Origin of the sequence: Actinomadura sp. GTD37 (assembly GCF_041951365.1) — a bacterium.
In the GTDB taxonomy this organism is placed as follows: Bacteria; Actinomycetota; Actinomycetes; order Streptosporangiales; family Streptosporangiaceae; genus Spirillospora.
In genome coordinates this window covers 1,735,560-1,792,425 of the sequence record NZ_JBGNUS010000001.1, presented here as the reverse complement: position 1 = coordinate 1,792,425, position 56,866 = coordinate 1,735,560, and the positions used below count along the sequence as shown (strand labels likewise).

General features: G+C 73.3%; 50 protein-coding genes and 1 pseudogene (2 of these 51 only partly in view). 16 read left to right on the top strand and 35 right to left on the bottom strand.

Annotated elements, in window-relative coordinates; all coding sequences use genetic code 11:
- On the bottom strand, positions 1-425 hold the beginning of the coding sequence (locus tag ACA511_RS08585; protein WP_375023516.1) for a protein kinase. It extends 1,564 nt beyond the left edge of the window; the window shows 425 of its 1,989 coding nt (coding positions 1-425); its start codon is at positions 423-425; its stop codon lies beyond the left edge, outside the window.
- A gap of 185 nt (positions 426-610) precedes the next feature.
- Between ACA511_RS08585 and lysX the strand changes: the two genes are divergently transcribed.
- Positions 611-3,916 carry a bifunctional lysylphosphatidylglycerol synthetase/lysine--tRNA ligase LysX gene (lysX, locus tag ACA511_RS08580; protein ID WP_375023515.1) on the top strand — a complete coding sequence of 1,102 codons (3,306 nt, stop codon included), beginning with the start codon at positions 611-613 and terminating at the stop codon, positions 3,914-3,916.
- A gap of 10 nt (positions 3,917-3,926) precedes the next feature.
- Here the strand turns inward: lysX and ACA511_RS08575 are convergent, their stop codons facing one another.
- Positions 3,927-4,157 (bottom strand): hypothetical protein, encoded by a 231-nt coding sequence (locus tag ACA511_RS08575; protein WP_375024739.1) that lies wholly within the window; start codon positions 4,155-4,157, stop codon positions 3,927-3,929.
- Between ACA511_RS08575 and ACA511_RS08570 the strand changes: the two genes are divergently transcribed.
- Positions 4,063-4,836, top strand: coding sequence for an NADP-dependent oxidoreductase (locus ACA511_RS08570; RefSeq protein WP_375023514.1), 774 nt, complete (start codon positions 4,063-4,065; stop codon positions 4,834-4,836). The genes ACA511_RS08575 and ACA511_RS08570 overlap by 95 nt on opposite strands.
- A 121-nt stretch (positions 4,837-4,957) precedes the next feature.
- On the opposite strand, the gene ACA511_RS08565 is transcribed toward ACA511_RS08570, so the two are convergent.
- From ACA511_RS08565 to ACA511_RS08540, 6 genes are all read right to left on the bottom strand, one after another.
- Positions 4,958-5,392, bottom strand: a complete 435-nt coding sequence (locus ACA511_RS08565) for a hypothetical protein (RefSeq protein ID WP_375023513.1) — start codon at positions 5,390-5,392, stop codon at positions 4,958-4,960.
- 188 nt (positions 5,393-5,580) lie between these two features.
- The gene (locus ACA511_RS08560) at positions 5,581-6,324 is read right to left on the bottom strand and encodes a GNAT family N-acetyltransferase (RefSeq protein ID WP_375023512.1); all 744 of its coding nucleotides are present in this window, start codon (positions 6,322-6,324) and stop codon (positions 5,581-5,583) included.
- Between the two features lie 15 nt (positions 6,325-6,339).
- Positions 6,340-10,263: a hypothetical protein gene (locus ACA511_RS08555; RefSeq protein WP_375023511.1), complete on the bottom strand. Its 3,924-nt coding sequence runs from the start codon at positions 10,261-10,263 to the stop codon at positions 6,340-6,342.
- Positions 10,264-10,411: 148 nt separating this feature from the next.
- Complete coding sequence (locus ACA511_RS08550; RefSeq protein ID WP_375023510.1) at positions 10,412-10,615, bottom strand: PspC domain-containing protein; 204 nt, start codon at positions 10,613-10,615, stop codon at positions 10,412-10,414.
- Positions 10,616-10,772: 157 nt separating this feature from the next.
- Positions 10,773-11,447: an HAD family hydrolase gene (locus tag ACA511_RS08545; protein ID WP_375023509.1), complete on the bottom strand. Its 675-nt coding sequence runs from the start codon at positions 11,445-11,447 to the stop codon at positions 10,773-10,775.
- Positions 11,444-12,094: an MBL fold metallo-hydrolase gene (locus ACA511_RS08540; RefSeq protein ID WP_375023508.1), complete on the bottom strand. Its 651-nt coding sequence runs from the start codon at positions 12,092-12,094 to the stop codon at positions 11,444-11,446. The genes ACA511_RS08545 and ACA511_RS08540 overlap by 4 nt, the downstream gene beginning before the upstream one ends.
- 103 nt (positions 12,095-12,197) lie before the next feature.
- Here ACA511_RS08540 and ACA511_RS08535 point away from each other — a divergent pair, with 103 nt between their 5' ends.
- From ACA511_RS08535 to ACA511_RS08525, 3 genes are read left to right on the top strand one after another with little or no spacing between them, the layout of a single operon-like run.
- The gene (locus ACA511_RS08535; RefSeq protein ID WP_375023507.1) at positions 12,198-13,262 is read left to right on the top strand and encodes a phosphotransferase family protein; all 1,065 of its coding nucleotides are present in this window, start codon (positions 12,198-12,200) and stop codon (positions 13,260-13,262) included.
- Positions 13,259-14,359, top strand: coding sequence for a hypothetical protein (locus tag ACA511_RS08530; protein WP_375023506.1), 1,101 nt, complete (start codon positions 13,259-13,261; stop codon positions 14,357-14,359). The genes ACA511_RS08535 and ACA511_RS08530 overlap by 4 nt, the downstream gene beginning before the upstream one ends.
- Positions 14,360-14,381: 22 nt before the next feature.
- On the top strand, positions 14,382-14,582 hold the full coding sequence (locus tag ACA511_RS08525; protein WP_375023505.1) for a hypothetical protein: 201 nt from the start codon (positions 14,382-14,384) through the stop codon (positions 14,580-14,582).
- A gap of 157 nt (positions 14,583-14,739) precedes the next feature.
- Here the strand turns inward: ACA511_RS08525 and ACA511_RS08520 are convergent, their stop codons facing one another.
- From ACA511_RS08520 to ACA511_RS08510, 3 genes are all read right to left on the bottom strand, one after another.
- Complete coding sequence (locus ACA511_RS08520; RefSeq protein WP_138641067.1) at positions 14,740-15,039, bottom strand: Fe-S cluster assembly protein HesB; 300 nt, start codon at positions 15,037-15,039, stop codon at positions 14,740-14,742.
- Positions 15,040-15,137: 98 nt separating this feature from the next.
- Positions 15,138-16,097, bottom strand: coding sequence for an LLM class F420-dependent oxidoreductase (locus ACA511_RS08515; RefSeq protein ID WP_375023504.1), 960 nt, complete (start codon positions 16,095-16,097; stop codon positions 15,138-15,140).
- Between the two features lie 9 nt (positions 16,098-16,106).
- On the bottom strand, positions 16,107-16,874 hold the full coding sequence (locus tag ACA511_RS08510) for an SDR family oxidoreductase (protein WP_375023503.1): 768 nt from the start codon (positions 16,872-16,874) through the stop codon (positions 16,107-16,109).
- A gap of 180 nt (positions 16,875-17,054) precedes the next feature.
- Between ACA511_RS08510 and ACA511_RS08505 the strand changes: the two genes are divergently transcribed.
- Both ACA511_RS08505 and ACA511_RS08500 read left to right on the top strand, forming a co-directional pair.
- Complete coding sequence (locus ACA511_RS08505; RefSeq protein ID WP_375023502.1) at positions 17,055-17,522, top strand: Zn-ribbon domain-containing OB-fold protein; 468 nt, start codon at positions 17,055-17,057, stop codon at positions 17,520-17,522.
- The gene (locus tag ACA511_RS08500) at positions 17,519-18,709 is read left to right on the top strand and encodes a lipid-transfer protein (RefSeq protein ID WP_375023501.1); all 1,191 of its coding nucleotides are present in this window, start codon (positions 17,519-17,521) and stop codon (positions 18,707-18,709) included. Before ACA511_RS08505 ends, ACA511_RS08500 begins: the two co-directional genes overlap by 4 nt.
- Before the next feature lie 27 nt (positions 18,710-18,736).
- On the opposite strand, the gene ACA511_RS08495 is transcribed toward ACA511_RS08500, so the two are convergent.
- Both ACA511_RS08495 and ACA511_RS08490 read right to left on the bottom strand, forming a co-directional pair.
- Complete coding sequence (locus ACA511_RS08495; RefSeq protein WP_375023500.1) at positions 18,737-20,362, bottom strand: serine/threonine-protein kinase; 1,626 nt, start codon at positions 20,360-20,362, stop codon at positions 18,737-18,739.
- 70 nt (positions 20,363-20,432) lie between these two features.
- The gene (locus ACA511_RS08490; RefSeq protein WP_375023499.1) at positions 20,433-20,804 is read right to left on the bottom strand and encodes a hypothetical protein; all 372 of its coding nucleotides are present in this window, start codon (positions 20,802-20,804) and stop codon (positions 20,433-20,435) included.
- Positions 20,805-21,009: 205 nt separating this feature from the next.
- On the opposite strand from ACA511_RS08490, the gene ACA511_RS08485 reads away from it, so the two are divergent.
- From ACA511_RS08485 to ACA511_RS08475, 3 genes are read left to right on the top strand one after another with little or no spacing between them, the layout of a single operon-like run.
- Positions 21,010-21,774: an ATP-binding cassette domain-containing protein gene (locus tag ACA511_RS08485; RefSeq protein WP_375023498.1), complete on the top strand. Its 765-nt coding sequence runs from the start codon at positions 21,010-21,012 to the stop codon at positions 21,772-21,774.
- A 35-nt stretch (positions 21,775-21,809) separates the two neighbouring features.
- Positions 21,810-22,226, top strand: coding sequence for a YhgE/Pip family protein (locus ACA511_RS08480; protein ID WP_375023497.1), 417 nt, complete (start codon positions 21,810-21,812; stop codon positions 22,224-22,226).
- A 29-nt stretch (positions 22,227-22,255) separates the two neighbouring features.
- Positions 22,256-22,831: a TetR/AcrR family transcriptional regulator gene (locus ACA511_RS08475; protein WP_375023496.1), complete on the top strand. Its 576-nt coding sequence runs from the start codon at positions 22,256-22,258 to the stop codon at positions 22,829-22,831.
- Here ACA511_RS08475 and ACA511_RS08470 read toward each other — a convergent pair.
- The 6 genes from ACA511_RS08470 to ACA511_RS08445 all read right to left on the bottom strand — a co-directional run bounded on the left by ACA511_RS08470 (position 22,821) and on the right by ACA511_RS08445 (position 29,842).
- Entirely contained in the window at positions 22,821-23,300 is a 480-nt protein-coding gene (locus ACA511_RS08470) for a MarR family winged helix-turn-helix transcriptional regulator (protein ID WP_375023495.1), read from the bottom strand. The genes ACA511_RS08475 and ACA511_RS08470 overlap by 11 nt on opposite strands.
- Positions 23,301-23,535: 235 nt before the next feature.
- Positions 23,536-25,104: an acyl-CoA synthetase gene (locus tag ACA511_RS08465; protein WP_375023494.1), complete on the bottom strand. Its 1,569-nt coding sequence runs from the start codon at positions 25,102-25,104 to the stop codon at positions 23,536-23,538.
- A 69-nt stretch (positions 25,105-25,173) separates the two neighbouring features.
- Complete coding sequence (locus tag ACA511_RS08460; RefSeq protein WP_375023493.1) at positions 25,174-26,331, bottom strand: thiolase domain-containing protein; 1,158 nt, start codon at positions 26,329-26,331, stop codon at positions 25,174-25,176.
- Positions 26,324-27,361, bottom strand: a complete 1,038-nt coding sequence (locus ACA511_RS08455) for a thiolase domain-containing protein (protein WP_375023492.1) — start codon at positions 27,359-27,361, stop codon at positions 26,324-26,326. Before ACA511_RS08455 ends, ACA511_RS08460 begins: the two co-directional genes overlap by 8 nt.
- Complete coding sequence (locus tag ACA511_RS08450) at positions 27,361-28,293, bottom strand: Zn-ribbon domain-containing OB-fold protein (RefSeq protein ID WP_375023491.1); 933 nt, start codon at positions 28,291-28,293, stop codon at positions 27,361-27,363. Before ACA511_RS08450 ends, ACA511_RS08455 begins: the two co-directional genes overlap by 1 nt.
- Positions 28,283-29,842 (bottom strand): acyl-CoA synthetase, encoded by a 1,560-nt coding sequence (locus tag ACA511_RS08445; RefSeq protein WP_375023490.1) that lies wholly within the window; start codon positions 29,840-29,842, stop codon positions 28,283-28,285. Before ACA511_RS08445 ends, ACA511_RS08450 begins: the two co-directional genes overlap by 11 nt.
- Positions 29,843-29,996: 154 nt before the next feature.
- On the opposite strand from ACA511_RS08445, the gene ACA511_RS08440 reads away from it, so the two are divergent.
- The gene (locus ACA511_RS08440) at positions 29,997-30,809 is read left to right on the top strand and encodes a crotonase/enoyl-CoA hydratase family protein (RefSeq protein ID WP_375023489.1); all 813 of its coding nucleotides are present in this window, start codon (positions 29,997-29,999) and stop codon (positions 30,807-30,809) included.
- Positions 30,810-30,879: 70 nt separating this feature from the next.
- Here ACA511_RS08440 and ACA511_RS08435 read toward each other — a convergent pair whose 3' ends face one another.
- Positions 30,880-32,001, bottom strand: coding sequence for a hypothetical protein (locus ACA511_RS08435; protein WP_375023488.1), 1,122 nt, complete (start codon positions 31,999-32,001; stop codon positions 30,880-30,882).
- A gap of 246 nt (positions 32,002-32,247) precedes the next feature.
- Between ACA511_RS08435 and ACA511_RS08430 the strand changes: the two genes are divergently transcribed.
- Positions 32,248-32,667 carry a hypothetical protein gene (locus ACA511_RS08430; RefSeq protein WP_375023487.1) on the top strand — a complete coding sequence of 140 codons (420 nt, stop codon included), beginning with the start codon at positions 32,248-32,250 and terminating at the stop codon, positions 32,665-32,667.
- A gap of 82 nt (positions 32,668-32,749) precedes the next feature.
- Here the strand turns inward: ACA511_RS08430 and ACA511_RS08425 are convergent, their stop codons facing one another.
- Both ACA511_RS08425 and ACA511_RS08420 read right to left on the bottom strand, forming a co-directional pair.
- Entirely contained in the window at positions 32,750-33,859 is a 1,110-nt protein-coding gene (locus ACA511_RS08425) for an NAD(P)H-dependent flavin oxidoreductase (RefSeq protein ID WP_375023486.1), read from the bottom strand.
- Positions 33,860-34,070: 211 nt separating this feature from the next.
- Entirely contained in the window at positions 34,071-35,249 is a 1,179-nt protein-coding gene (locus tag ACA511_RS08420) for a DUF3068 domain-containing protein (protein ID WP_375023485.1), read from the bottom strand.
- Positions 35,250-35,552: 303 nt separating this feature from the next.
- On the opposite strand from ACA511_RS08420, the gene ACA511_RS08415 reads away from it, so the two are divergent.
- A complete protein-coding gene (locus ACA511_RS08415) occupies positions 35,553-36,293 on the top strand; it encodes a class I SAM-dependent methyltransferase (RefSeq protein WP_375024712.1) in 741 nt (246 codons plus the stop codon).
- Positions 36,290-37,510 (top strand): acyltransferase family protein, encoded by a 1,221-nt coding sequence (locus ACA511_RS08410; protein ID WP_375023484.1) that lies wholly within the window; start codon positions 36,290-36,292, stop codon positions 37,508-37,510. The genes ACA511_RS08415 and ACA511_RS08410 overlap by 4 nt, the downstream gene beginning before the upstream one ends.
- A gap of 2,152 nt (positions 37,511-39,662) precedes the next feature.
- Here ACA511_RS08410 and ACA511_RS08405 read toward each other — a convergent pair.
- The 12 genes and pseudogenes from ACA511_RS08405 to ACA511_RS08350 form a co-directional block, all read right to left on the bottom strand.
- Positions 39,663-41,795: pseudogene (locus tag ACA511_RS08405) on the bottom strand (alpha-(1->3)-arabinofuranosyltransferase family protein); the annotation flags it as partial.
- 58 nt (positions 41,796-41,853) lie between these two features.
- Positions 41,854-43,014 (bottom strand): glycosyltransferase family 4 protein, encoded by a 1,161-nt coding sequence (locus tag ACA511_RS08400; RefSeq protein ID WP_375023483.1) that lies wholly within the window; start codon positions 43,012-43,014, stop codon positions 41,854-41,856.
- A complete protein-coding gene (locus ACA511_RS08395) occupies positions 43,011-43,895 on the bottom strand; it encodes a glycosyltransferase (RefSeq protein ID WP_375023482.1) in 885 nt (294 codons plus the stop codon). Before ACA511_RS08395 ends, ACA511_RS08400 begins: the two co-directional genes overlap by 4 nt.
- A 13-nt stretch (positions 43,896-43,908) precedes the next feature.
- On the bottom strand, positions 43,909-44,040 hold the full coding sequence (locus ACA511_RS08390) for a hypothetical protein (RefSeq protein WP_281181612.1): 132 nt from the start codon (positions 44,038-44,040) through the stop codon (positions 43,909-43,911).
- Complete coding sequence (locus ACA511_RS08385) at positions 44,040-45,746, bottom strand: hypothetical protein (RefSeq protein ID WP_375023481.1); 1,707 nt, start codon at positions 45,744-45,746, stop codon at positions 44,040-44,042. Before ACA511_RS08385 ends, ACA511_RS08390 begins: the two co-directional genes overlap by 1 nt.
- A 33-nt stretch (positions 45,747-45,779) precedes the next feature.
- Positions 45,780-47,906 carry an acyl-CoA dehydrogenase gene (locus ACA511_RS08380; protein WP_375023480.1) on the bottom strand — a complete coding sequence of 709 codons (2,127 nt, stop codon included), beginning with the start codon at positions 47,904-47,906 and terminating at the stop codon, positions 45,780-45,782.
- 69 nt (positions 47,907-47,975) lie between these two features.
- On the bottom strand, positions 47,976-49,331 hold the full coding sequence (locus tag ACA511_RS08375; protein WP_375023479.1) for a hypothetical protein: 1,356 nt from the start codon (positions 49,329-49,331) through the stop codon (positions 47,976-47,978).
- Positions 49,332-49,406: 75 nt separating this feature from the next.
- Complete coding sequence (locus tag ACA511_RS08370; RefSeq protein ID WP_375023478.1) at positions 49,407-50,330, bottom strand: EI24 domain-containing protein; 924 nt, start codon at positions 50,328-50,330, stop codon at positions 49,407-49,409.
- A gap of 11 nt (positions 50,331-50,341) precedes the next feature.
- On the bottom strand, positions 50,342-51,208 hold the full coding sequence (locus ACA511_RS08365; protein ID WP_375023477.1) for an SDR family NAD(P)-dependent oxidoreductase: 867 nt from the start codon (positions 51,206-51,208) through the stop codon (positions 50,342-50,344).
- A gap of 49 nt (positions 51,209-51,257) precedes the next feature.
- Positions 51,258-53,417, bottom strand: a complete 2,160-nt coding sequence (locus tag ACA511_RS08360) for a hypothetical protein (protein ID WP_375023476.1) — start codon at positions 53,415-53,417, stop codon at positions 51,258-51,260.
- Complete coding sequence (locus ACA511_RS08355; RefSeq protein WP_375023475.1) at positions 53,417-54,169, bottom strand: hypothetical protein; 753 nt, start codon at positions 54,167-54,169, stop codon at positions 53,417-53,419. The genes ACA511_RS08360 and ACA511_RS08355 overlap by 1 nt, the downstream gene beginning before the upstream one ends.
- Positions 54,170-54,233: 64 nt before the next feature.
- Entirely contained in the window at positions 54,234-54,872 is a 639-nt protein-coding gene (locus ACA511_RS08350; protein WP_375023474.1) for a Crp/Fnr family transcriptional regulator, read from the bottom strand.
- 52 nt (positions 54,873-54,924) lie between these two features.
- On the opposite strand from ACA511_RS08350, the gene ACA511_RS08345 reads away from it, so the two are divergent.
- Both ACA511_RS08345 and ACA511_RS08340 read left to right on the top strand, forming a co-directional pair.
- The gene (locus ACA511_RS08345; protein ID WP_375023473.1) at positions 54,925-55,791 is read left to right on the top strand and encodes a TIGR03619 family F420-dependent LLM class oxidoreductase; all 867 of its coding nucleotides are present in this window, start codon (positions 54,925-54,927) and stop codon (positions 55,789-55,791) included.
- The gene (locus ACA511_RS08340; RefSeq protein WP_375023472.1) at positions 55,788-56,243 is read left to right on the top strand and encodes a nuclear transport factor 2 family protein; all 456 of its coding nucleotides are present in this window, start codon (positions 55,788-55,790) and stop codon (positions 56,241-56,243) included. Before ACA511_RS08345 ends, ACA511_RS08340 begins: the two co-directional genes overlap by 4 nt.
- A gap of 3 nt (positions 56,244-56,246) precedes the next feature.
- On the opposite strand, the gene ACA511_RS08335 is transcribed toward ACA511_RS08340, so the two are convergent.
- Positions 56,247-56,866, bottom strand: the 3' end of a protein-coding gene (locus tag ACA511_RS08335) for a WD40 repeat domain-containing serine/threonine protein kinase (RefSeq protein WP_375023471.1). It continues 1,285 nt past the right edge of the window; the window shows 620 of its 1,905 coding nt (coding positions 1,286-1,905); its start codon lies beyond the right edge, outside the window; the stop codon is at positions 56,247-56,249.

The following is a 56,866-nucleotide window of genomic DNA, read 5'->3' as shown; positions in this document are numbered from 1 at the left end:
TCGCGGTGCAGGACGCCGGCGCCGTGCGCGGCGTGCAGCGCGGCGAGCATCTGCCGGCCGATCTCGGCGGCGCGGCGCGGCTCCAGCGGCCCCTCCTGCTTGATCACCTGGTCCAGGGAGCGGGCCTTGATCAGCTCCATGATGATCCAGGGGCGGTCGTCCTCCTCGACGACGTCGTAGACCGTGACGACGCCGGGATGGCCGAGCCGCGCGGCGGTACGGGCCTCACGGAACGTGCGCTTGTGGTGCACGGCGCGTTCCTCATCGGTGAGACCATGCGGGAGGATGACCTCCTTCACCGCAACGTCACGACCGAGGACCTCATCGTGCGCCTGCCAGACCGTCCCCATGCCGCCCCGGCCGACCTGGGTCACCAGGCGGTAGCGGCGGGCGAGCAACCGCTCACCGGTGGGTTCATTCGGCATATCCGCGACCATATCGACTTTTGCTGACAACCTTGGACCGAGCTTGCAAGCCACATCCCCCTACCCGTACGACGTCCGGCCCCACCCCGAGGTTCGCCGCCGGACGAGCACAGGCGGACGAAAGCGCGATGGACGTGACACCCGGTAAAAAGAAGAAAGCCACACCGCGCGGCGACTGGGGGACCATGACGGAGCACGACCCGCGACGCGCAGGCGGCCTGCGGGGCGAGTGGGACCGGCTGATCCAGGCCGCGCCGACGATCTTCTTCTGGTACACCCGTCTCTCCGGGATCCTGTCGCTGCTCGCATGGGTCTCCTATGGTCTCATCCTTGAGATAGCCGATATCTGGGCGCTGCGCTGGATCGGGTACCTCGGCTGGTTCCCCAGCGTCCCCATCGGGATGCTCTGGATCCTGCTGTCGATGGGCGTCCGGCGGCGCAAGAAGGCGGCCTGGCGCATCCTCGTCCTGATCTTCTGCCTGCCCACGGCGCTCGGCGTCACCGCCGTGCTGAGCACGCTGGTCAACCCGGACCGGTCGACCCCCGTCGGGCTGATCGTCACCGCCGCCGTCTACCTCGCCGTCCTCGGCCTGCTGATCGCGGCGCGCGGCCAGTTCACCACGCTGCCCGACCGGGCCAACCGCCGCCTCGCCACCATCGTCTTCACCAGCCTCCTCATCGTGACCTGCGGGGTCGGCACGTTCCTGGTCACCGTCACCGACCGCAACCGCAGCGGCGACTTCTGGACGCACCCGCTCTACGCGGTCTCCCAGACCGTCCTCGGGCCGCGCGTCACCGGCAAGCCGATCGACGTGTCCGTGCCCTTCTGGGTGGACGCGATCCTGTGGGTCCTCGGCACCGGGCTGATGATCGTCACGTTCTGGGCGCTGTTCAAGCCGGGGCGGCGCGACCCCGTCCTGTCCCCCGGCGAGGAACTGGCGGCGCGCGCCCTGCTCGCCGAGTACGGCGACCAGGACTCCCTCGGCTACTTCGCGCTGCGCCGCGACAAGGACGTCATGGTCGCGCCGAACGGTAAGGCGGCCATCGCCTACCGGGTCGAAGGTTCGGTCTCGCTGGCCAGCGGCGACCCGCTCGGCGACCCCGAGTCCTGGGACCAGGCGATCGAGGCGTGGCTGGAGGAGTGCCGCGCGCACGCGTGGATCCCCGGCGCCGTCAGCGTCGGCGAGCGCGCCGCCCACATCTACAAGCGGCACGGCTTCGACGCGCTCGAACTCGGCGACGAGGCCATCGTCGACCTCACCGACTTCAACCTCGACGGACGCGAGATGCGGCAGGTCCGGCAGGCCGTCCGGCGGGTCGAGCGGGCCGGGTACACGGTCCGGATCCGGCGGCACTCGCAGATCCCTGGCTGGGAGATGGCCAAGCTCATCCGCAGCGCGGACGCCTGGCGCGGCGAGGAGACCGAGCGCGGCTTCTCGATGGCCCTCGGCCGCCTCGGCGACCCGACGGACGGACGCTGCGTCATGGTCGAGGCGTTCGACGCGCACGGGGAGCTGCGCGGGCTGCTCAGCTTCGTCCCGTGGGGCCGGGCCGGGCTGTCGCTCGACCTGATGCGCCGCGACCGGCTCGCCGAGAACGGCCTCAACGAGTACATGGTCGCCAAGCTGGCGGAGAAGGCCGCCGCGGTCGGCGCGCAGCAGCTCTCGCTGAACTTCGCGATGCTCCGGTCGGCGTTCGAACGGGGCTCGCAGATCGGGGCGGGGCCGGTCGCGCGGCTCTACTACCGGTTCCTGTCGTTCGCGTCGAGGTTCTGGCAGCTCGAATCGCTGTACCTGTCGAACGCCAAGTACCTGCCGCACTGGCGTCCGCGCTTCATCTGCTACACGCAGGGCCGCCACCTCATCCGGCTGGGCCTCGCCTACGCGCGGGCCGAGGGGTTCCTGCCGAGCTTCAACCGCCCGAAGCTGGACCGGGCCGCCGCGATGGTCCCGTCCACCGACCTCGCCGACAGGATCCGGGAGATCGAGGAGGCGGCGGACGCGGCGCGGGCCCCGCAGCGGCGGCTGTCGGAGCAGGAGCGGGTGCGGCACGCCAAGCTCGACCAGATCCGTGCCGCCGGGATGGAGCCCTACGCGCTGAGCTGCGAGCGCACCGACTTCGCCGCCGACATCCGCGCGCGGTTCCCGGGCCTCGCCCCGGACGCGCGCACCGGGACGTCCGTCGCGGTCGCCGGGCGGGTCGTGCTGGCCCGCGAGCACGGCCGGCTGATCTTCGTCACGCTGCGGGACGAGACCGCCGACCTGCAGATCATGCTGACCGCCGACGCCCTCGGCGACGGCTCCCTGCACGAGTGGAAGGCGCTGATCGACCTCGGCGACCAGGTCGGGGTGCGCGGCGAGGTCGTGACGTCCCGGCGCGGCGAGCTGTCGGTGCTCGCCTCGTCGTGGAAGCTCGCCGCCAAGTGCCTGCGCCCGCTGCCCAACAAGAGCTCCGGGCTGTCGGATCCGGAGGCCCGCGTCCGGCAGCGGTACGTCGACTTCATCGTGAACGACGAGTCCCGCCGGATGCTGCGGATGCGCGGCGACGCCGTCGCCGCCGTCCGCGACGGGCTCCGCGACCGCGGCTACCTCGAAGTCGAGACGCCGATGCTGCAACCCGTCCACGGCGGCGCCACCGCGCGGCCGTTCACCACCCGGATCAACGCCTACAACATGCAGCTCTACCTGCGGATCGCGCCCGAGCTGTACCTGAAGCGGCTGCTCGTCGGCGGCGTCGGGCGCGTCTTCGAGCTGAACCGCAACTTCCGCAACGAGGGCGTGTCGCAGAAGCACAACCCCGAGTTCACGATGCTGGAGGCGTACGAGCCGTACGGCGACTACGACACGATGGCGGCGCTCACCCGCTCCCTGGTCGTGGACGCGGCCCGCGCCGCCCTCGGCACGAGCGTCGTCGTCCGGGACGGCGTCGAGTACGACCTCGCCGAGCCCTGGCAGGAGATCACTGTCTACGAGTCGGTGTCGAAGGCCCTCGGCGAGGAGGTCACCCCCGACACGCCGCCGGCGGCGGTGCGGGCGTTCGCCGAGCGGCACGGGCTGAACACCGACCCGCAGTGGGGGCAGGGCAAGATCGTCCAGGAGCTGTTCGAGGCCCTCGTCGAGGAGCACCTGCTCGCGCCGACGTTCGTCCGCGACTACCCGGCCGAGACGTCCCCGCTGACCCGCCCGCACCGGGACGACCCGCGGCTCGCCGAGAAGTGGGACCTCATCGTCTTCGGCCTCGAACTGGGCACCGCCTACTCCGAGCTGATCGACCCGATCCTGCAGCGGCAGCGGCTGACCGAGCAGTCGCTGCGGGCCGCCGGCGGCGACCCGGAGGCCATGGAACTGGACGAGGACTTCCTGCGCGCCCTGGAGTACGCGATGCCGCCCGCCGGCGGCATGGGCATGGGCATCGACCGCCTCCTGATCACCCTGACGGGCCGCAGCATCCGCGAGACGATCCCGTTCCCCCTGGTGCGCCCCGGCTCCTGACGCCGCGGGGTCAGCGCTCCGCGGCGAGGCCGTCCATCACCAGGCGCAGCAGGTGGTCGCGGCGCCCCGCGAGCGTGGGCGCCGCATCGGCGATGGACGCGACGGCGCCGAGCAGCGCGAAGAGGTGGGAGCGCCCGGGCGTCCCGTTGCCCTGGACGCCCGGCTCCGACGCGTCGGGCGTCGTCGCCGCCACCGGCCCCGGCGTCACCGGGTTCGCCGAGGGCGACGCCGTCTTCGGCATGATCCGGTTCCCCGACCTGGAGACCGGCGGGCGCGCCTACGCCGAGTACACGACCGCGCCGGCCGCCCACCTCGCCCGCAAGCCCGCGTCCGTCGACCACGTGCACGCCGCCGCCGTCCCCATGTCCGGGCTGACCGCCTACCAGTACCTCTTCGACCACGTCCGGCTGCCGCACGGGCGGACCGTCCTCGTCAACGGCGCGGCCGGCGGCGTCGGCCACTTCGCCGTCCAGCTCGCCAAGACCCGCGGCGCGCACGTCATCGCGGTCGCCTCGTCCCGGCACGAGGCGTTCCTCCGCGACCTCGGCGCCGACGAGTACCTCGACTACACGGCGACGCCGGCCGAGGACGCCGTCCGCGATGCCGACCTCGTCGTCGACACGGTCGGCGGCCCCGGCGCGCACCGCTTCCTCAAGGTCGTCAAGGACGGCGGGACGATCAGCCCCGTCTTCCACGGCGACTACCGCCGGGAGGAGGCCGCCCGGCGGGGCATCGAGTTCCGGGGAGGGCAGGTCCACTCCGACGGCGCCCAGATGGAGGCGCTGGCGGCCCTCCTGGAGGACGGCACCCTGCGCGCGGGCATCGACTCCGTCCACGACCTGGCCGACGCCGCGAAGGCCCACGAGCGGGCCGAACGGGGCCACATCCAGGGCAAGATCGTCCTGACCGTCGCCTCCTAGTGCGGCGCCCACCCAGGTTCACCGGGTGCGTTGACCTGCGGCGTGTTGTTGCTTTGGCAAGGCCCATAACAACAACACGCCGCAGGTCAACGCAGGGGACGACCCGTTCGCGGTCGCCGCTCTAGAGGCTTCGCTGGACGGGGCGGTATCCCCGCTCCGCGAGCCAGGCCCGCGCCGCGCCCCGCCGGGCGTCCTCCTCCCGGGGCAGGACGCCCGGCGGGACCGGCAGCCACCGCCCGGGAGCCTCCTCCACGACGACCTCGGACACCGGCAGGACGTCCCCGCGCTCCAGGTCGAGGACGTGGTCGCCTTCGTCCATGGCCGCAGCCACGGCCCCGAGGTCGGCCGGCAGCGGTTCGAGCGGTTCGGCGGGACGATCTCCGAGGGCGGCGGCGAGTTCCGCCGCTAATTCGGCGTCGCCCGGAAACCCGCGTTCGAGCAGTTCGCTCAGGCATTCACGGGCACGTTCCGACTCGTCCCCGCCTTTGGCGAGCGCGGCGAGGAGCACGTCCCCGGCGTACTGGAGCACCGGCTTGAGCGGACGCCCCCGCAGCACACCGGCATCGCCATCACCCGTATGCGCGGTACTCCGCAACCGCGCCAACGCCCCCTCGTCCCACTCCGTCACAAGACATTTGTACAGACATCCACTGACACCTGACGCACTTTGGAGAAGACCGCCTCCCCGCGGCCGGACTTCACGGTCTCCGTTGGAGAACAGACTGCGGCCCGGCAGAGCCGCCGTCACACTGCGTCGCGGTAGTGGTACGTGCATATTTCGGCGAATCCCGCCCGCCCGTACAGCCGGAGCGCTGGGGTGTTATCCCGCTCGACTTGGAGATAGAGGCGGTCGGCGTTGTTCGCGGCGGCCCAATCGGACAGGGCGGTCAGCACGCTGTGCGCGGCGCCTTTTCCGCGTGCTCGGGGAAGGGTGACCATGCTGAAAACGCCCGCCCATCCTGTGTCGGCGACCGCGCGTCCCACCGCGACGACCTCGTCTCCGATCAGGGCGGACGCGTAGGCGGACAACCGGTCGATACGGGCGAGCATCTCCCATTCGGCGCGGGAATAACCGTTCACGGCCTGCCAGGTCTCGAACCATTCGCGCGTCGGACGTTCGTCCAGCCGGACTTTCAGCGCCGGCTCTCGTCCCGAGACGGCAGCAGCGGACGCCACCTGCAACGACACCGAGCCGTGCCGACGATAGCCGCGCTTTTCAAGTACGGCGTCGAGCCCTTCGGGGCACACCTGCGGTGTGAGCTGAAAGCGCGGGACGGCGTCATGTGCGGCATAGAACTTCTCTGTTTCGGCGATCCTGCGGATCAGCTCGCCCGGCCGGACGTCGCCGTGCGGCAGCACCGTTTCCACCCACCACGAACAATGGGGGGCGAGGCGCAGCCACCATCCGCCGGCGTCCTCGACGTGTTCGGCGGGCTGTCCGCGGGCAGCCCTCTCCTGCAAGCTCTTCAGCAGTTCCGGGCTCTCCATATTGTGGGACCTCGCCTATTCCTCCGGCGACTGCTCGCGGTAGACCTCGACCGCGTAGCGGAGGCGGGCGCCGACGAGGAGGGCCTCGTCCGCCGGGCAGTCGAGGAGGCGGGTGACCAGTTCGACGATCTGCTCGTCGGTGAGGTCCGGCTCCCGTTCGGCGATGTGGCCGACGATCTCCACCAGCTCGGGGCGCTTGTAGCCGACGATCGACTGCCCGCGCCGGACCTGGGCGTGCCCGGCGGCCTCCTCGCCCGCCTCCGGAGGCGCCGGCTGCTCCGCCCTGGCGCCGGGCTTGCCCCACAGGGCGGGAATGTCAGGCGGCGCGGCGGGCGGGCGCCGCTCGGCCTCGGGACCGCGCGGATCCTGCCCCGGAGCGTCGCCGCGTTGCGGCGGGGCGCCGCGGCGCGGCGGTTGCGGCGATCGCGGCGGCTGCGGCGGCTGCGCTTCGGGCTCCTGCGGCTGCGGCTCGCGGCCCGTCGCGTCGAGGCGCCGGGGCGGCTGTCCCGCCGGTCCGCGCGCACCCGGTCGCTGCGGCCCGCCGTCGCGCGGGTCGAGGCGCGGCGCGTCCAACCGGCGGGGCGGGACGTTCGCGGGCCCCGGCCGCCGCTCCGGCGGACGCCCGGCCTGCTCGCGCCGCCCCGTCCGGCGCGGACCCTCCGGCGGCTCGGCGGGCGGCCCGGCCTCGGGACGGGGCCGTCCCTGCCGGGAGGGCCGCGCGCTCCAGTCCCACTCCTGCGGCGGTCCCCCGCCGGGACGTGCGGGAGCGCCCGGCCGCCGGGGCGGCGCGGACGGGCCGTCCCGCCCGTCCCGCGGTGCGCCCGCCATCGGCCCAGGCGCGGGCGGACGCTGCGGCTGCGCGGATGGGCGCTGCGGCTGCGCGGGCGGACGCTGCGGCTGCGCAGATGGGCGCTGCGGCTGCGCGGGCGGACGCTGCGGCTGCGCAGATGGGCGCTGCGGCTGCGCGGGCGGACGCTGCGGCTGCGCAGATGGGCGCTGCGGCTGCGCGGGGGGACGCTGTGCGGGTGCGGGCGGGGGTTGCCGGGGTACGGCTTCGGCCGGTGGGGCGGGGGGTTCGGGGGGAGGAGCCGGGCGCTGTTCTGGTGCGCGGTCCCCGGACGTCTGGTCTTCCTCCGGCGTCGGCGCGCGGGGGGCGCGTTCGTCCTCGTGCGCGGGTGGACGCGTCAGGGTGGTGAGGGCGGTGAAGAGGGACGTCGTCGGGGTGATCGCCTCGTGGAGGTGGGACGGGAGGCGCGTCGTGGGGGGCGGGCCCTCGGGCGGGGGGAGGTCCGGGCCTGCCGGGCCGACGAGGATGGCCCGGGGGGCGAGCCACAGGATGAAGAGGGCCTCGGCGCCGGCCTCGTGTTCGCCGTCGACGATGACGGCGTCGAAGGAGCCGGGGGCGGGCGGGAGGACGTCCGGGATGCGCCAGAGCGGGAGGATCCAGGCGGGGACGTCGGCGAGCTCGACGGCGGCCGCCCAGGCGCGCGCGGTGGTGAGGGCGGCGCGGGCGGAGCGGAGGTCCTCTTCGGCGGCGGCGAGGTCGGCGCGGGCGCGGTCGACCGGCGGCGGGGCCGCGGGGGTGCCCCGGGCCCAGGCCCAGGCGTCGTCCCAGCGGCGGGTGCGGGTCTGCCACGCGTCGTCGCCGTCGGTGGCGATCAGGAGGTTGGCGAGGTCGGGGTGGACGGCCCGCACTCGGGCGAGCAGTTCGCCGCAGCGGATCTGCAGGGCGCGTTCGTGGCGGGCCTCGGCGAGGCCGCCGAGGGCGCGGCCGTAGGCGGCGGCGTCGCGGGCGTCGACGGCGGCGACGGCGGCGGCCAGCTCGGGGGGATCGTCGGCGTCGACGGGGCCGATCGAGTCGCGGAGGGCGTCGAGGTCGGCGGTGGCGCGGGTGACGCCGAGACCTTCGAGGGCGTTGCGGAGGGCGGCGGCGTAGGTGTGCCACTGGACGGGGTGGATGAGCGGGACGCCGAACCCGCCGCGTTCGAGGAGCCGGCGCGTCGAGTCGACGGCCGGCATGGCGTCGCGGACGCGGGCGAGGCGGGCGTGGGCCCGGACGAACCGGGCGATGCGTTCGGCGGGCGGGAGGTCGGCCGGGAAGGAGATGCCGGCGGCCTCCCACACGTACTGGAGTTCGCGGCAGGTGATCCGCACCATGAGGTCGGTGTGTACGAGGTCGAGCAGTTCCGGCGTGGTCGGCGCGGCGCCGTCCACGGTGACGGTGGCGAGGAGCGGTTCGGCCTGGCGCTGCGCGGCGGAGCGGAGCGGGCCGCGTTTGAGGGCGCCGCCGCCCGCGAGGTGGGTGCGCAGGTCGTGCGCGGCCGCGGCCAGGCCGCGCAGGTCGGCGTCGGCGGGCAGCTCGACGGTGTGGGCGCCGAGTTCGGCGAGGGCGCGTTCGGCCCACTGGGCGCGGGACGTCATCTCCACGACGCGGGACCAGATGAGCGGGCGGCGTTCGGCGAGGGCGTCGCCGAACGCGCGGACGGCGAGGTCGGCCGGGTTCCAGCCGCCCGGGTGGCCGTCCATGCCGAGGTCGCGGAGCGCGGCGGCGACGACGGACGCGTCGGCGTCCAGGCGGGCGAGGAGGGTCACGTCGCTGTCGCGCAGGTGCTGGGACAGCTCGGTCTTGGCGCGTTCGGCGCGTTCGGCGGCGGCGGTCTCCGCGTCGATCAGGGTGCTGACGTAGGCGGCGCTCGGCAGCGCGCCCGGGTCGACGTCGCGCTGCGCGGTGCGGGCCTTGCGCTCGGCGCTCTCCTCGGCGAGGAGGACGACGAGTTCCGCCGCCTCGGCCCGGGAGACCGGCGGGGTCGGCGGCATGTCCGGCCGGACGGGCATCCACGACAGGTCGGGGTCTTCGGCGCGCCGGTCCGGCGCGGGTTCGGCCGGCTCGTCGCGGCGGCGCTCGGTGAGCTCCGCGACCCGCCGGGCGGCGGCCTTCTCGCGTCCGGCCGCGGCGGCGACGTCGGGCTCGGCCGCGCGGATCGCGTCGGCGACGCGCGCTCCGCCGGCCGGGTCGGTCGCCGTGAGCGCGGCGAGGCCGGGCGGGAGGGCGGCGCGGAGCGCGCCGGACGCGGCGGGCCCGGAGGTGGCGACGAGCACCCGGTGGCCGCGCGCGAGCAGCCCGGCGAGCAGGTCGGGGACGGTCTCCGGCGCACGCTCCGGGATGTGCATGACCTGCGGTCTCCCGGACGGCGACACGAGCCGCGCCAGCCCTTCCGGGACGCCGCGCGGCAGCAGGCTCAGCAGCCTGGCGTGCTGGTCGGCGATGGCGGCGCGGCCCGGCGGCCGGACGACCAGGGCGGGCGCGAGCCGGATGCGCGGCGCGGGCGGGCCGGCGCCGGTCTCGGGCTTCCAGTCCTCGCGGTAGTCGGCCGGGCCGGTCAGCGCCACCTGGCACCATTTCCGGAGGACGTCCCCGACCGATGCGTTCAGCCCGAAACCCTGCCCGGCCTGGACGGCGTCCGCCACCCAGCCGGCGGGCCGGAATCCCGGGTGGCCGGACAGCAGTTCCCGGTCGCGCAGCGTCGTGTGCCCGGCGAGGACGACGTCGACGCGCTCCGTCCGGTCGTCGACGACGATCCGGACGGGCGTGCTCAGCAGGTGGTCGTGGACGGCCGGGCGCCACGACAGCAGGCCGGTCGCGAGCACGACCTCCTCGTCGGAGAGCTCGCGGAGGACGCGGTACCAGTTGCGGAGGGCGAGCCAGCCGTCGAACTCCTCCAGCACGACGGGCGGCGTGAGGGGGATGACCGGGACGCTGAACAGCACGTCGCCGGGCCCGGCGTCCGCCTCCACGTAGACGTCGCCGGGCAGTTCGGCCAGCCAGTGGACCTGGTCGTGGTCGGCGAGGTCGCGGGACGGGCGCCGGCGGGCCCGCGCCAGGTCGCGCAGGAACCCCAGCAGCCGCGCCGCATGCTCGGCCTCGCGCGCCTCGGGCACCGTGGCTCCTCCCCTTCCCGCGGCGGGACGGACCCCCTCGTTCCCGGCGGTCCCCGCCTCGGCGACCGGACGGCGGAAAGGTCCGGTGCCGGTGCCCCGATCTAACACCCAAGGGCGGGCCCGGTCGAGCGCTATCGATGATCTTGAGCTAGCGGGCGCCCGCCATGTAGCGGTCCTCGTTCGGCATCATGGCCCACAGGACCAGGTAGACGACGAACTGCGGGCCGGGCAGCAGGCAGGACAGGACGAAGAGGACCCGGACGGTCCCCGGGCTCATGCCGAACCGGCGTGCGAGGCCGGCGCAGACACCCGCGATCATCCGATCGTTGCGCGGACGGTAGAGGCCGTTCATGAGTTCTTCTCTCCCCGATTCGTCGAGCGGTGAACACGGCCGCGGCTTTTCGCGGCCACGTTCTCCACGGTACGAACCGGACAGGTGCTTCCACATCCGCCGTTCGTCCCGTTCCGGCCCCATACTCGGGGATTAGGGGACGTCCCCTAAGGGCGTGCTACGGGGCGTTGTACTCGGCGACGAGCTTCGGCAGGCCGACGAGGTCGTCCAGGACGAACAGGCAGTCGCGGAGCGCGTCGTCGTCCTCCTGGATGTGTCCCCAGGGGCCGCGTCGCAGGAACGCCGCGCGCATCCCGTACGCCAAGGCGGGCCGGACGTCGTTGTCTATGCGGTCCCCCACGTACAGGACGCGGTCGGGCAGGACGTCCGCGAGTTGAGCGCAGCGCTCGAAGAACTCATGGGACGGCTTGCTGACGCCCCACACGTCGGAGATGCCGACGACGTCCGCGTCGAGGCCGAGCGCGGCCATCTGCGCGGCCGCCTCGACCGGCTGGTTGCCCGCGATGCCGACGTAGAGCCCCTGGTCGCGGAGGCCGGACAGGCACGCCCGCGCGTCCGGGTACAGGTCGTCCGGCCCGAACCCGTTCGGGACGCCCGCCGCCGTGCGGCGCCGCTGCTCGTCCGCCAGGTCGAAACCGGGCCGGAAGTACTCGAACAGGTCCATGTGGTCGCCGCCGGTCGCGAGCACCGCGCCGAGCTTGGTGAGGAACGTGTGCCGCGGCACGCCCAGCCAGTCGGCCCACCGCCCGTAGATCTCGCTCTCGTTGACGAGCGTCTCGCCGATGTCGAAGAACACGGCCTGGACGGCCCGGGGGGAAGGGGGTCGGTTCACTTCGCGGCCAGCTCCACCGAGGTGCCGGGGGTCAGCCGGCGGAACTCCTTGCCCAGCTCATCGCCGGCCCTGGTGACGGCGGTCTCCATCACCGTGAGGCCGATGTCGTTCAGCAGGCCGTCGTGGATGACGAAGGCGCGCTCGGGGCCGACCGCGCGGGTGTACTCGAACAGTTCCGGGACCTTCAGCCAGGGCGCGTTGCCCGGCAGGCACAGCGTCGGGACGGGCTCGGACGGGACGGTCAGCGCGTCGCCGGGGTGGAAGACCTCGCCGTCGACGAGGAATCCGGTGTTCGGGATCGGCGGGACGTCGGGGTGCAGGATCTCGTGGTCCTCGCCGTAGACGTGGACGTCGAATCCGGCGACGGTGACGGCGTCGCCGTGGCCGACCTGGTGGACGCGCCCGCCGAGGTCGGCGAGGTTCTCGGCGACGACGCGGGACGTCCAGACGTCCAGCGAGGGGCGCTCGGCCATCGCGGCGCGGAGCGCGCCGGCGTCGAAGTGGTCGAAGTGCTCATGGGTGATCAGCACGGCGTCGGCGGCGGCGAGCGCGGCGGACGCGTCGCTGAACGAGCCGGGGTCGATGACGATCGTCCGGTCGTCCCGGGTGATCTGGACGCAGGCGTGTCCGAGCTTGGTGAGACGCATCCGGCGATTTTTTCACGCCGGGCGGCCGCACCCATTGACCACCCCACGGGCCGTTGATAGAACACGTTCTACTTTGGGTGCCATCCGGCGCAAGGAGGCGGCGATGCCCGTTCCCGACCAACGCGACCCCGAGATCACCAGGAGCGCTCTCGCGGGCTGGCTGGACCGGCACCTGCCCGGCGTCCGGATCCCCCACGTGGAGACCCCGGAGACCAGCGGGTTCTCGAACGAGACGCTCATGTTCGACGCCGAGTGGACCGGCGGCGGCCGGCCGCGGCGGGAGCGGCTCGTCGCGCGGGTCGCCCCGGCGAAGTACCAGATCTTCCCCGAGCCGCGGTTCGCGGAGGAGTACCGGCTGATGCGCGTCCTGCACGAGCGCACCGCGATCCCCGTGCCGCCGATCCGCTGGTACGAGCCGTCGCCGGACGTGCTCGGCTCCCCGTTCTTCGTGATGGGACGCGTCGGCGGCCGCGTCCCGACCGACATGCCGCCGTACCACATGGACGGCTGGGTCACCGAGGTCGCGCCGGACGAGCGGGCCGCGATGTGGTGGTCCACGCTGGAGATCATCGCGAGCCTGCACCGGCTGGACGTCCGCGAGCTCGGCCTCGGCTTCCTCGACCAGCCGAAATGGGGCGCGACCGGCCTCGGCCAGCGCCTCGGCTACTACGAGCACTACCTCCACTGGGCCTACAAGGGGCCGCAGGAGACCGCGCTCAAGGCCCTCGAATGGCTGAAGGCCAACCGGCCCGCGGAGCCGGACGAGCCGGTCGCGCTGTGGGGCGACGCCCGCATCGGCAACGTGATCTTCCGGGCGGGCGCGCCGGCGGCCGTCCTGGACTGGGAGACCGCGACGCTCGGCGCCCCCGAGGAGGACCTCGCCTGGTTCCTGTTCCTCGACCGCCACCACTCCGAGGGCGTCGGCGCGGCCCGGCTGGACGGCTTCCCGCCCCACGCGGAGACCGTCGCCCGCTACGCGGAGCTGCTCGGCCGCCCGATGCGGCACATGGCGTACTACGAGATCCTCTCCGGCTTCAAGTTCGCGGTGGTCATGGCCCGGATCGGGCAGGCGATGATCGACTTCGGCTGGATCGACGAGGCGTCCGACTTTCCCTACGACAACAACTGCACGCGGTTGCTCGCCCGCATCCTCGGAGGGGACCAGTGACGCTGTCACCGCTCGACGACTACCCGATCCACCAGGCGCCGGAGGTGATGCGGCACGTCACCACGTCCGACCGCAACTTCTACGACCGGTACTACTTCAACGTCCACCCCTGCTCGGACGAGCTGATGCTGATCATCGGGATCGGGCAGTACCCGAACCTCGGGGTGATGGACGCGTTCGCGGTCGTCCGGCGCGGGCCCGTGCACAAGGTCGTCCGGGCGTCCCGCGAGCTGGGGAACGACCGGATGGACACCGCGGTCGGGCCGTTCCGCGTGGAGGTCATCGAGGGGCTGAAGCGGCTCAGGGTCGTCCTGGACGAGAACGAGCACGGCCTGGCGTTCGACCTCACTTGGGAGGGGTCGATCCCCGCCACGCTGGAGCCCCCGCACTACCTGCGCTGGCAGGAACGCGTCGTCTTCGACTCGCGGCGCCTCGCGCAGACCGGCTGCTGGACCGGCACCATCACGGTGGACGACGAGACCATCGACGTCACGCCCGACCACTGGTGGGGCTCGCGGGACCGGTCCTGGGGCATCCGGCCTGTGGGCGAGGCGGAGCCGCCGGGCATCCAGGTCAAGAACGCGGGAACGTTCTACTGGCTGTACACGCCGATGCAGTTCGAGGACCACACGATCCTCTGCATCATCCAGGAGGACGAGAAGGGCCGCCGCATCTTGGAAGAGGCCACCCGCGTCTGGCCCGACCGTGAGGCCGAGTACCTGGGACGACCCGAATACCGTCCCGAATACGCCGAAGGCACCCGCGACGTGGTCACCGCCACGCTCCGGTTCGCACCGCCCGGCGGAGAGCCGTTCGAGGTGAGGGCGACGCCGATCCTGCCCGTGCACATGATGGTCGGCACCGGCTACGGCCTGGAGCCCGGCTGGAAGCACGGCATGTACCAGGGGCCCGACCTCAAGGTGGAGGGCGTCACCTACGACACCCGCAAGCCGGACGACGCGGCCCGCATGTGGGGCATGGTCGACGCGGTCGGCCGCTACGAGTACCTGGACGGAGCGGAGCCCACCGGGGCGGCGACCGGCCACGGCCTCTACGAGTACTGGGCCCTCGGCCCGCATCCGACGTTTTCCGAGTAGGGGATCTGCGAGACTGGCGGACGTGACGACCCCGCCTTCGCCCGACCCCCCGGACGCGAGGCGGCCGTCCCGGCAAGAACTGGACCGGCAGGTGCGCGAACGCTACGGAACCTGGCGCGACCAGCCGCGCGGCCTGGCCTGCGCGGTGATCGCCGCCTTCATGATCCTCACCACGGCGGCGTTCGTGTTCGCCGTCGTCGCCGTCGTCACGGCGATGCGCTGAACAGACCACCGCTGAACAGACCACCGCTGAACAGACCGCGCTGAACGGACGGCGCTGAACGGACCGCGGCCGGACAGGCCGCGGAACGGGCCCCCGCGCCCGACGGCACGAGACCCGGACGCGCCTCGCGAGGCGCGTCCGGGTCTCGTCCGCCACGTCAGGTCGGGGTCCCCTCGGTCCCCTCGGCGATGGTGAACGCCACGTCGCCCTGCGGGTCGACCTGCGCGTCGAGCGTCTTGTCGTCCAGCATCTCGGCGACCGTGGGCTCCAGGTACACCTTGGCCCCCTCCTCCTCGACGACCTGGTCGCCTGCCTCGGGGGCGGGGGCGACCGAGAGCCGCAGAGCGTCCGAGCCGTCGAGCCCGGACTCAATGCGGATGCCGGTCTCCGGCGGAAGCTCCGGGTTCGCGGTCACAGTGCGAATGACCTGGACGGCACCGCTGGTCAGCGTGAGCACGATCAGCTCCTCACGTCTCTGTCGTTCTCTTTCGGATCTGCCCCACCCTCCCCGATCGCGGTGGCGGCAAACCTCGCGACGTGACCCGAACGAACGGTTCAGCCCGCGTTCGGGGCCAGCGCCCGCACCGCCTCCGCCGGGGACAGGCCGCCGCCGGGGACGACCGCGAGCACCGGGGTGGTCAGGCCCGCGTCCACGTACTCGCGGAGGCGGGCCCGGCACGCCTCGGGCGACCCGTGCACGATCAGGTCGTCGACGACCTCGTCCGGGATGACCTCCAGGGCCTTCTTCCGGTCGCCCGCCGCCCACGCCTCGTTCATCGGGCGCAGCGCCTCGCCGCGTCCGAGCCACTCGTGGAACGCCTTGTAGACGGGGACCGTCATGTACGCGGCGATCATCCAGCGGCCGATCGCGCGGGCCTCCTCGGCGTCGGCCGTCGGGCACACGAACAGCCGCGCGATCAGCTCGGGCCCGTCGCCCAGCTCGCCGCGGACGGTCCGGACGTCCTTCGGCGCCAGCCAGTTGGTGATCGCGCCGTCGGCCTCCCGCGCGGCGAGCCGCAGCATGCCGGGGCGCAGCGCGGCGAGGACGATCGGCGGCGGCACCGCGGGCGCGTTGTCCAGCTTGAAGCCCTTGACGGCGAAGGTGTCGTACTCCTCCTTCACCTTCTCCCCCGCGAGCGCCTTGCGGAGGAACCGCAGCGTGTCGCGGACGCGCTTGTACGGCTCGTCGAACGGGATCCCGTTCCACCGCTGGACGATCGTGTCGGACGAGGTGCCGATGCCGAGCACGAACCGTCCGGGCGCGAGGCCCGCGAGGGTCGCGGCCTGCTGGGCCAGCAGCGCGGGCCCGCGCGTGTAGACCGGCACGATCGCGGGGCCGAGGCGCAGCTCGGGGCCCCACTGGGAGGCGAGCGCCAGCGGTGTGAACGCGTCGGTGCCGTTCGTCTCGGCCGACCAGGCGTCGGTGTAGCCGAGCCCGGACAGCTCGGCGAGGATCTCCCGGTGCTCGCCCAGCGGGACGCCGGTCAGCGGAATGGTCAGTCCCCAGCGTGACATGCGCGCCTCCTAGGCGATCGACGGGCGGATGGTGGCGCCGCCGTCCACGACCATGGTCTGCCCGGTCATCCAGGACGAGGCGTCGCCCGCGAGGAACACGGCCGCGTTCGCGATGTCCGCGGGCTCGCCGAGGCGGCCGAGCGGCATGTGCTTGCTGATCTCCGCCTCGTTCGGCTCCCACAGGGCGCGGGCGAGGTGCGTCTTGACCAGGCCCGGCGCGATGCAGTTCACCCGCACCCTGGGCGCCAGCTCCATCGCGAACTGCCGGCTGAGGTGGATCACCGCGGCCTTGGTGACGTTGTAGTAGCCGATGCCGTGCTCGGTGATCATCCCGCCGACGGACGCGATGTTGATGATCGAGCCGCCGCGCTCGGCGAGCGACGCGCGCAGCGCGAGCTGCGTCCACTGGACGATCGCGAACTGGTTGACCTCGACGGTCTTCGCGGCGGCGGCGGGCTCGATGTCCGCCATCGGGCCGTAGTACGGGTTCGTCCCCGCGTTGTTGACCAGGATGTCGAGGCCGCCGAACTCGGCGACGGCCGCGTCCACGCAGGCGGCGGCCTCGTCGGCGTGGCCCACGTGCGCCGCCTTGGCGAGCACCCCCACCCCGGGGCTGGCCGCGGCGATCTCCTTGGCGACCTCGTCGAGTGCCTCCTGCTTGCGGGACGAGAGCACCACGTTGGCGCCCTCGGCGGCGAACGCGGCCGCGATCGCCTTCCCGATGCCCCGGGACGCCCCGGTGACCAGGGCCGTCCTTCCCTCAAGACCAGTCCGCATCCGCGCTCCCTACTCGCTCGCCCCTGTGGGCGGTGGGCAGAATCCGACTCGGTTTACTGTAGCGAAGTGACTGACGAGTCAGTTAGCTGGGCCGGGGATTCCGTCCCGGTCACCGGGCGCGCATTCTTTCTAACGATTGTTTGATTGGTACTCTCGCCGAGAAGACACGAGGAGGGCCGCGTGACCACGACCAAGGACCGTCGTCCGGCCGTCGAGGGCTGGTACACGACCGCGGACGGCGACGTCCGCCTGCTCGGTACCCGCTGCTCGTCGTGCGGAACGCCGTACTTCCCGCGCAACGAGCTGGCATGCCGCAACCCCGGCTGCACGGGACCGAAGGACGGCTCGGAGCTGGAGCCGTACGCCCTGTCCGCGCGCGGGCGCATCTGGTCGTACGCCGACTCGCGCTACAAGCCGCCGCCCCCGTACGTCTCCCCGGACCCGTTCGTCCCCTACACGGTCGCGGCCGTCGAGCTCGAAACCGAGCGCATGGTCGTCCTGGGCCAGGTCGTCCCCGGCCACACCGTGGACGACCTGGAGGTCGGCATGGAGGTCGAGCTGGCCGAAGGCGTCCTGTACGAGGACGACGAGGCCGAGTACACCGTCTGGATGTGGCGGCCCGTCACGGCGAGCGGAGCGAGCGAATGAGCAGGGACATCGCCGTCCTCGGCGCGGGCATGCACCCGTGGGGCAAGTGGGGACGCAACTTCGTCGAGTACGGGCTCGCGGCGGCGCGGGCCGCGCTCGCGGACGCGGGCCTGTCGTGGCCGGACGTCCAGTACGTGTCGGGCGCCGACACCATCCGCAACGGGTACCCGGGGTTCATCGCGGGGGCCACGTTCGCGCAGGCGCTCGGCTGGTCGGGCGCGCGGGTGTCGAGCTGCTACGCGGCGTGCGCCTCCGGGGCGCAGGCCATCGGCACGGCGCGCGCGCAGATCCTCGCGGGCCTGTGCGACGTCGCCCTGGTCGTGGGCGCCGACGCCGCCCCGAAGGGCTTCTTCAAGCCCGTCGGCGGCGACCGCCCGGACGACCCCGACTGGCTGCGGTTCCGCCTGCTGGGCGCGACCAACCCGATCTACTTCGCCCTGTACGCGCGCCGCCGGATGGCCATGTACGGCGCCACCCTCGACGACTTCGCGGCCGTCAAGGTGAAGAACGCGCGGCACGGCCTCGGCAACCCGAACGCCCGGTACCGCAAAGAGGTGACCGCCGAGGACGTCCGCGCGTCCGCCGTGGTCGCCGACCCGCTGCGGCTGCTGGACATCTGCGCGACCAGCGACGGCGGCGCCGCGCTCGTCCTGACGTCGATGGAGTTCGCGCGGCGGCACGGGATCGCCGACCCGGTGCGCATCCCGGCGGTCTCCACGGTCACGCCGACGTTCCCCAAGACCGTCCTGGACCTGCCGGACTTCGCGACCGACTCGGCCATGACCGCCGCCGTCCCGGAGCGCCCGTTCCGCTCCGCGATCGCGCACGCCGCCTACGAGGAGGCGGGCCTCGGCCCCGAGGACCTGTCGCTCGCCGAGGTGTACGACCTGTCCACCGCCCTCGAACTCGACTGGTACGAGGACATCGGGCTGTGCGAGCGGGGCGGCGCGGAGGAGCTGCTGCGCTCCGGCGCGACGGCGCTCGGCGGCCGCGTCCCGGTCAACCCGAGCGGCGGCCTCGCGTCCTTCGGCGAGGCGATCCCGGCGCAGGCGATCGCGCAGATCTGCGAGCTGACCTGGCAGCTGCGCGGCCAGGCCGAGGGCCGCCAGGTCGACGGCGCCCGCGCCGGCATCGCCGTGAACCAGGGCCTCTTCGGGCACGGTTCCGCCGTCATCGCCGTCCGCTGACCGCTGACCGAGCCGGCCGCGGCGGCTTCACGGGACCGTGAAGCCGTCGCAGCCGAGGTAGTAGGCGTCGCCGTTGGGGCGGACGTGCATCCACACGATGGTCCAGACGCCCTTGGACAGCGGGCCCGTCCCGCCCGTCTTGCTCTCGCGGAAGTCGTTCGGGTAGGTGAGGTCGAACCCCTGCTCCCCCGCCTCGCCCTCCGGGTACAGGTGCGGCTTGCTGACGACCCAGGCCGGCCCCGCACTGCCCCAGGGCCCCGGTTGGCGGACCTGGGCGGCCAGGTAGTAGTCGGACGGCCGCGCGTACTTGAACCGCATGCCGAACTTCACCGACTTCCCCTTGTACGGCTGGCGCGGCGCCGAGACCTGCAACTGGCCGGAGTAACGCTCGTCGTCGGGCTGGACCCGGATCGCGGGCAGGCAGCGGAAGTCCTTCTGGGAGTACTCCAGCTTGTCGAAGTCGGCGGTGGGCTGCTTTATCAGGACGTCGTCCGGTGGGCGGCCGTCCGGGCCGGCGGTCCTCCCCGGCTGCGGGCCTCCCGCCTGCGGGCTCCCCGACGCGGCGGACGAGCCGGTCGCCCCCTGGACCGTGCCGGTCTTCCCGGCCTGCGGATCGTCCGGCGGGTCGCCGCCGCCGTTGAGGGTCAGCCGGACGACGACGGCGGTCGCGAGGACGACGACGGCCACCCCGGCCGACGCCCCGATGACGGCGGCGCGGGAGCGCCGCCCGCCGCCCGGACCGGTCCGGGTGCGCTCCGCCGGGACGAGCCCGGACGCGACCGCGTCCGTGACGCTCGCGGGCACCGGCGGCGGGGCGCCGACCCGGCGCCGGTACTCGGGGTCGCCGGACAGGGCGACCGGGTCCGCGGCCAGTTCGAGCAGCCGCTCCAGGGTGGGGCGGTCCTCCGGCTCCTTCGCGGCGCACTGCCGGACGAGGTCGGCGAGGCGCGGGTCGACGCCGTCCACGTCGATGTCGCCGCTGAGGGTGCGGTGGAGGACGCCCTCGATGCGGCCGCCGCCGAACGGCGGCCGCCCGGTGGCGGCGTAGGCGATGGTGCCGGCGAGCGAGAACACGTCCGACGCTGGGACGGGCTGCTGCTCGCGGACGACCTCGGGCGCGACGTAGCCGGGAGTGCCGTTCCAGGCGCCGGTCTGGGTGATCTGCGTCTGGCCCTCGCCGCGCGCGATGCCGAAGTCGATCAGGCGGGGCCCGTCCGGGGCGAGGATCACGTTGCCCGGCTTGAGGTCGCGGTGCTGGACGCCCTGCCGCTGGATCTCCCGCAGCCCCTGGGCGAGCGCGGCGAGGAGCCGCACGCAGGTGTCCGCGGGGACCGGCCCGTGCTGGGCGACGGCCTGCCGGAGCGTCGGGCCCGGCACGTACTCGGTGGCCAGCCAGTACGGCGGCGCGTCCAGCCCGGCGCCGACCATCGCCGCGGCGAACCGGGTGCGCACCCGCTCGACGGTCGCGACCTCGCGGCGGAAGCGCGCGAGCGCCTGCGGGCCGTCGAAGTCCTCCCGGATGACCTTGAGGGCGATGTGCCGCCCGCCGCCGGTCAGCCCCAGGTAGACCTGCCCCATGCCGCCCGCGCCGAGCCGGGCCAGCAGCGGGTAGCCGCCGATCTCTGCGGGGTCCTCCGGACGGAGTGGTTCCACGGTTCACCGGCCCTCGTCGTCGCGTCGCCGCGAGAAATGATCTCACTCCGCGGCGCGGCGCGCCCCCGGTTCAGGCGGCGTCGCGGGCGACGCGCAGCGCCCAGGCGATCATCGGGGCCTGGAGCGGGAGGCGGCCGTAGGCGGCGGCGCGCAGCGGCAGCGGGCGGTGCCGCCAGTCGCGCGCCATCTTCACGTTGGCCGGGAAGACCGCCGCCATCAGCGCCGCCGTCGCGAGCGCGCCGGCCCTGCGGGTGCGCGGGTGGGCGACGGCGGCGGCGCAGCCGAGTTCGGCGACGCCGCTGAGGTAGGTCCACGTCCGCGCGCTGCCGGGCAGCCGCTCGGGGATGAGCGCGTCGAACGGCTTCGGGGCGATCATGTGCAGGGTGCCCATGGTGGCCATCGCGGAGGCCAGCCGCCGGGACGCACGCGACGAATCGGTCATGCCGTGCAGTCTGGCACATCGGACTGGACGTCCAATAGCGCTCGGCTCGAATCCGGCGGTGTGACCGAGGTCACCGTGCCGAACCCGTGTGACCTGGGACGTAGCGGTCACGTGTCAGATGTCACCGTCTTGGCGGATTCGCACGGTTCCGGGTGCGGCTAAATTTGAACTGACCGGTCAGTTCAAATTCTTCCGGAGGAATGCGATGACGCCGGAGCACAAGACTCCGGGGACGGCCGCCGCGGCCGGGGGGACCGCCGCAGCCGTCTCCGGACCCGGCCGGGCCGGCTCTGGGACTGGCGGGGGCCGTCCCAGAGCCGAGGCCCCGCCCCGCGCGCCGGGCCTGGACGTCCGGGCCCGGGGGCTCGGGGTGCGCGGCGCCCGCGGCTGGGCCTTCCGGAACGTCGACCTGACCGTGCCCGGCGGCGCGCTGGTGGCCGTGAGCGGCATCGCCGGAACCGGGCGGACGGCGCTGCTGCTCACCCTCGGCGGACGCATGAAGCCCACCGAGGGCACGGTCGCGGTGGGCGGGCTCACCGGTCTCGCGCACGTCCAGCGGGCGGCGGCGCTCGGCGTCGTGCCCGGCGTGACCGAGCTGGATCCGGCGCTGACCGTGCGCGAGCACCTGAACGAGGCACTGGCGCTGCGCGAGGGTGTCTTCGGCGGGTTCCGGGGCCGGGAGGCGCGCAGGCGGCGGGCCCTCGAACGGGTCGGCCTGGACCTCGACCCGCGAACGCTCGCCGAGGAACTCGCGCCGGACGAGGCGCAGCTGCTCGGCGCCGCGCTGGCGCTCGTCGGCGGCCCCGGGCTGCTCCTGCTCGACGACGTCGACGAGGGGCTGGACGCCGGCCGGCAGCGCGGACTGTGGCGGCGGCTCGCCGGCCTCGCGGCGGACGGCGTCACCGTCGTCGCCGCATGCCATGACGCCACGCCCGCCGAGGGCCTGGCCACGCACAGCCTTCCGCTCTAGCCAGGCGATCCCCCGATCCAGCCAGGAGACCCCCGATGAGACTCCCCGCGCTGACGTCCGGCCGCCTGGAGCTGCGCCGCTTCCAGCGCAACCGGCTCACCCGGATCGCCGCCGCGTTCCTCGCCGTGATCCAGTGGGTGAACGCCCGGTTCGGGCCGGTCGGCCGGATCCTCGCGCTGGCGCTGCTGATGCTCCAGCTCACCTCGGCGGCGGGCACGTACCCGATCGAGACCAGCCCCCGCTTCTTCCAGGCGATCCGGCCGTACCTGCCGATGTCGTGGGTCGTGGACGGGGTCAGGCGCCTGATCGGCGGCGGGCAGCTGACGGTCGTATGGCAGGGTTGTGCGGTGCTGGCCGCCTTCCTGGCGGGCGGGCTCGCGCTCACCGCCCTCGCCGTCCGGCGCGACCGGGTGTGGACGGTGCGGCGGCTGCACCCGGCGCTGAAGCTCTGAGCGGCGGCGACGCGCAAGGAGGCAGGGACGTGGCCCGCAGCGGGACCAGGGAGAGGCTGTTCGGCGCGGCGATCGAGCTGATCGCCGAGAGCGGGCTCGCCGCGACCACCGTCGACCAGATCGCCGAGCGGGCCGGGGTCGCCAAGGGCACCGTCTACTACAACTTCGGCAGCAAGGCCGCGCTGTTCTCGGCGCTGCTGGAGTACGGGGTCGAGCGGCTCGCGACCGCGCTGCGCGAGGCCGCGTCCGGCCGCGCGCCGCTGGACGCGCTGGACGCCGTCGTCGCCGCCGAGCTGGCGTTCATCGGCGAGCACGAGTCGTTCGCGCGGCTGCTCATCGCCGAGACGTGGCGGTCCGGCGGCGACTGGCAGCGCACCGCCCGGCTGATCAGGGAACGCGCCATCGGCGTCCTCGCGGACGTGCTGCGCGACGCGGTCGCCGCCGGGGACCTGCGCTCCGACCTCGACACCGCGACCGCGGCGTCCGCCGTGTTCGGCATGGTGCTGACCGTCGCGCTCGACTGGCGCGCCCTCCAGCCGGGACGCCCGCTCGCCGACGTCCAGGCCACCCTCATGGACCTGCTCCGCGGCCGCCTCACCCGTTAGGCGACGGCAGGTCGCGGATCTCCTCGATGATCCCGGGCATCGCCGCGTTGTTCTCGCGGACCCAGCGCAGCAGGACCGCGATCTCCTCGTCGGTGTGGGCGCCGAGGCGCTCGTGGAACGCGCGGGAGATCGGCTCGAAGTAGCGGGCGAACCGGGCGACGTTCTCCGGGATCAGCTCGACGATCACGCGGCGGCGGTCGTCGGGGTCGCGGGTGCGCTTGACGTACCCGGCGCGTTCCAGCCGGTCGATGGCCGCGGTGATCGCGCCGCCGGTCGTGATGCCCATGAGCTGGGCGAGCTGGCCGGGCGTCTGCGGGCCGTCCAGCATCAGCGCGTTCACGCACTGGGCGTCGCTGACGTTCAGTCCGGCCTTGCTCGCGGTGGCATGGTGCAGCAGCACGGTGAACATGGTGCTGCGCTGCATCTCCCGCTGCATCTCGTCCAGCCGCGCGCGGTCCGGGGTCGACACGCCCACCCTCTCCCTCTGTGTCTCGCTCAGGGAGAGCCTAGTGACCGGATGCGGTCACGACCACCCGGGAGGGCGCGGCGTGTGGCGCACGACGCACACGCCGCCGATCGGAGCACCCCCAGGTCACCCCTATCATTGTTTTGGTTAGGACCACTAACAGAGGTCCGCTCCTGGCCCCGAATCCCACGAAGGTTCGGGGCCGACCTCTAAGCGCCCCCGGGTGCGCGGCCCCGGCTCACCGCACCTCCTCCGCGATCTGCTTGGCCCACCGGTAGTCGGCCTTGCCCGCGGGCGAGCGCTTCATCTCGGCGACGAACGCGTACACCCGCGGCACCTTGTAGCCCGACAGCTCGCGGCGGCAGTGCGCGTCCAGGTCGTCGGAGGCCGGCGCGTCCCCGGACGGCTGGATCACCGCCGCGACGCGGTTCCCCCAGCGCTCGTCCGGGATGCCGGTCACGACCGCGTCGTACACCCCCGGGTGCCCCTTGAGGACGGCCTCGACCTCCTCCGGGAACACCTTCTCCCCGCCGGTGTTGATGGCCTGCGAGCCGCGCCCGTAGACGGCGATCGACCCGTCCTCCTCGACGGTCGCGATGTCGCCGGTGAGCAGCCAGCGCTTGCCGTCCACCACCGGGAACGTCTTCGCCGTCTTCTCCGGGTCGTTGTAGTAGCCCTGCGCGATGTACCCGGTGCGCGCGACCTGCCCGATGACGCCCGAACCCGGCTTCACCTGCTGGAGCGCGTCGTCCAGCACGGTCACGTTCTCGACGTCGGGGGCGAACCGCAGGCCCTTCTCCGGCGTGGAGCCGGCGACCGCCTCGGCGGTCGAGCCCGACTCGGTCGAGCCGAAGCGGTCCAGGATCAGCACGTTCGGCAGCAGCGCCTGGATGCGGTCCCGGACCGTCCCGGTGAAGATCGCGCCCGTGGAGACGTACGCGAACAGCGAGGACGTGTCGTACTCGCCGCGCGCCAGCTCCTCCGCCATCGGGATCGCCATCGCGTCCCCGGTGATCGTCAGCGAGTTGACCTTCTCCCGCTCGATCGTCGCCCACACGTCGGCCGCGTCGAACTTGCGGGTGTAGACGAGCGTCGCGCCCATGAACCAGGCGATGAACGTGGCCACCTGCGCGGCGCCGTGCATCAGCGGCGCGACCGGCATCATGATCAGCTGACCGCTGGTGCGGGCGTTCTCCACGATGTCCTCGGGCCGCGACGGACGCGGCACCGTCGGATTCCAGAACGCGAAGATGATCTGCTCGGTCGACCACATGACGCCCTTCGGCATCCCGGTCGTCCCGCCCGTGTAGATGATGTAGAGGTCGTCGCCGGACCGCGCCGGGAAGTCCCGCGCGCCGCTGGCGTCCCGCACCGCCTCGTCGTAGGCGACCGCGCCCGGGATGGACGGCGTGCCGCCCACCGCGATGACGTGCCGCACCGCCGGCACGTCCGGGAGCGTCGCGGCGACCCGGTCCTCGAACTCCACGTCGTACAGCAGCGCGACGCTGTCGGAGTCCCGGTACACGTAGAGCAGCTCGCTCTCCACGTACCGGTAGTTGACGTTGATCGGCACTGCCCGGATCTTCAGCGTCGCCAGCAGCGCCGCCGCGTACTCGACGCCGTTGTAGAGCTGGACGGCGACATGCTGGCCGGGCTCGACGCCGGCGTCCTGGAGGTGGTGCGCCAGCCGGTTCGCGTGCTCGTCCAGCTCGGCGTACGTGAGCCGCTGCTCGCCGCACACCAGGGCGACACGCTCCCCGATCACGTCAGCGAGCCCCTCGAACAGGTCAGCGTGGTTGTACTCCATCGGAGGGCCTCCGGAAGGGGTAATCGCGCCATTACGGGGTCTGGGGTCGCCCCCAGAGAGGTCGGGGAATCAGGGTCGGTCGCTGCCGACGATCCACATCGCGAAGAACTGGGCGCCGCCGCCGTAGGCGTGGCCGAGCGCGCGCCGCGCGCCGTCCACCTGGTGGTCGCCGGCCTGTCCGCGCACCTGGAGCGCCGCCTCGGCGAACCGGATCATCCCGGACGCGCCGATCGGGTTGGACGACAGCACGCCGCCGGACGGGTTCCACGGGATGTCGCCGTCGAACGCCGTCGCGCCGGCCTCGGTGAGCTTCCAGCCCTCGTTCTCGCCGCAGAAGCCGAGGTTCTCCAGCCACATCGGCTCGTACCAGGAGAACGGGACGTACACCTCGGCGCAGTCGAGCTCGCTGCGCGGGTCGGTGATGCCCGCCTGCCGGTACACGTCCGCCGCCGCGTCCTTGCCGCCCTGCGGGCTGACGCTGTCGCGCCCCGCGAACTGCATCGGCTCCGAGCGCATCGACGTGCCGTGCACCCAGGCGGGCGCGGCCGGGGCCTTCTTGGCCGCGTCCTCCGAGGCGAGCACCATCGCGCACGCGCCGTCCGAGGACGGGCACGTCTCCAGGTAGCGGATCGGCTCCCACAGCATCGGCGTCGACTCGACCATCGCGCGGTCGATCCCGGGGATCTTCAGGTGCGCGTACGGGTTCCGCAGCGCGTTCTGCCGGTCCTTGACCGCGACGAGCGTCCCGATGTGGTCGGGCGACCCCGAACGCCGCATGTAGGCGCGGATGTGCGGGGCGAAGTAGCCGCCCGCGCCGACCACGAGGGACGTCGTGAACGGCCCGTTGACCGTCAGCGCCCACGTCGCGTTCGACTCCGACTGCTTCTCCCACGCGAGCGTGAGGACCCGCTCGTGCACCCCGGACTGGATCAGGTTCGCCGCGACGATCGCCGTGGACCCGCCGACCGACCCGGCCGTGTGCACCCGCATCAGCGGCTTGCCGGTCGCGCCGAGCGCGTCCGCCAGGAAGACCTCCGGCATCACGACGCCCTCGAACAGGTCGGGCGCCTTGCCGACCACGACGGCGTCGATGTCCTTCCAGGTCAGCCCGGCGTCGTCGAGGGCGCGGCGGGCCGCCTCGCGGACCAGGCCCGCCATCGACACGTCCAGCCGCTTGGTCTTGTACTCGGTCTGCCCGACGCCGATGATCGCGCAGCGGTTAGCCATGGTTCTCTCCCGACATGACGCAGACGAGGTTCTGCTGGAGGCACGGACCGGACGCGGCGTGCCCGAGCGTCCGGGACGCCGTCCCGTCGTGGATGCGGGACGCGGCCTCGCCGATCCGGATGAGGCCCGTCGCCATCACCGGGTTCGCCGACAGCGCCCCGCCGGACGGGTTGACCGCGACGCCGTCGTCCAGGCCGAGCGCCTCGCGCAGGATCAGCTCCTCATGGCTGAACTGCGCGTGCAGCTCCGCCACCTCGACCCCGGCCGCGCCCGCCTTCTCCCCCGCGATGCGGGCGGCCGCCGAGCGGGTCAGGTCGCGCACGCCCAGCGCGTGCGGCTCGGTGCGGTGGTCGATGCCGGTGATCCACGCGGGCCGCTCGCACAGCTCCCGCGCCTTGTCGCCGGCGGCGAGGACGATCGCCGCCGCGCCGTCGGTGATCGGCGCGACGTCGTAGGGGCGCAGCGGCGCCACGTCGTAGTCGTCCCCCTCGGGGTCCGGCAGGTGCAGCGCGAACGGGTTGTCGCGGCCGGACGCCCGGGAGCGCGCGGCGACGGCGCGCAGGTCGTCCTCCTTCGCGCCCGACCGCTCCATGTAGGCGCGGGCCTGCATGGCGGCCATCGACACCTGGTCGACGCCCAGCGGGGCCAGGTGGTACGGGTCGAGCTGCTGGCTCATGATCGCGCGGAGGTCGCCCTGGGACGTCTTGCCGAACCCGTACACGAGCGCGGTGTCGATCTCGCCGATCTGGAGCTTCACCCACGCCTCGTACAGCGCCCACGCGCCGTCCATCTCGACGTGGCTCTCGGCGATCGGCGGCCACGCGCCCAGCGTGTCGAGCGCGGACACGAACGCGAACGGCGCGCCCTGCAGGTAGTCGCACGAGCCCGAGCAGGTGAAGCCGAAGCGGGACAGCCCGGTCCGCTCCTTCATCTCGGTGATCACCGGCAGGACCAGCTCGGTCTCCGCGATCCCCTGGTCCTCGCCGCTGTGCCGGCTCTGTGCGAATGCGACGACTGCGACATCACGCATTACATGAAGTCCTTGATCTCTTCGAAGGGGACGTCGGGCTCGTCGATGGGCTCGAACCACTTGATGTTGGCCATCGACCTCCCCCACTCCTCCCGGGGCCGCCACGCCGCCTTCACCCGCATGCCCATCCGCACCTGGTCGGCGGGGATGCCCGCGACCAGCGTCAGCATCGTCAGGCCCGCGCCGTCCAGCAGGACGTAGCCGGACACGAACGGCACCTCGGGCGCGCGCGGGTCGGGGATGTTGTTGACCGCGAAGGTGGTGACGGTGCCGGTGTCCGGCAGTTCCACCTCCTCCGACGTGGGCACGCCGTCGCGCGGGCAGAACCCCCTCATCGGCACGATGACCTTCTCGCACACCGGGCAGCGGTGCCCGATGAGCCGTCCCTCGGAGACGCCCTCCAGGAACCGGCCGAGCGCCTGCCCGCCCTTCAGCCGGTACTCCAGCCCGGCCCGCGGGTTGATCATCGTGACCTCGGGCAGGAAGCACTCGATGTCGCCGATCGTCCCGGTCCGCTCCGCGCGGAACTTCGGCCGCACCCGCATCCCGGTCTTCAGGAACTTCGGCGGCTTCGCGCCCTCCGCGAAGACGCCCAGGTCGAGCGCGTGCAGCAGCGCCGTGTCGGCCCCGTCCGGGCGGATCAGCGCCCACGCGAACGGACGGTCGAACGGGTGCTCCTCGGCCGGGCGCGGCACCCACGACCAGGTCGTGACGGTGCCGGCCGGGCCGACCTCGACGAACTCTCCGGTGACGTCCTCGCCGGTCTCGGGGTCGCACTCCGCCGGCGGGACGAGCACCCGGCCGGCCGCCGTGCGGACGCCGACCAGCCGGCCGTCGCGCAGCTCGCTCAGGAAGCGCCCGATGACCGGGCCGACCGAGCGGGTGTAGCCGCCGGGGAACTCGACGAGGTGGTTGGGGGCCTCAGATGGCACTGTCGCGGTCCTTCCAGTACGGGTCCCGCAGCTTGCGCTTGAGGAGCTTGCCGTTGGGCTCGCGCGGCATCGTCTCGATGAAGTCGACGGTCCGCGGCCACTTCATCTTGGCGAGCCGCCCCTCCAGCGACGCGAGGATCTCGGCGGCGAGGTCCGGGCCCGGCTCGACGCCCTCGGCGGGCTCGACGACGGCCTTGATCTGCTCGCCCCACTCCTCGTCCGGGATGCCGAACACGGCGACGTCCGCGACCTTCGGGTGCATGGTGATCTCGTTCTCGATCTCGGCCGGGTAGATGTTCGCGCCGCCCGAGATGATCATGTCGGCCTTGCGGTCGGACAGGAACAGGAAGCCGTCCTCGGTGAGGTAGCCGATGTCCCCGACGGTGAAGAAGTCCTTGAGGCGGTTCTTCTCCGTCTTCTCCTTGTCGCCCTTGTACTCGAACTCGACGCCGGCCATCTTCATGTAGATCGTGCCGTGCGCCCCGGTCGGGACGGGCTCGCCGTCGTCGTCCACGATGAGCAGCTCGCTGATCGGCCACGCGTTGCCGACCGTGCCCGGGTGGGCGCGCCAGTCGGCCGGGCTCGCGATCGTCCCGCCGCCCTCGGTCGCCGCGTAGTACTCCCAGATGCAGTCGCCCCACCATTCGAGCATCTGCTGCTTGATCGGCACCGGGCACGGCGCCGCCGCGTGGATCGCCCACTTCATGCTCGACACGTCGTAGCGGGAGCGGACGTCCTCGGGCAGCCCCAGCAGCCGCTTGAAGTGGGTCGGGACCATGTGGGTATTGCTCACACGGTGTTCTTGGATCACTCTCAGAGTGTCTTCGGCGTCCCACTTGTCCATGTAGACGAGCGTGTGGCCCATCTGCAGGGCGGTGCCGCCGAACTGGGTGACGGCCGTGTGGTAGTTCGGTGAGGTGATCAGATGGGCCTGGTGCTCGCCCCCGGCCGGGCGTCCCGGCGGGATGCCGAACAGGCCGAGCAGGAACGTCATCAGCTCGGCGCTGTCGTCGGGGTCGATGCCCATCAGGGCCCGCTTGACGCCCTTCGGACGTCCGGTCGTCCCGGAGGTGTAGTGCATGGTGGCGCCGTTGCTGCGGTCGTCCGGCAGCGTGTCGGGCTGCCCCTCGACGAGTTCGGCGAACGGGCGGAAGCCCGCGACGTCCCCGAACGCGAACCGGCGGTGCGCCTCGATCTCCTCGCCCGCGGGCACGCCCTCCTTGGCGTAGCGCTCGTGGACGAAGAACGCCTTGGCCTCGCTGTCGGCGACGATGTAGCCGATCTCCGGCCCGGTCAGGTGCCAGTTGATCGGCGTGTAGTACCAGCCGGCCTGCAACGCCGCCAGGTACAGCACGACGCCCTCGACACCGTTCGGGACGAGCCCGCAGATGCCGTCGCCCTTCTCCAGTCCCAGCGCGCGCAGACCGTGGACGAGCCGGTTCGCGCGGGCCAGCAGATCACCCGCCGCGTGCTGCGTCCCGTCCGGTTCAACGCACGCGATCCACTCGGGATCGGCCTGCGCCAACCGCCAAAAGCCCAATGACCCCATCGGAACTCCCCTAGCTGATCGCGGTGAGCGCCGTCCCACGGCGGCACTCGGCGAGGAAAGTAGATCACGTTCTCGTTTTGGAGTTCAACCCCTACCGGTAGGGCGACTGCTTAACTAGAATCTGTTCTCGTTTGAGCCCTGCGTTGGAGGAACCATGGCGGAACTGCTGCCGATCAGCACCGAGCACTGCATCGTCGAGCGCGACGGCCACGTCGTCATCGTCACGATGAACCGCCCGGAGGCGCGCAACGCGCTCAGCACCGCGATGCTGGTCGGTCTCGCCGACGCCTGGGCCTACATGTCGGACACGCCCGAGGTCCGCGTCGGCATCCTCACCGGAGCGGACGGCACCTTCTGCGCCGGCGCCGACCTGAAGGCGATGAGCCAGCCGTCCGCGGACCCGCGCGTCCAGGAGCGGGCCGCGCAGATCACCGACTACCACTGGAAGGGGCTGCTGCGCGACGGCCGCCCCACCAAGCCGCTCATCTGCGCCATCGAGGGCTACGCCGTCGCCGGCGGCACCGAGCTGCTCGCGGGCACCGACCTGCGCGTCGTCGCCGAGGGCGCCACCCTCGGCCTGTTCGAGGCCAAGCGCGGCCTGTTCCCCATGGGCGGCAGCGCCGTCCGCCTGCCCCGCCAGATCGGCCTCGCCGCCGCGCTCGACATCCTGCTCACCGCCCGCGAGGTCACCCCGCAGGAGGCCCTCGCCATGGGGCTGGTCAACAAGGTCGTCCCGGACGGCCAGGCGCTCGCCGCGGCCCGCGAGATGGCCGACCAGATCGCCGCGTGCGCGCCGCTGTCGGTCCAGGCCATCCTGCGCGCCGTCCGCGAGACCGAGCACCTCCCCGAAGAGGAGGCCCTGAAGATCTCCGACGAGATCGGGTGGCCCGTCTTCGCCTCCGCGGACGCCAAGGAGGGCTCCAAGGCGTTCAAGGAGAAGCGCCCCGCCGTCTACCAGGGCAAGTAGCGGGACAGGCCGCCGGCGACGGCTCCGGCGGGCCCGGCCGCCGCGGCGGCCGGGCCCGTTTCCGGCATCGTCAGTTGCTGCGCCAGTGCGCCAGGTCGGCGTACCGGGTCGCGACGGTGCTGGTCCAGCCGACGGCCCACACGGTCGTCGTACCCGGGCGGACGGCCATCGCCGCGGGTATGACCGTCGTCCCGGCGGGCTGGGCCAGGGTCTCCTCGGACCAGACGCCCGCGGCGGTGCGGTGGCGCATGGCGCTGCGCCCCGACAGGACCCAGATGCCGCCGGCCCCGTCCGAGGTGACCTCGGTAAGGGTGCTTCCAGGAGCACCGAGGACGTTGGTCCACTTGGTGCCGTTCCAGTGCGCCAGCAGCGACCGGGCGACCTCCTTGCCCGCGGCGTCCGCCACCCGCACGGCGCCGACCGCCCACACGTCGTTGGCGGAGGCCGCGTACACGTCGTGCAGAGTGGACGCGATCTCGCCGCCCTTGACGATGCCGTCGATCGCGGGGAACGGGACATCCGTCCACTTTGTACCGTTCCAGCGGGCGGTGGCGGGATGCCCGTCCGCCCAGCCCACGGCCCACGCGCTGGTGGGCGAGACGGCCGCCAGCGCGCGCGGCTTGATCCCGATGGGGGTGTCGGCCCAGGCCGTGCCGTTCCAGTACTTGGCCGACATGGCGGTGACCGCCCATGTGCTGGCGGGCCCGGCGGTGGCGATGTCGCTGGGCTGGAAGCTCAGCGGGGTCTTGGCCACGGCCCAGGCCGTGCCGTTCCAGCGCAGCAGGGCGTGGGAGTCGCCCGAGGTGTTGAGCTGCGCCGCCACCCACACGTTCGACGGCGACGTGGCCGAGACGGCGTTGAAGCGGTACGCGTTCAGCGACGCGGGCAGCGCCACGTCGCTCCAGGTACCGCCGCTCAGCCGCTGGAAGACCGGCTTGTAGACCGGTGAGTTCTGCACGCCCCCGACGGCCCACATGGTGCCGTCGGGCGCCGAGGCGACATCGCTGAGGCTGCTGCCGGCATCGGCCGTGGGATGGCTCTGGACGATGGGCCACACCAGTTCCGCGGCCGCCGCGACGGAGGACGCCGTCCGCTGCTCCTGCGGGTCCGCCGCGACGATCGCGGTCGTGACCGCGGCCGCGCCCAGCGCGACGGCGGTGCCCGCGACGGCCAGTTTCCTGCTTCTCTTCACTCGTTGCCCCACACTCGAAATGATCTTGCTCGAAGGGCAGAAGGTAGCAGTGGGCCGCGCCGGTTCGCGGGGCTTCGACGATCTTGGTCGGAGAAACTCCGGACCGCCTCGGCATGGAGGAGCGCTCCGTCCGCCACGACGCAGGAGGCGGAGTAATGGTCCGTCCGAAAAGCGGGGGCGGGTTTGCGGAGGCCCGCTCGTGGCACCGCTCGGGGCGAAGCGAGTCACGGAAGGACTGAGCAGGCCATGGCCTTGCACATAGGACGCAGACGGCGCACGACGACGGAGGAGGCGCCCGCGCGGCGGCCGCGGCCGTGGCCGCGGCGGCGCCCGGCCGCGGGCGACGCCGGGAAGACCGCGGTGGTCGAGCGGAAGACGCCGCGGTGGCGGCGCAGCAGGCCGAACCCGATCAGCGCGATGATCATGGCGGCGGGCTGGGCCGCCGCCGCCGTTCTCGCCCTCGGGATGCTGCTGACCTGGGGCGACGCCAACCCGGGCAACGCCCTCGTGGACGCCGTGCTCGACGCGGGCCGCTGGCTCGCCACGCCGTTCCACGACGCCTTCACGCGGACCGACCCCGAGGAGCAGCTCTACATCAACTGGACCCTCGCGGCCGTCGTGTACTACGTCCTGGCGCGGGCCCTGTCCTGGATGACGCGGTTCTGAGCCGGGCGCTGCCCGCGATGTGAGGAGGCCCCGGCCGGCGCTCGGGGGAGGGCGCCGGCCGGGGCCTCTTCGGGGCGGGAGGCTAGGCCTCGGTGATGGTGTTGAGGCGCTCCAGGGACTCGACGTACTCCTCGATCAGGTCGTAGACGACCTGGGCGGCCGGCTTGACCTGGTTCATCGAGCCGACGATCTGGCCGACCGGGAAGGTGACCAGCTCGCCGTCGCCGGACCGCTGGATGCGCGGCAGCGCGTCCGCGATCAGCATGAACTGCAGCGGCATCGGCAGGTAGCCGGGGGACGTCTCGCTCTCCCACGCCTCGGTCCACGCGGTCTTGAGGAAGCGCGCGGGCTTGCCCGTCCAGGCACGGGACCGGACGGTGTCGCGGGACGTGGCGCCGAGCAGCTTCGGCAGGGCCCGCTCGGGGGTGTCCGCCTCGTCCACGGTCAGCCAGATGGAGCCCGTCCACACGCCGTCCGCGCCGAGCGCCATGCCCGCCGCCATCTGCCGGCCGCGGCCGATGCCGCCCGCCGCGAGGACGATGGTGTCCTCGCCGACCGCGTCCACGACCTCGGGGATCAGCACCATCGTGGACACGTCGCCGGTGTGGCCGCCGGCCTCGGTGCCCTGCGCGACGATGATGTCGACGCCCACCTCGACCTGCTTGCGCGCGTGCCGGGCGTTGGACGCGAGACCCGCGACCTTGACGCCGTGCTCGTGGGCCTGCTCGACGACGTCCGCCGGGGGCGGGCCGAGCGCGTTGGCCAGCAGCGCGATCGGGTGCTTGAGCGCCACCTCGACCTGCGGCCTGGCCGTCTGGTCCGTCCAGCCGAGCAGCGCCTTCGTGGCCGTGTCGGTGGACGGCTCGACGCCGTGCTCGGCGAGCAGGTCCTCCAGGAACTTCCGGTTCTCGGCCGGGATCATGCCCTGCAGCTTGCCGAGCATCTCCGCGGCGTCGCCCAGGTCGGCGCCCTCGTACTTGGCGGGCATGACGACGTCCACGCCGTAGGGCTTCCCGCCGACGTTCTCGTCGATCCACTTGAGCTCGAGTTCGAGCTCCTCGGGGGTGAAATGCAGGGCGCCGAGGACGCCCATGCCGCCGGCGCGGCTCACCGCCGCGACGACGTCGCGGCAGTGACTGAACGCAAAGATCGGGTATTCGATGCCGAATAGCTCGGTGACTCGTGTCCGCACAGCTTCGACCCTAGGCGCGTGCCCGCAAAACTGCAACAGGTTCTACTTACGAATCTGGGGAGCGGGCCACGACCGAACGCTGAGGACGGCCGATGCCGTCGGCACGGCCCGGCGGACGACCGGACTAGAACACGTATCAGCGGGGGCGACCGGTGGGGACGTCGTCAGGGCGCGGCGGTACGGGCGGGTGCGGAGCCCGCCGTGGCGCGGGTCAGCGGCGCTTGGAGGGGCCCGCGGCCCGGCGCTGCTGGCGCTGGCTGCCGGGCGGCGGACGGCGGCCCGGCGGCGACGCCGAGGGCGGCGCGGCAGGACCGGCCTGCGGGTCCGGCGGGGCGAACGGGCTCCGCGGGCCTGGCGACTCCGGCGGCGCGGACGACCCCGGCGGGGCGGGCGGCGCGGGCGGGGCCACGTCGCCGAACTTGCCGTCGGCGCGGCGGGGGGCCTCGATGGGCGGCGGCTCGCGCCGGGCCAGGCCGAGGAAACCGCCGACGAACAGCAGGAGCAGGCCGAAGAGGACGGCACCGGCCGGAACGTAGCTGCGCACCATGTCGATCTGCAGCGCCTTGCCGTTGACCATGTCGACCATGGCCTTCTGGTCCTTGTCGACGCTGACGAGGTCGGCCTGGGCGACGACCATCTTGCCCTTGCCGTCCGCCGTCTGGACGGTGCTGCGGATGTTCTTGCGGTGCTTCACCGGGATGCCGGTGCGCGGGTCGACCCAGACGCTGTTGTACGCCTCGGTGTAGCGGTCGACCTTCTGGTTGCCGGCGTCCTCGGGCAGGCCCAGCATCTTGGCGGGCAGCTTGGTGTCGAGCGCGGCGGTCTTCGTCAGCGGGATCGTCTGGGTGAACCGGTACGTCGTGAGCCCGTGGACCTTCTCGACCTCGCCGAACACCATCGGCGCCGCCTGCTTGGTCGTCGTGTCGAAGAACGGGTAGTCGCGCTTCTGCACGTTCCCGAGCGGGAACAGCAGCCCGTAGCCCGACATCCGGACGGTGTTGTCGCCGTCGACGTTGACGCCGCAGCAGTTGACCAGCACGCTCGTACGGCGGTCGAAGGCGATGCGGAAGCCCTGGATCTGGACGGGCGTGTCCGGCTTGGCCTGGTCGTAGATGTTGGTCGTGGAGTCCCAGACCGCGATGTCGCCGTCGCCCTCGTTCGCGCGGACGTCACCGCGGACGGTGTTCTTGGCGAGCAGCGTGACGCCCGTCTTCACCTTCAGGTCCGCCTGGTCGAAGTACGTGGCGCCCTTCGACTCCAGGAGGGTCACCTGGTACTGGTTCAGGGGCGCGACGATCACTTGGTCGGCCACGTAGAAGCGGACCAGCGGCGCGAGCGCGAGGAAGAAGGCACCGAGGCCGATCAGGACCAGGCCGACCGGTCGCCGCATGAACACCTCCGGGGGCTGCCGTGTCAACGGCCGAGGGGCCGGGTCCGGCATGTCCGGAATACCCTACAGGACCCTTGAAACCGTCCGTCCAATAAGGCCCGGCGGTGCGACCAGGGTAAGCGCCGACCGCCGCAGGGAGGACACCGTGCCCCCCACTTCGGGCCGCCGGCCCGCGCACGCGGGGGTGGAGCGGCTGCCGCTGGGGTGTACCGGCCGGTAAGCTCCCCGTTACTTCGGCGATGCGACTTGGTGAGGTGGGCCTTGGCCTCGGCGGCACACGGTCAGTCCGCGGCGCCCGGGCCGCTGCTCGTCCCCCGGCACTGCGCGACGCTGGCGCGGTCGGTACGGCTGCTGAGCGCGTTCCGGCGCGAGCGGAGCGAGCCCGAGTACTTCTACGACCTGATGGCACGCGACGCCGTCGCGCAGCTCGGCTCGTACACCGACCTGGACGGCGCCACGGTCATCGACGTGGGGACCGGCTTCGGCTTCTCCGCGCGCGCGCTGGCCGCCGCCGGGGCCCGCTGCACCGGGATCGACCACGACCTCGGCGAGCTGACGGCGCACGGTTCCCGGGAGCCGAACCAGCTCGTCGCCAGTGCGCTGGAGCTGCCGTTCCGGACCGGGGCCGTCGACGTGTGCTTCTCGTCGAACGTCCTGGAGCACGTGCCGGAGCCGTGGCGGATGGCCGACGAGATGGTGCGGGTGACGCGGCCGGGCGGGACGGTGTTCCTGTCGTTCACCAACTGGCTGTCCCCGTGGGGCGGGCACGAGACCTCCCCGTGGCACTACCTCGGCGGCGACCGGGCCGCCCGCTGGTACGAGCGCCGGACGGGGCGTCCGCCGAAGAACCGGTACGGACTCACCCTGCACCCCGTGTCGGTGTCGTCGGCGCTGGCATGGGCCCGGCGGCGCGACGACGTCGAGGTCCTGGACGCCCTGCCCCGCTACCACCCGCGCTGGGCGGAGGGGATCGTCCGCGTCCCCGGCCTGAGGGAGATCGCCACCTGGAATCTCGCGCTCATCCTGCGGAGGAGGGACCCGTGAGACCGGCGCCGCCGCCGATCTCCGGCCACCAGGACACGCTCGACGGGCTCCGGGCGGTCGCCGCGCTCGCCGTCCTCGTCTTCCATGTGGCCAGCGCCGCCGGGTCGATCACCAACCCGGACGGGCCGCGCTGGCTGTTCAACGGCGGCCAGATCGGCGTGCCGATCTTCTTCGCGCTGTCCGGGCTGCTGCTCTACCGGCCCTGGGCGGCGGCCGTCCTGGACGGGCGGGCCGCCCCCCGCACGGTCGAGTACCTGCGCAAACGGGTGTTCCGCATCCTGCCCGCCTACTGGGCCGTGATCGTCGTCTACATGGCCACGGCGGGACGGGACCACATCGGCGACCCCGTCACCTGGGCGTCGCTGCTCACGCTCACGCAGACGTACCTGCCCGACCCGTGGTGGGACGGCGCGCTCGGACCGGCGCATCTCGGGCAGTTCTGGAGCCTCGTCGTCGAGGCCGGGTGGTACATCACGCTGCCGTTCACCGCGGCGGTCCTCGGCTGGTACGCGCGCCGGGTGCGGACCCACGACGTGGGCGTCCGGGCCAGGCGGCTACTGACCGGCATCGGCGTGTACGCGGCGCTGTCGCTCCCCTGGACGGCCGCCATGTTCGTCCCGGAACGGCACTCGGGGATGGGGCTGTGGCTGCCCCGGTACTTCTGCTGGTTCGCGATCGGGATGGCCCTCGCCGTCGTGACGGTGTGGGCCCGGCTGGACGAGCGGCGCCCGGTCGCGGCGCTGTGCCGGGCCGTGTCGGACTCGTGGGGCGCGTGCTGGGCCGCCGCGGCGATGCTCTACGTGGTCGCGGCGACGCCCGCGGCGGGCCCGCTCAGCCTCCAGACGCCGGACCGGTTCTGGACGTCCACGCTGCACCTCGTCGCGTTCGGGCTGTGCGCGGCGGCGCTGGTGGCGCCGGTCGCGCTGGCGCCGGCCGGGCAGCCCGCGCTCGGCGCGATCCTCGGCAACCCGGTGATGCGGTTCCTCGGCCGGATCTCCTACGGCGTGTTCCTCTGGCAGCTGCTGATCATCGTCTCCTGGTACGACGTGACAGACCGGGGTTTCCGCGGCGACGTCGCGACGGATCTCCCGCTGATGGCTGCGGCGTCCATCGCAGCGGGGACCCTGAGCCACTACCTGGTGGAGCGGCCGGTCCAGGCGCTGACCCGGCGCCGGGACCGGGCCCGTCCGGCCCCTGTCCGGGCGCCGTCCAGCTGAGCGGGATCGGCCCGCCGGACGAGCCGCCGGACGGCTTCGGCCGCCACAGCTCGACCGCGACCCGCCCGACGACGGCGAGCCCGAGCAGCTGGGGCGCGATGTCGCCGACCGGGCCGGCCGGGGACGCGGGGTTGTCGAGCAGGTCCAGCCACATCGCGGCGGCGAGGCAGCCGGTGCCGGCGAGCATGAGGATCGCGATCGTCCACGGGGAGGCGAGCGCGCGCAGCACGGCGGAGCGCCGGGTGCGGGCCCAGCCGCAGACCGCCGCGACGCCGAGGGTGACGGCGAGGCCGGGGACCCCGGCGATCCAGCCGCCGAGCGCGGCGGCGAGCCCGATCGCCGCCCACGCGGGCCAGCCCGTCCCGGCGACCGCGGCGCGCGGGCCGGGGCGGCGGCCGCCGCCCGCCCGGCCCGGCCAGACCGCGGCGATCAGCAGGACGACGAGCAGGTTGAGGCCGGCGACGACGGCGATCCGCTGGGCGCGGTCGGGCGTGTAGGTCAGCTCGACGACGCCGCTGGTGCCCGCGGGGACGACCCAGCCCTGCTTCCATCCGTCCAGCCGCACGGCGCGCAGCTCGGCGCCGCCCGCGGTCGCGCGCCAGCCGGTGTTGAAGTTCTCGTTCACGGTGAGGAACGAGGCGGTGGCGGCGTCGACCTCGACCTTGCGGGAGCTGGAGCCCCAGCTGACGACGTCGACCTGCTGCGGCGGCCGGGCGGCGGTGTCCGGGCCGGGCTTCGCCCCGACCGTCACGGTGTCGACGCGGTACGTGTCGAACGGCGCCGACGCCAGGTGGTTCTGGCCCTTCGCGAGCACGGCCTGCTTGCACGCGCTGAACCGGAGGGGGCGGCCGGCGAGCAGGTCGCCGAGCGTGCCCGTCGCCTTCGTCTGAATGGTCCCGGCCTGCCCGGCGCCCGCCCGGCCCGCGCCGGTCTGGTTCGCGGGCGGGGCGGTTCGCAGCTTCGGCCCGTAGCCGCACGGGAGTTCCAGCGGGTAGGTGCGCACGTCCGGGAACGGCTTCACGCCGGGGACGGTCAGCTCGGCGAGCTGCACCGGCTGCGTCCGGCCGTCCCGGAAGAAGGTGACCGTCAGCCGGCCGGTGGTCATCGGCGCGAACGACAGCGTGCCGTCCGCGTCCGACAGGCCCTCCCGGCTCTGGCCCTTGTCGCCCTCGACCCGCAGCCGGACCGGGCCCGCCGCGCCGGGCGGCCGCGTCACCGTCACCTTGGACACCCGCTCACGGCCCGTCCACTGGACGGTGTAGGTGGGCTCCGCGTCCTTCTCCCCCGCGATCCAGGACGTCGCCGGGTCGCCGTCGAAACCCGATCTCGCCTGGTCGGCGGGGTGGCCGGACAGCGTCGAGCTGGCGGCGACGACCGGCTGCCCGTGCACGGCCGTGTACCGGTCGACGAGCTGCTGGTCGGTGAGGACGGCCGTCCCCGTGACGGGCGCCTTGCCGGTCACCGCCGACGTGAACGTCCGGTCGAAGCCCGCGCCCTCCTCGTCGCCGGACGCGAGGGACGGCGAGCACACCCACCGCGCGCTGCCCCGCATGCATTCGCTCATCGCGCCCGGCGCCCGGTTCATCACGTAGGTGGCCGGGCCCTCGATCCCGGCCGGGGCGGGCATCGTGTAGGTGCGGGTCGGCGTGACGCCGCCGACCGCCACCTCCGCGATCGCGGCGCGGGCGAACGCGGGGACGATCGGCTCCGAGGCGAGCGCGGTGATGCGCAGCCGGAGCCAGCGGGTCGGGCCGTCCGGCGCGCGGAGCGCCTGCGGGTTCGCGCTCTTCCGCACGTCCTGTTCGAGGGTCCCGTGCTCGGTCTCGACGGCGACGCGCGAGACGGGCGGCCCGAGGGCGTCGTTCTGCACGAACGTGGCGGTCAGGTTCCGGACGTCGCGGGCCCGGTCGAAGTCGGCGCGCAGCCACTGCCCGGACGGCCCGTTCCAGCCGCCCGTCTCCCACGCGGTCAGGCGGTTGCCGTCGAACGCGGCGTACGGGGTCGCCTCGGGCTTGCGGGCCTGCGGGATCGCCTCCTCGCCGGACGCCGACGTGGACGCCGTGACGTCGCGGAGGCCGCCGCCGTAGGCGACGTGGGTCGTGTACCGCTTCCAGCCCTTGTCCAGGACGTCGGTGGCCTCGCCCCGCTGCGCGGCCGACAGGGTCTGGGACGTCTGGTGCAGCTCGCCGAAGTTGCGGTTCAGCAGCCGGGGCGAGTCGGTCACGACGGGGGCGCCGCCCAGGCCGGGGCCGTCGTCGTCCAGCAGGACGGGCCCTTCCGGGAGGGCCTCGTCGTCGGCCATGGCGAGCAGCGACTCGGGCCCCCCGTAGACGCGGACGGGCTTGGTCGCGTCCGCGAGGTTCACGACGTCGGCGGCGCTCTCGACCTCGTAGACCTCCAGCGGCGGGTAACTCTGGTCGACGGCCGTCACCGCGTCGTCGTTGCCGCCGCCCACGGGCGCGCCGAACGAGGCGACCCGGCGCATGCCGGGCGAGTCGCCCAGGGCCTGGTGGAGGCGGGCGGGCCAGGCGCCGCGCAGCGTCTCCCGCCGCAGGTCATTGCGGACCAGGACGTACCGGACGCCCATCCGGCCGAGGAAGCCGCTCAGCCCCGGCGAGCCCTGCCCGGAGCGCACCTGCTGGTCGATGGCGTCCAGCGCCCGCGTGTAGCCGGGCGACCCGGCCGGGACGAGCTGCCGGACGCCCCACCGCGCCGTCAGCAGCGGCTGGACGATGTCGTCCATCGGACGGCCCCACAGGTACTCGCCGAACGGGGCGCCGGGCACGGCGAGCACGCCCTGCTGCCCGGCCCGCGCGTTGATCCACGACGCGGCGTCCCGCCAGTACTTCGGCACCTCCTTGAAATCGCCGGGCCCGGACAGGCCGTGCGAGACCGCGGTGAGCCCGATGCCGCCGAGCGCGACGGCGGCGGCGACCGGCAGGCTGGCCAGGGACCGGGGCGAGAGGCGGAGCGCCGGGCCCGCGCCGTCGCTCAGGCCGCGCAACCCGCCGTCGCGCGCGCCGCGGACGTGCCGGACGCGCCGCCCGGCGGCGGTGAGCAGGTGCGCGAGGCCGAGCGCGAGCGGCAGCCGGACGACCGCGTCGAACTTGTGCAGGTTGCGCAGCGGCGCGAGCGGGCCGTCCAGCAGGTCGCGGAGCTGGGCGGCGAACGGGCCGGGGAGGTCGCTGATGTGGCCCATCGACACGATCGCCACGCCGGTCAGCAGTGTGAGCAGCAGGAACGTCCGCTCGGGGAGCAGCCGGCCGAGCAGCCCGGCGAGGCCGAGCGCCGCGACCACGCCCGTGCAGACGATCGGCACGGGGCTGAGCGAGAGGCCGTGCCCGACCGGCCACCAGACCTGGCCGTCCACGATGAGGTAGTTGACCCAGCGCTCCGCGCCGCGCAGCACGTTGATCAGGCCGGTCGGCCCGGTCGTCGTCTCCGCCTTCTCGGTGTAGGTCAGCCAGGAGAACCCGTACGTGCCGGTGAGCAGCAGCGGGGCGAGCCACCACGCGGTCGCGGCGCCCGCGGCGGCCGTCCACCAGGCGAGCATGCGGACGCGGAACGACCCGCGCGGCCGCGTCACGATGTACATGAACGGGACGACGAGGACGGCGATGGTCGCGGTCGCGTTGATCCCGCCGCAGCAGGCGATCGCGAGCCCGGACCGGGCCGCGGCCTTCAGCCGTCCGCTCTCCCCGGACGCCGCGCCGGCCAGCGGCAGGACGATCCACGGCAGCATCGCGAGCGGCAGGTACTCCGAGGAGATCTGGCCGAGCGTGGCCAGCCCGTTCGGCGCGAGCGCGTAGGCCATCGCGGCGAACATGCGGGTGCCCTGCCCGCGCCCGTCCGGCCCGGCGCCGCCGATGCCGAGCCGCCCGGCGAGCCGCCACGTGCCGGCGAAGGCCAGGCACATCAGCAGCGCCAGCCAGAACCGCTGGGAGATCCAGGCGGGCAGGCCGATGACGTCGCCGAGCGCGAAGAACGGGCCCATCGGGAACAGGTAGCCGACGGCCTGGTTCTGCAACTGGCCGAACTGCTCGGGGTCCCACAGGTGGAGGGCGCGGCCGAGGAACCCGAGCGGGTTGACCGCCATGTCGATCTTGGTGTCGGCGAGGATGGCGCCGGGCCGGGTGCCGAACGCGATCGCGGTCAGCGCCAGGCAGCACGCGAGGGCGCGCAGCCGCTCGCGCAGCCGCGCGGCCGCGTCGGGCCCGGCCGGACCGCCGGGGGCCGGCCGGCCGGCCGCGCCGGCGCGGGGCGGATTCGCCTCTCCCACGGCCATGCTCGCCCCCTGCCCCTCTCCGTGTGCGCTGCCGGGATTCTCCCTGTTCTCCCGGACGTCAGCCAGGGTGCCCGCCACCGTACCGGCGGCCGCCCGCAGCGCGGACGGCGACGCCGATCAGGTCGCCCATCCGGTCGGCGGTGCGCGCCCAGTCGAACTCTGCCGCCCACCCCTGACATTCTGTTGCCAGTTGATCGCGCCGCGTGGGATCGTCCAGCTCCTTGAGGGCGCGCTCGACGACTCCGGCCTGGTCGTCCCCCTGGTGGACGAGCCATCCGGTGATCCCGTCGCGGACGGCGTCGCGCAGGCCGTCCACGTCGTGCGCGACGGTCGGGACGCCCAGCGCGGCGGCCTCGATCACGCTCAGCCCCCACCCTTCGCCCTGGGAGGTGCTGAGGTGCAGGTCGGCGCGGGCGACCAGGGCCGCCTTGACGTTCTCGGGGACGTATCCGTGCGCGATGACGACGTCGTCCAGGCCGCGCGCACTGATCGCGGCCTTCAGCGCGGGCGCTTCAGGGCCGTCCCCCACGATGTGGAGCTTCAGCTCAGGGCGGGTCTCGGCGAGGCTCTGCGCGAGGTCCAGGAGGAGGTTGAGGCGCTTGTGCGGGACGAGACGCGTCACGCACACCAGATCCGGCTTTCCAGCAGGGACCGAGACCGCGCGATCGGGTTCGACCACGGACGACCCGTTGTGGACGACATGGGCGGGCCCCGTCCACCCCAGCCTTTCCCTCACGGCGCGCAACGTGGACGGCGAGACGACCACGAACGCGTGCCGCCGATACGTCCAGCGGCTCACGGGCCCTTCGAGCACTCGCCCGAGCCAGGCCAGCCATCTGGGGAAGTACAAGCCGAACTGGGCGTCGTGCACATGGTGGATGACACAGAACACCGGTACACGGCGAGGCAGCACCCACGGCGTGAAGAACGGGATGCCGTTCTGGCAGTCGATGACCGCGTCGAAGCGACGGCGATGCCCCAGCATCCAGAGCAGGACGAGCGGGTAGACGGTGAACCGGCCGCCGAGGCGCACGAACTCCACGCCCTCGGCCCGTTCCCTGCGCTCCTGCCCCGGCGCCCTGCACGTCACATAGTGGACGCGGGCTCCCTGCCCCGCGAACCTGCGGGCCAGCTCCCACGCGTAGCGTTCGGCGCCGCCGGCGGCCGGATGCCAGGGGTCCCGCCAGTTGACGACCGCCAGCCGCAGACCCGCGCTCATCCCGACTTGGCGCTCGACGTCGATGCCCGCCCTGGGAGTGCCTCCGTCGAGACGGCCTGCTCCGGAACGGTGACCGGCGCCGGGCGCGGCTCGGGGAGCTTCGGCTCGGCGAGCATCGTCCGGATCGGCACGACGGGGATGATCGGCGTCCCGGGCACGCGGAACCCGGCGCGGGCGCGGATGCGCGCCAAGTCCAGCAGGCACTGCACCGAGTGGCGCCGCACCGAGAACGTCGAGCCGGGACGGTCGCGCCAGACCACCGGAATGGCCGTCACGGACGCTCCGCGCCGCACGCAGTGGGCCAGCAGCTCGACGTCGAAGGAGAAACCGGTCGTGCGGAGCTCCTCCGCGGCGGCCCGCCCGAGCGGCCCGTCGAAGAACTTGAATCCGCACTGGGTGTCCTGGATGCCGCCCACGAGGTCGCGGACGATCCGGTTGAACGTGATGGCGCCGAGCCGCCTGACCGGCAGCGCGTATCCCTGGACGACCGACCGACCGTGGCGCCTTGACCCGACCACGACCGGGCGGCCCTCGCGCAGCAGGACGATGGCTTCGTCCAGCGCGGCGAGGTCTGTTGCCATATCGGCGTCCATGAACCCCACGTACGGGGCCCGCGTCTCCAGCAGCCCGGCCCGGACCGCCGCCCCCTTGCCCCGGCGTTCGCAGCGCACCAGCCGCACCGGCACCGGACCGTCCCAGGACCGGACGATCCCGGCCGTCCCGTCGGTGCTGGCGTTGTCGACCACGACGACCTCCGCCCGCAGCGGCAGGCCGGCGAGCTTGTCGCACAGCAGGGCCAGCCCCGCCGGAAGCCGATCGGCCTCGTTGCGGGCGGGAACGACGATCTCCAGGAGGGCGGGGCCGTCACGCCGGGTCCCCATCAGGGCCTTCAGGTCACCGGGAGCCGTAGTTGTACAGCGGCTTGATGACCGGGTCCTGCTGGGAGGCGTTCACGAGCTGGACCGTGCCGAACGACGCTCCGGCGGCGAGCAGGACGCCGACCACTGCGGCGATGGCGATGCGCATCAGGGGGTCCTTCGTCGGTGGTTGGGGCTGCGAGCCTTGATACTGCCGAGTAATGGAAAGCTCAGAGTAGTACCTGGGGCCAGGATTGACCAGAAAACGACCAGACTCACGATGCCCCAGGCGGCGACGACGGGCGCTGCGGGCACACGCTCCCCGGCTGCCTCGACGGCCCCGTCGATCCGGTAGACGACGAGGTCAGCGCCTCGCAGCACCTCGACCGCCGCACCCGACGGCGCGACCGCGCCGGCCCCCCGGGTCTCCGCGTCGACGACGACGTACCGTACTCCCTCGTCACGGAGCGTCGCGGCGGGCGGCGCCCCGGTCCTCGCGACCGGCGCGAGCCGGACGGCCCTCGGGTCCTCCTGCGGGACGGTCGTGCCGCCCACGGTGACGGCGTCGTCCACGATGACGCGCCGGTGCAGGTAGCGGGGCAGCGGGTCGAGCACACGGCGACCGTGGTTCCAGGGGTAGCTCCGGTACGACGCCCACGGCAGGACGAGCACGTCGCCCTTCGCGGGGTCGCGGTCGATGATCTGCCGCGCGCGCGCCCAGTCGTCCGGATAGCGGACGGCCCGAAGCTCGCCCGCCGCGCCCCACGCCAGCGTCGGCAGCAGGATCACCGGCACGACCGCCGCCGCGGCGGCCGCGCCCGGCCACCTCGCCTCGGCCGCCCGGTCGGCGGCCACCCCGAGGCCCACCGCGACCACGACGGCGAGCGGCGCCGCGTACTGCTGCCCGTCCCGCAGCACGGCGAACCCCGGCCAGAGGCCGATGAGCCCTTCGAGGACGGGCGCGGCGACCGCGCCGAGCGCCGCGATCGCGAACCCGGCCACCGCCGCGATCGCCGCGCCGCGCCACCACACGGGCTCCCGGCCCCACCGCCAGTACGCGGCGAGCGCGACGACGACGACGAGCAGCCAGATCGCCGCGGTCACCGGCGCCCCGTACCCGGCCGGGACCGTCTCGCCGTTCCACACGCCGCCGAGCAGGAGCAGGCTCCCGAGCGTCCCGAACGGCGTGTCCGCCCTGGCCGCGAACAGGTCGACGGCCGCGCCGTCCCCCGGCAGCCCCGCCGGGCGCAGCACGCCGGGCACCAGCCACGGCAGGCTCAGCACCCCCGCGGCCGCGACGACCCGGAGACCGGCCCGCGCGCGGCCGGTCGCCGCGGCGACGGCGAGGGCCGTGATGCCGGTGACGGTCAGCGCCGCGAAACCTCCGATCGCGGCGGGGAGCAGGGCGCGGACGAGGCGGCGGCCCCCGCCGGGCTCCTCCGTGCGGGCGGCGGCGGACACCACCCAGGGAAGGGCCGCGTAGCCGAGCAGCAGCGCCCACTGGCCGAGGAGGAGCCGCTCGGCGACGAACGGGTTCCACGCGTAGCAGACCCCGGCGGCGAGGCGCGGCAGGAGGCGGCGGGACGGCACCAGCGACGCCGCCGACGTGCACGCCATGACGAAGACCGCCAGCAGGACGAGCTTCTGCACGACGTCCGCCGGGACGACGGCGGCGAGCGCGGTGACGAACGCGTCGCTCGGGACGTGCCTGGGCACGACCCCGGTCAGACCGAACGTCATGTCCGTGAACGACGGGTCGGGCACGAACACCATGTCGTACGACAGCACGAACCCGGGCCCGAGCCCCGGCCCGAGCGCCGCAAGCCCGAGCCCGAGCCCGGTCAGTGCGGCCACGAGGTGCCGTGTCCGCTCCATCAAGGTGTCCGCTCCCCCATGTGAGCCTGGACGCTACCCCACCGGCTCGGGGTCGCGCGGCAGCCCGAGGATGCGCTCGCCGATCACGTTGAGGTTGACCTCCGTGGTGCCCCCGCCGATGGTCATCGCGCGGGACGCGAGGAGGTAGAACGTCCAGCGGGCGCGGAGGTCGTCCTTGCGGCCGCCGGTCAGCGCGCCCTCCTCGCCGAGGAGGGTGAACCCGAACTCGGTGACGCGCTGGCCGTGCTCCATCGCCACCAGCTTGCGGACGTTCGCCGTGGCGCCCGGGTCCGTGCCCGAGAGCTGCTTCAGCGTGGCGCGGAGGCCGAGCAGGTTGAACGAGTGCTCGTCGCAGACGAGGCCCCCGAGCCCGTCGCGGACGACCGGGTCGCCGTCCGCGCCGAGCCCGGCGGCGAGTTCGAGCAGCTTCGGCAGGTCGCCGCCGAGCTGGAAGCTGCGGGTCAGCCCGACGCGCTCGTTGGCGAGCGTGGTGCGGGCGACGCGCCAGCCGGCGTCGACGGGGCCGACGACGAGGTCGTCCGGGACGAACACGCCGTCCAGGAACACCTCGTTGAAGACCGCCTCGCCGGTGCACTCGCGCAGCGGGCGGACCTCGATGCCGGGCGACGCCATGTCCACGAGGAAGTAGGTGATGCCGTCGTGCTTGGGCCGGTCCGGGCTGGTCCGGGCGATGCAGATCCCCCACTGGGACTCGCGGGCGAGGGACGTCCAGATCTTCTGGCCGGTGATCTGCCAGCCGCCCTCGACGCGCTCGGCGCGGGTGCGCAGCCCGGCGAGGTCGGAGCCCGCGCCCGGCTCGGAGAACAGCTGGCACCAGATGATCTCGCCGCGCAGCGTCGGCGGCAGGAACCGCTCCCGCTGCGCGGCCGTCCCGTACTGGACCAGCGACGGGACGACCCACGCCGCGATCATCAGCGGCACCGGGCGCACCCGCGCCGCCGCGAGCTCCTGCTGGATCACGATCTGCTCCAGCGGCCCGGCGCCCCGGCCCCACGGCTCCGGCAGGTGCGGCGTGACCCAGCCGCCCTCCGCCATCGCGGCGCGCTGCTCCAGGGGCTCCATCGCGGCCAGCTCGGCGACGCGGGCGCGGATCTCCGCGCGGACCGGCTCGGCGTCCTCGGCCAGCTCGATGCTCATCGCCCGCCGGACGCCCCGCACCGCGAGCGCGGCGACGGCGGCCCGGTGCTCACCGGCCCGCCCCATGAGCGCGCGGAGCGTCATGGCCCGCCGGTAGACGAGGTGGGCATCGTGGTCGTAGGTGTAGCCGATGCCTCCATGAACCTGGATGTTGCCCTCAGCGCAGGTGACCGCGGCGTCGGCGGCGAGCACGGCGGCGACCCCGACGGCGTAGGCGCGCTGTTCTTCGGGCTCGTCCAGAGCGCGCGCGGCGTCCCAGACGGCGGCCCTGGCGCGCTCGACCGCGATGAGCATCCGGCCGCACTTGTGCTTGATGCCTTGGAACTGGCCGATCGGACGGCCGAACTGCTCGCGGAGCTTCGCGTAGGCGACGGCGTCGTCCAGGGCGCGTCCCGCGACACCGCACGCCTCCGCACCCAGCAGGACGGTGGCGAGGGCCTGGGCGTCCGCCCCGGCGTAGAAGCGGTCGACGGTCACGCCGTCCACGGTGACCGAGCCCACGGGACGCGTGATGTCGAGCGACTCCAGCGCCCCTACGGTGACGTCCTCCCGGTCTAGGACGACCCAGCGGTCACCGGCCGGAAGCACGAACAGGTCGGCGAGCGGGGCGCCCAGCACGGGCTGGACCACGCCCGAGACCGTCGAGCCGTCGACGTCCAGGCTGCCGGACAGCGCCACCGCGGCGGTCCGGGTGCCGTCCGCCAGGCCGGGCACGCCGGCCCCGCACGCGTGCAGGATCGCCGACGCCAGAACGGTCGGCGTGTACGGGCCCGGAGCGAGGACACGGCCGAGCTCCTCCAGCGCGACGGCCTGCTCCAGGATCCCGAACCCCTGGCCGCCGGCGTCCTCGGGCAGGTGCAGGCCGGGGAGCCCCTGCGCGGCGAGCGCGGGCCAGAACCCGGCGTCCGCCTCGCGCGCCGCCCGCGCGGGGATGTTCCGCTCCGCGAACCCGCGCACCGACGCCGCCAGCGCCTCGTGCTCCTCCGTCAACCCGATCGCCATGGCCGCACCTCTCCTCGGACGTGGCCACAGCTTATTAGAACGCCATTCGGTCGGTAAGGGCGTGCTCCGTCAGGACGCGATCTTCAGATGGGCGAGGAACTCGTTCACGTCCGGCCAGCGCTGCTTGTGCGTGTTCGGCATCGAGGCGAACACCACCGCGGGGGTCTTGCGGCCGGTGTCGATCACGGCGGTGGCGACGACCTCGCCGGTCGCCCGCACCCCGTCCCGCCGGTAGGTCAGATACGAGGCGACCAGCCAGCCCCGGTGCCCGTCCACGGTCAGCGCCTGCGACGCCAGCGGCGCCGACTTGTGCGGGAACGCGTAGTACTGCGCCTCCTGCGACTGCGCGACCAGCGCGGCGACGTTCTGCACGCTCTCCGGGCCGTCGTAGGCGCTCACCAGGCTCGGGTGCAGCGTGCCGGTGAGCAGCTGGCCGTACCAGAGCTGCTGGGGAAGCCGCTCCGTCACCAGGATCTGCTGCCCGGACCATCCCGCCGTGCCCAGCTTGTTCTTCTTCGTCGGCACCTGCCAGGGCGCCGCGAGCCGCGGGTACGCCAGCCCGGAATGGGCGTCGGTCACCATGCCGAGCATCCGGCTCGGGGTGCCGCGGAACTTCGCGAGCGCCTTGTCCGGCGGCGGCTTCACCTGCGCCGCCTGGGACTCCTCCGCCGCCGCCCGCTTGTCGGCCGTGCCGGACGGGGTCGAGGACCCGTCGTCACCGCCGCCCTTGACGAAGAAGACGGCGCCGGCCGCGATCAGCGCGACCACGAGCAGCCCGACTCCGCCGAACAGCATCAGCCTGGACCTGCCGCCGTCGCCGTCCAGGCCGCCGTCGCCGTCACGGCGGTCGCGGCGGTCGCGGCGGTCGCGGGGCGGCTTCGGCGAGCCGCCGAGCTTGGCGTCGGCGGACTCCTCGTCCGCCATCCAGTCGGGCATCTGCCAGTTGCCGCTGCTCGGCTTGCCCGGCTTGGCGGGCTGCCCCGACCCGGTCGGCACGGCCGGCACGTAGTTGGAGCCGGGGCCGTCGGAGTCGTCCGCGCCCTCGTCGAAGAGCGAGCCCTCCCACTGGGGCGCCTCGTCCTCGGGGACGGGCGCGACCTTGACGTCGTCGGCGGCGCGGTCGCCGGAGCTCTGGGACGGGGGCTTCGCAGGCGCCGGGGCCGCCTCGGGCGCCGGGGGCTCCGCGGGGGCCGGGGTCTCCTCGACCTTGCCCCACACGTCGTGCGACGGCGCGTCCGCACCGAAGTCGGCGGGGTCGGCGGGGCCGGCCGGCGCGGGCATGAACTCCTCGGGGACCTTGGGCTCGGGGAAGGCCACCTGCGGTCCGGTGGCGCCTCCGGCGCCGGGCGCCTGCCCGGACTCGTCCCGCGGCTCGCTCTCGCTCATATCGGTCCAGCGCACACCGCGCTCCCCCTGATCGGACATGCGGCACACGTTACGCCAAGATCAGGACTGGCCATCCCGTGCGCAATCACGCTCAGGACACATCTTTCTATCGCCTCAGTGAGGGTTCGTCATGCCGCCGTCACCCGCGGCGAGCGGCGGGTCGCCGGCCAGGCGCTCCCTCGCCATCAGGGTGGCTCCCGCCACCGCGCCCGGCATCGCCAGCACCGCGCCCAGCGGAATGAGGAACACCACAAAAGTCGCGGCGCCGAACCCGACCACGAGCGGCCGGTCGGCCCTCATCCGCGCGAACCGCTCCTTGCGCAGGATCCCGCGCCGCTCCAGCGCGACCGAGCTCAGCTCCCCCGCCAGGAAATAGCCCGACACCAGCGCGGCGACCACCGGGACGACCGTCTGCCCGATGACCGGCAGGAACCCGCACGCGAAGAACACGACCGCGAACGCCAGCGCGATCACCGCGATGATCAGCGTGTCCTTGACCGCCCGGCCGATCTGGACGAGCAGCGGGACGTCCGGCTCCGGCGGCGCGCCGCCCTGCGACTCCTCCACCCGGACCGCGATGGCCTCGTAGAACGGGTCCCCGACCAGCAGCGTCACCGCGGTGAACGTGATCATCGCGAGGAACAGGGCCGACCCGTACAGCGCGATGCCGGCGACGACCCGCGCGGACGTCCGGGCCGCGTCCGCCCAGCCGTCGGCGAACCCCGTCACCCACCCGGCCAGGTCGTCGATCCGCAGCGCGAGGAAGACCAGCGCCGCCGCGTACACGGCCAGCACGATCAGCGCGGGGATCAGCCCGAACAGCCACTGCGCGGGATGGCGCGCCATCCATCCGATGCCGCGCAGCAGGTAGCCGGCGCCGCCGAACAGGTCCTTGAACGCGGACGGCTTCGGCGGCTGCTGCGGCTGCTGCGGCTGCTGCGGCTGCTGCGGCTGCGGCTGCGGCTGCGGCTGCGGCTGCGGCTGCGGCGCCCTGTGCGCGTGGCTGTGCTGCGGGCGGCTGTGCTGCGGGTGGCTCACGCACCCAGACCCTATAGGGAGGGCAACCCAACAAGACGGGAAGAACGGTCCCAAACCGCTCGCTGGAGGTCCGGATCCTTCAACGCGCCCGCCTTCGGCAGCAGCCCGGCGCCGGGCGTCGAGCTGTGGAAACCGCCGCTCCGCCGCTCGAACTCCTCGTCCAGCGCCAGCCGCAACGCCATCCGCGCCCCCTGCGCGGGCGTCCGCAGGAACGGGGTGCGCGCGAGGAGCGCCCCGACCCGTCCGGCGCCGGGCACGTCCCTCAGCAGCCCGGTCGCCACGGCGCCCGGACAGACCGCGTTCACCGTGACCCCGCTGCCCTCCATCCGCCGCGCGAGCTCCTGCGCGAACAGGATGTTGAGCAGCTTCGACCGCCCGTAGACCCGCATCGACTCCGCCGGCCCGTACGGCCCCGGCTCGGCCAGCCGCTCCACCTCGAACCGGCCGGCCTGCCGGTGCGCCTCCGACGCCACGATCACCACCCGCGACGGCGCGCCCTTCTCCAGCAGCCCCAGCAGCAGGTTCGTCAGCAGGAACGGCCCCAGATGGTTCGTCGCGATCATGCGGTCGTACCCGTCCGCGCTCTCCTTGGCCCGCAGCAGGTGGACGCCCGCGTTGTCGACCAGCACGTCCAGGTGGCCGAACCGCTCCTCCAGCGACGCCGCGACCCGCCGGACGTCCAGCTGCACCGACAGGTCCCCGAGGAACGTCTCGACCCGCGCGCCCGGCACGTCCCGGACCAGCTCGTCCACCGTCGCGGCGGCGCGCAGCTCGTTCCGGCAGACGATCCCCACGAGGAACCCGGCCCGCGCCAGCCCCCGCGCGATCTCCTTCCCGATCCCGGACGTCCCCCCGGTCACCACCGCGATCCTGCTCATCCCCCCACCGAACCACCCCGCCCATCGCCCGGCAAGGGACGAACGGCCCTCATCCCTCCCCCGTCGCCCGCCGCCGCAGCGTCACCCAGAGCACCAGCAGCAGCCGCTTCCACTCGGGCATGAGCAGCCGCATGAGGAGGTCGTCCCGGATCCCCCGGTGATCGCGGCGGGTCCCCGCCCAGGCGCGGGCGAGCTCGACCATGAGCGTCCGCCTCTCCGGTTCCTGCTCGGCCACCGCCGCGAACAGCGAGACGATCTTCGGCCGCAGGTCCGGGCGCGCCGCCGCCGTGTCGAGCCAGAGCATGACCGTGTCGGGTACGCCGCCGAATCCCGCGTCCGTCCCGACCTCCACGGCCAGCATCACCGACCACGCGGGGGCGCACGGCGCGGGCGCGACCGCGCCGGGACCCGTCAGGACCAGCGCGAGCCCGTCCGCGCCCCGCTCGGCCGCCAGCTCCAGGAACAGCGCGGCGCCGAACAGCGCGAGCTGCTTCCCGTACGGGGGCGGGCCGTCCCCGGCGCGCGCCCAGCCGAGCGCCGCGCCGACCACCGCGTCCCGGTGCCCGGACGCCAGCCGCAGCGCCGCCGCCAGCGCCGCCGAGCGGACCGTGTCACCGCACACCGCGAGCCGCTGGACGGCCCCGAGCACGGCGGCGGCCCGCTCCGGCCCGACGCCGTCCGGCATGTCGAGCAGGATCCGCAGCGCCGTGGCCGCGAGGCGGGCGGCGTCCTGCTCCGAGTCCGACCCGGCGGCGGCCCCGCACCACCCCAGCGCCGCCTTGAACACCTCCTCGCCGTGCACCCGCGCCAGGTCGGCGGCCGCATCGGCCACCTCGGCGCGCACCTGGTCGTTGCCGGATTTCGCGAGGTGCTTGAGCCGGGTCATCGCGATCGACGGGTACGTCCGGCCCAGTTCCTGACAGACCCGGACGATCACCAGCTTCAGCGTCTGCCGCGTCTGGCGCTCCGTGGACCACTCGTACAGCTGCCTCCGCACCCGCCCGCCGACGCCCGGGTGCAGGCAGGTCCCGGCCAGCGCCAGGTAGGCGAGGTCCGCGTTCCCGCGGTCGGCCCATCCGCGGGCGATCCGGAAGATCCAGGCGGGCATGTCGTTGTCCGCGGCCAGGTCGGCGAAGACGGCGGCGACCCTGCGCTGGAGCGCGGCGTCCAGCATCACGGCCTCGTCGGCCGGCAGCTCCGACAGCCAGGCCAGCAGGTCGGTCCGCACCAGCGGATAGTCCTGGCAGACGTGGCGCAGCACCGTGGACGCGTAACCGTACCGGCGGAATTCGAGCCGGTCGTCCACACGGTCCGCGCCGAGCAACTCGCTCAGCGCACCGGACGGGCACCAGGCCAGCCCGCCGCCCTCCACGTTGATCCGGAGGTGGCGGGCCAGCGACAGGGCGGCCCCGTACACCCTCGACTCCGTCGCCGGCGTGATCGCCGCGGCGGCGATCAGCAGTGTCTGGTCCCGCAGCCCGGAGGACTCGGCGAACCACGCGCGCAGCTGCTCCGCCCACCGGAGATAGGCGCGCTCGGCCTCCGTCGCGTCACCGGTCTCCCACACGAGGTCGGCGAGGCGGCGGGCGTCCCCCGGAGACGCGTTCTTCAGCAGTTCCGCCGCGCGGGGCCAGCCCGGCCACTCGGTACCGCCCAGACCGCGGACGTCGAGGCGGCGCCGGTAGACGGCGTCGGCCGCCGGCGGTTCCACGATGATCGGCTGGAGGAACTCCGCGGACCGGCGCACCTCCGCCGCGGTCCCCACCATGAGCAGGCAGCTGCCGGGGCTGGCGCGCACCGACTCCTTGCAGGATCGCAGGCGCGACTCGTCGTCCTCGTCGGCCGCGCGCAACAGGTACCCGCGCTCCACGCTCCAGTCCGTGTCGCGGGTCTCGGCCGACGAGAAGGGGATGATGGGCAGCTCCGGGCGGAGTTCGCGCAGCGCGGCGACCGCCGTGGTCGTGACCCCCGCCCCCTTGGGCCCGGCGAGCGCGACCACGCGGTCTCTCCTCAGCGCCTCCACGATCAGGTCGTGGTTGCGCACGCGGACGTAACCCGCGACCCGGTCGCGGATCTCCTCCTCCGCCAAGCCCATCACCCGCCGCGCGCGCTCGGCGCGGATGTTCATGTAGAGGTCGCCGGAGACCGTGTTGCCGAACGCGCTGACCGCGTTGTCGCCACTGATCGTGACGTCGTTGATCTCCGTCATCACCGCTCCAGCTTGAAGTCGCCGGAGACCGTGTTGCCGAACGCGTTGACCGGGTTGTCGCCGCTGATGGTGGTGCCGCTGATGGACGTCCCCGACGCCGGCGGCGGCACGGGCGCCCGGTCGGCGCCGGCCTGCTCCGCCGCGCCGTCCGGCCGGCCCTTCTCGGACGGCGCCGGCACGTACAGGTAGGCCGGCCTGGCGTACTGCTTGACCTTCGCCTCCACCTCCGTGAACTGGCTCCCGCGAAGCGGGGTCCGCCCGCCGGCGACGAAGTCGGTGAACAGTTCCCGCGAGACCATGAAGGCCGCGAAGGTCACCTCCGGGTCGCTGTGTTCGAGGGCGTCGCGCAGCGGTCGGCTGTCGACGAGGCGGCAGACGTCGATGACGGCGGTGGAGAGGCCGGGCGCGTCGGGACGTTCGTCGTCCACGAGCCCGACGTGGAGCGCGACCCGGAGCCGCAGCCGCACCCCCCGCGCACGGAGCCGGGGAGCGCACTCGGCCAGCGCCTCCTGGAGGCGCCGCGGGAAGGGATCGATGAGCGCGGGCACCGCCTCATGCGGCAGGACGGCGAGGATTCCGTCCCCGGTGCTCTGCATGAACCGGACGTTCTCCCACGTCCGGCCCAGCCCGCTGCCCGTGGCGGCGACGCCCAGCACACGCCGGATCTCCAGGTGGACGTCCGGTAGCTCGACGTCGCGATGAGCGCTGAACTTCTCGGCATCCACGACGAGAACAGCGCGGTATTCGTCCATATGGCCTCCAGAGCCTGCGGATGGCCCCAGCCTGCCCCCGCGCCGCTGAACGAACTGTCAGGATTCAGACAGTTCCGCGACCTGATGCGGCCAGGGCGCGGAGGCGGGGAAGATCGGTGATGACGGTGCGGCCGCGCTCCGTCGCCACGATGCCCGCCTCCCGCAGGCGCGCCAGTTCGGCGGCGACGACGCCGCGGGACAGGCCGACCGCCTGGCCGATCTCCGACTGGCCGAGGCCCACCTCCCGGCCGGACACGGCGAGCCGGAGCAGCGCCCGGACGACGCGGGGTCCGGCGGGCAGCGCCGCCGTCTCCGCGCGCCACTCCTCCCCCTCGCGCAGTCGCCGCATCGCGCGGCGCAGCAGGTCCGTCTCCGCGCCGGTCTCCCGCACCACGGCCCGGAAGCGGTCGGCGGGCAGCACTCGGGTGACGCACGGGTCCAACGCGATGACCGTCGCAGAGCGGCCGTCGCCGCCCAGCACGGCGATCTCGCCGAGAAGCTCGCCGGGCCCGCGCACGGCGAGGAGCAGCACTTCGCCGTCCGGGAGGGTGAGCAGGGCCTTGACCCTGCCCGCCAGTAGCAGGAGGACATGCGCCGGCGGGTCGCCCTGGCGGAGCAGGACGTCGCCCACGCGGAACCGCCGTTCAGAACCCGCCGTGACGAGCGACTCCCAGGTCCGTGCCGAGACTCCAACGGGAATCATGCACCCATCATGGGGCCTGGCATGGGACTAGAACGGGTTCTAGTATCTGGGCATGAGGTTCACCTACGCCGAGGCGATGACCGACCCGTCGTTCTACGTGCCGCTGGCCAAGGCCGCCGAGGAGGCGGGGTACACGAGCATGTCGGTCGCCGACTCCGTGGTCTATCCCCGGGACTCCGACTCGACCTACCCCTACACCGCGGACGGCGACAGGGAGTTCCTGGAGGACAAGCCCTTCATCGAGACGTTCATCCTCATCGCCGCGCTGGGCGCGGTGACGACCAGGCTGCGGTTCACGCCGTTCGTCCTCAAGCTCCCGATCCGCCCGCCGGTCCTGGTGGCGAAGCAGGCGGCGTCCATCGCGGCGCTGACCGGCGGCAGGCTCGGCCTCGGCGTCGGCCTCAGCCCGTGGCCGGAGGACTTCCAGGCGCTGGGCGTGCCGTGGGAGCGGCGCGGCAAGCGGATGGACGAGGCCATCGACATCCTGCGCGGCCTCAGCTCCGGCGGCTACTTCGAGTTCCACGGCGAGCACTACGACGTCCCGGCGCTGAAGATCACTCCCGCGGAGCCCTTCCCGATCCTCGTCGGCGGGCACAGCGAGCCGGCGCTGCGCCGCGCGGTCGTGCGCGGGGACGGCTGGATGCACGCGGGCGGCGACGACCTCGACGGCCTGCTGGGCAGGCTGAACGACATCCGCAAGCAGGAGGGCAAGGCGGGCGACCCCTTCGAGGTGCACGTCATCTCGATGGACGCCTACACGCCGGACGGCGTGAAGCGCCTGGAGGACAAGGGCGTCACGGACGTGATCGTCGGCTTCCGGATGCCCTACGCCAAGGGCCCGGACACCCAGCCGCTGGCCAAGAAGATCGAGAACCTCGAGCGCTTCGCCGAGACCGTCATCGCGAAGGTGGGACCGTGAAACAAGAACACGTTACAGATGCGATCGCGTGGCACGCCGCCGACGCGGACCATCCGGCCCGCCGCGCCGCCCGCGCGTCCATGGCGGCCGTCATCGAGGGCCGCAAGGAGGACTGGCTGGCCCTCTTCGCGCCGGACGCCCTGGTCGAGGACCCCGTGGGCCCGTCCTTCCTCGACCCCTCGGGGAACGGCCACCGGGGCGTCGACGGCATCACGGCCTTCTGGGACGACTTCATCTCGACGATCGCCGGCTTCCGCTTCACGATCGCCGACTCCTTCGCCAACGGCCCCTGCTGCGCGAACGTGGCCACGATCACCACCACCATGCCGGACGGCTCCACCATGACCATCGACTGCGTCCTGATCTACACGGTGGACGAGGACGGCCGGATCCGATCCCTGCGCGCCCACTGGGAACCCGACCGCGCGATGGCGACCGTCACGCGGCCCTGACGCTCAGGGGACCCGCGAGAACTTGACGGCGCCGGAGTCGTCGCTGGTGGCGAGCAGCCCGCCGGCGGGATCGAACGCCAGGGCGTAGACGCCCTCGGTGTGCCCGCCGACCCGCTTCACCTCGGCCCCCGTCGCGGCGTCCCAGACCCGGACGGAATTGACGTCGCCCTTCGCACGCCCTGCCACATACCGGCCGTTAGGGCTGAAGGGGGCTTCGGCATCGCCATCGCCATCGAGCCTCAGCCCCGGGCGGCGGTCGTCCACGTCCCAGAGGCGGATGCCCTCGTCGGCGCCGACCGCCAGCGTCTCGCCGTCCGGGCTGAAGGCCACCGAGCGCACGAAGCCGTCGTGCCCGTCGAGGACGCGGACGTTGCGGTCGGCGGCGACGGTCCAGAGCCGGACGTCCTGATCGTCGTTGCCGGCCAGCAGCGCGCCGTCCGGGCTGAACCGCACCGACTGGATGGACTTGCTCATGCCGCGGAGGGTGTCGTCGATGCGGTGCGCGTCCACGTTCCAGAGCCGGATCATGTGCCTGGCGTCCTCGCTGACCGTCGGGATGGTCGACACGCCGATCGCCAGGGTGTCGCCGTCCGGGCTGAACGCGATCGCGTCCGGGGACGCGT

Coding starts and splice junctions, on each gene's coding strand:
- ACA511_RS08540 (WP_375023508.1), bottom strand. CDS start 12,094: ATGCGTCTCACCAAGCTCGGACACGCCTGCGTCCAGATCACCCGGGAC.
- ACA511_RS08445 (WP_375023490.1), bottom strand. CDS start 29,842: ATGGGGTCATTGGGCTTTTGGCGGTTGGCGCAGGCCGATCCCGAGTGG.
- ACA511_RS08400 (WP_375023483.1), bottom strand. CDS start 43,014: ATGAGCGCGGGTCTGCGGCTGGCGGTCGTCAACTGGCGGGACCCCTGG.
- ACA511_RS08390 (WP_281181612.1), bottom strand. CDS start 44,040: ATGCGCATCGCCATCGCCGCAGTGGTCGGCGTCCTGCTCGCCGCCGGA.
- ACA511_RS08480 (WP_375023497.1), top strand. CDS start 21,810: ATGAGACTCCCCGCGCTGACGTCCGGCCGCCTGGAGCTGCGCCGCTTC.
- ACA511_RS08455 (WP_375023492.1), bottom strand. CDS start 27,361: ATGCGTGATGTCGCAGTCGTCGCATTCGCACAGAGCCGGCACAGCGGC.
- ACA511_RS08515 (WP_375023504.1), bottom strand. CDS start 16,097: ATGTCACGCTGGGGACTGACCATTCCGCTGACCGGCGTCCCGCTGGGC.
- ACA511_RS08430 (WP_375023487.1), top strand. CDS start 32,248: ATGGCCTTGCACATAGGACGCAGACGGCGCACGACGACGGAGGAGGCG.
- ACA511_RS08490 (WP_375023499.1), bottom strand. CDS start 20,804: ATGACCGATTCGTCGCGTGCGTCCCGGCGGCTGGCCTCCGCGATGGCC.
- ACA511_RS08380 (WP_375023480.1), bottom strand. CDS start 47,906: ATGGCGATCGGGTTGACGGAGGAGCACGAGGCGCTGGCGGCGTCGGTG.
- ACA511_RS08350 (WP_375023474.1), bottom strand. CDS start 54,872: ATGATTCCCGTTGGAGTCTCGGCACGGACCTGGGAGTCGCTCGTCACG.
- ACA511_RS08365 (WP_375023477.1), bottom strand. CDS start 51,208: ATGAGCAGGATCGCGGTGGTGACCGGGGGGACGTCCGGGATCGGGAAG.
- ACA511_RS08500 (WP_375023501.1), top strand. CDS start 17,519: ATGAGCAGGGACATCGCCGTCCTCGGCGCGGGCATGCACCCGTGGGGC.
- ACA511_RS08485 (WP_375023498.1), top strand. CDS start 21,010: ATGACGCCGGAGCACAAGACTCCGGGGACGGCCGCCGCGGCCGGGGGG.
- ACA511_RS08550 (WP_375023510.1), bottom strand. CDS start 10,615: ATGAACGGCCTCTACCGTCCGCGCAACGATCGGATGATCGCGGGTGTC.
- ACA511_RS08560 (WP_375023512.1), bottom strand. CDS start 6,324: ATGGAGAGCCCGGAACTGCTGAAGAGCTTGCAGGAGAGGGCTGCCCGC.
- ACA511_RS08440 (WP_375023489.1), top strand. CDS start 29,997: ATGGCGGAACTGCTGCCGATCAGCACCGAGCACTGCATCGTCGAGCGC.
- ACA511_RS08510 (WP_375023503.1), bottom strand. CDS start 16,874: ATGCGGACTGGTCTTGAGGGAAGGACGGCCCTGGTCACCGGGGCGTCC.
- ACA511_RS08460 (WP_375023493.1), bottom strand. CDS start 26,331: ATGGCTAACCGCTGCGCGATCATCGGCGTCGGGCAGACCGAGTACAAG.
- lysX (WP_375023515.1), top strand. CDS start 611: ATGACGGAGCACGACCCGCGACGCGCAGGCGGCCTGCGGGGCGAGTGG.
- ACA511_RS08355 (WP_375023475.1), bottom strand. CDS start 54,169: ATGGACGAATACCGCGCTGTTCTCGTCGTGGATGCCGAGAAGTTCAGC.
- ACA511_RS08385 (WP_375023481.1), bottom strand. CDS start 45,746: ATGGAGCGGACACGGCACCTCGTGGCCGCACTGACCGGGCTCGGGCTC.
- ACA511_RS08375 (WP_375023479.1), bottom strand. CDS start 49,331: ATGTCCGATCAGGGGGAGCGCGGTGTGCGCTGGACCGATATGAGCGAG.
- ACA511_RS08420 (WP_375023485.1), bottom strand. CDS start 35,249: ATGCGGCGACCGGTCGGCCTGGTCCTGATCGGCCTCGGTGCCTTCTTC.
- ACA511_RS08395 (WP_375023482.1), bottom strand. CDS start 43,895: ATGGGGACCCGGCGTGACGGCCCCGCCCTCCTGGAGATCGTCGTTCCC.
- ACA511_RS08345 (WP_375023473.1), top strand. CDS start 54,925: ATGAGGTTCACCTACGCCGAGGCGATGACCGACCCGTCGTTCTACGTG.
- ACA511_RS08575 (WP_375024739.1), bottom strand. CDS start 4,157: ATGCCGAAGACGGCGTCGCCCTCGGCGAACCCGGTGACGCCGGGGCCG.
- ACA511_RS08360 (WP_375023476.1), bottom strand. CDS start 53,417: ATGACGGAGATCAACGACGTCACGATCAGTGGCGACAACGCGGTCAGC.
- ACA511_RS08535 (WP_375023507.1), top strand. CDS start 12,198: ATGCCCGTTCCCGACCAACGCGACCCCGAGATCACCAGGAGCGCTCTC.
- ACA511_RS08465 (WP_375023494.1), bottom strand. CDS start 25,104: ATGGAGTACAACCACGCTGACCTGTTCGAGGGGCTCGCTGACGTGATC.